Genomic DNA, 57,671 nt, shown 5'->3' on the forward strand with positions numbered 1-57,671 from the left:
GGTTGCGCGCCAACCCCCGCGTCATCAAGCGCAAGATGTCCAACTGGGCACTCAAGCGCACCGAGCACCTCAGCCCACCCCGACCCGACGTCCCCGCCGTCTCGCTGGTCGGGCCAACCAAAACCAGCCCGTCCAGGCGGAAAACAACCTAAATCACCGGTATTGCATCTAGTCCGGAGCCGACACGAGGGCCCGCCCGGCAGCACGCCGGGCGGGCCCTTCCGCGCGTCGGGGGCCGCTACAGCGCGCCCCTGCGCTGCAGCACGTTGTACGAGATCCAGCCCGGCAGCACCGGCAGCCAGAAGGTCAGCAGGCGGTACAGGAAGACCGCGGGGGTGGCGGCCGACGGCGGCACGTTGCCGACCGTCAGCGCACCGATCAGGGCGATCTCGACCGGGCCGATGCCGCCCGGGGTGGGGATCGCCGATCCGGCCGCGTTCGCGGTCAGGAAGACCACGGCCACCGCCGAGTAGCTCATCTCGCCGCCGAAGGCCCGTACCGAGGCGTACAGGCAGGCGGTGAACGACAGGGTCAGCAGCAGGATGCCGCCGAAGCCGGTGATCAGCTTGGACGGCGTCTGCATCAGGTCGAGCATCCGCGGCACCACGCCGAAGAACAGCGAGCGCACCCGGGTCACCACGAAGCGTCGCAGCGGCGCCACGGCCGCCACCACCAGGGCGAGCACCGCCGCCGACAGCACGCCGATGATCACCGCCCGGGAGGCGCCCAGATCGCCGTTCTTCTGCGTCCCGGTGATCAGGCCGAAGCTGAACAGCAGCAGCAGGTGCCCGCCGAGGCCGGCCAGCTGGGAGGCGCCGACGCTGGCGACCGCCTGCCCGGAGCGGATCCCGGCCTTCTGCAGGTAGCGGGTGTTGAGCGCGATGCCGCCGATCGCGGCGGGCGCGACCAGCTTCACGAAGGAGCCGGCGAGCTGGGCGGCGACCGTCCGTCCGAAGGGCAGCCGCTCCGGGACGAAGCCGGTGAGGCTCATCGCCGCGGCGCCGTAGGTCGCGGCGGCGGCGGCCAGCGCGAGGGCGGCCCAGCCCCAGTCCATCTGGGAGAGCTTGAGCTGGCCCGGCTGGATCGTGGTCAGCGCCAGGTAGGCGGCGAAGGTCAGCGCGATGACCATGATCAGGGTCTTCGGCTTGAGCCGTTCCAGCCTGGCCGGGGCGAGCGGGGCCTCCGGGGCGATCTGCAGGATCTGTCGGCGGATCCGGCTGAGCAGGTCCTCGCCGGCCGCCGCGATGTCCTCCTCGGCCTGTTCCTGGGTGCGCTCGCCGGCGGCGACCTGCTCCAGGGCGAGCGCCTGCGCGGCGGCCTTGCGCTCCTTGGTCATCCGCTGCAGGTCGATCCGGGTCGAGCGGCTCAGGCCGACCGGCTGCAGCAGCGGCAGCGCGGAGGCGACCCGGTCCGCGCCGAGCACCCGGTTGGCGACGTCCACCGAGCGCTCCGGGCCGACCCGTAGCGCGAAGGTGGTGAGCAGCTGGGCGATGTCGATCCGCAGCGTGAGGTCGCCGGCTGCGATGTCGCCGCCGGAGAGGTTCACCAGGCAGCCGGTCTTCTCGTCGACGACCAGCAGGGACTCGCCGGTGAGGCGGCGGTGGGCGATCCGGCGCTCGTGGAGCGCGGCGACGGACTCCCAGAGCGAGGCCATCAGGTCGTCGGTGATCTCGTCGTCGGCGAGCTCGTCGAGGGTGCGGCCGGCCACGTTCTCGTAGACCAGGATCGCGGCGTCCGGGCCGAGTTCGGAGGTGGCGACCAGCTGCGGGGCGCGAGCGCCCGAGGCGGCCGCCGCGTAGGCGATCAGGGCCTCCTGCTCCAGCGCCTGGCGCAGCGACTGCGGGCTGCGGCGCACCGCCACCGAACGCAGCCTTATCCGCCGCCACGCCCGGTAGAAGAAGCCGGAGGCCTGCTGCTCGCGGTCGATGATGTGGACGTCCAGCAGCGCGCCCTCGTACTGGGTGACCAGGTAGCGGCGGGTCTCGCCCGGGGCGTCGGGGGCGCGGTGCGCGCCGGACGGGGTGAAGCCGACCTTCCGCAGGCCGATCATCAGGTGCTTGCCGGTGGGCCGGATGTTCGGCGAACCGATCGCGTACAGCGTGCCGTACGCCACCGACCAGCCGATGAGCACGGTGAGCAGCAGCGACAGCGGGGTGGTGTAGCCGCTGATCAGCTCGGTGGCGCCGCTGAGGACGACCACCACCCACAGCGCCACCCGCCAGCGCGGCCGGCTCGACATGCCGACGGCCGTCATGTAGGCGATCACCGGCGCCAGGTAGCCGTGCACCGGGTCGGTGAGCGTCTCGGTGCCACCGGGCGGCACCTGGGTCAGGGCGTCCCGGATCGCCTGCGGCGCGCCCGCCGCGACCCACCAGTCGATGCCCAGCGAGACGCCGTAGGCCAGCACCGAGGCGAGCACGCCGTCGGCGACCCGCAGGCCGTCCCGCTTGATCAGCCGCTCGACCGCGAAGGCCAGCGGCACCGCGAGCACCGCCACGCTGGAGCCCAGCGCCGCGACGGTCGACAGCATGCCGGGCACCTTGTCGGCGTTGGACGAGATGTCCGTCTCGATGCCGGTGGTGGTCGACACGGCGACCTGGGCGAGCACGAAGACCGCGATGATGCCGAGCACGCCGGCCAGGAAGCGCAGCAGGTCGGACGGACGGTGGGCGCGGGCGGCGAGCAGCGGCTCGTCGACGGCCAGGTGCTCGCCGGTCGGCTCCTCGGACGCGGTCGTCCCGCCCCCCGTCCCGTGGCCGTCCTGCGCGTCGTCCTGCCCGTCCTTGCCCGGCGCCTGCCGCTGCGGCGAGACTGTCGGCGGTTCGGGTTCGGGCCCCGCAGACCGGTCGGTGGCGGACTCGTCGGAGCCCTTGTCCACGTTCACGTCTGCCGTCCCGGTCATCTGGTCTTGTCCTCGTATCCCCACGCACTGCCCCGAAGATGCTGCCATGCCGCGGCTCCTCGCGTGGGACAGGGGCCCGATCGGGCGCGGCGGATCGCCCGCAGGGGGCCCAGGAATCGACCGGATGGGGAGAAATGCCGCAGCAGTACGACACCACCTCCGACGACGGTGCGCTGCCGCCGTTCGCCGAGGCCGTGCTCGACCTCACCGAGCGCATCCCGCCCGGCCGGGTCATGACGTACGGCGACGTCGCCGAGTACCTCGGCCGGGGCGGCCCGCGCCAGGTGGGCCGGGTCATGTCACTGTACGGCGGCGGAGTGCCCTGGTGGCGGGTGATCCGGGCGGACGGCCGGCCGCTGCCCGGCCACGAGCACCGAGCCCTGCCCGAGTACCGGGCCGAGGGCACCCCGCTGCGCGAGGTCGGCGGCGAAATGCGGGTCGACCTGCGGCGCGCCCGCTGGGAGGGCGGCTGACCCGCACCGCCGGATCCGCCGAACCGGGTGCGCGGGCGGGGCATGTCGGTGCAGGATCGTAGGCTCGGTGGGGCCGCCCCCGTCCCCGACACCCCCGCCGGCCCGACGCCCGCACGGCCGCCGGCAGGACCGCCCGTCCGACCGGCCGCAGAACCGAAGCTCCGCCGCACGACCGCCTGGACCGCAGTGACCTCCCCTTTCCGCCTGGTGCGCAGCCCGCTCGCACAGCCCGCCCCGCCCGCCCTGGACGAGTTCCAGCGGGCGGTGGCCGAGCATGCCGGCGGGCCGCTGCTGGTCCTCGCCGGACCGGGCACCGGCAAGACCACCACCCTGGTCGAGGCGGTCGCCCGGCGGATCGCCGCCGGCACCGACCCCGACCGCATCCTCGTCCTCACCTTCAGCCGCAAGGCGGCCATGGAGCTCCGCGACCGGATGACCGCCCGGATCGGCGCCGCCGGAGCCGCCCCGCAGGCCACCACCTTCCACTCCTTCTGCTACGCCCTGCTCCGCGAGCACCAGGAGCAGGAGGACGCCGCCGAACCGCTGCGCCTGCTCTCCGGCCCCGAACAGGACGTCATGGTCCGCGAACTGCTCGCCGGCGGCGCCGAGGACGCCCGCGACGGCACCGGCCGCATCTCCTGGCCGCTCGACCTGCGCGCCTGCCTCACCACCCGCGGCTTCGCCGACGAGGTCCGCGCCGTGCTCGCCCGCAGCCGCGAGCTCGGCCTCGGCGAGGACGAACTGGCCCGCTTCGCCGAGGGCGTCCAGCGTCCCGACTGGGCCGCCGCCGCCCACTTCCTCGCCGACTACCTCGACGTCCTCGACCTGCGCGGCGTCCTCGACTACGCCGAACTCGTCCACCGCGCCGTCCTGCTCGCCGAACGCCCCGAGGCCGCCGAGCAGCTCGCCGCCCGCTACGACGTCGTCTTCGTGGACGAATACCAGGACACCGACCCCTCCCAGGTGCGGCTGCTGCGCCGGCTCGCCGGCGGCGGCCGCGACCTCGTCGCGGTCGGCGACCCCGACCAGTCGATCTACGCCTTCCGCGGCGCCGACATCAACGGCATCCTCGACTTCCCGGGGACCTTCCGGCAGGCCGACGGCCGGCCCGCCGAGGTCAAGGTGCTGCGGGTCTCCCGCCGCTCCGGCGCCGTCCTGCTCGCCGCCACCCGCGAACTCGCCCGCCGGATGCCGATGGGCCGGCTGCCCGCCGACAAGCTCGCCCAGCACCGCGCCCTGCTGCCCTCCCGCGAGGGCGGCCGGGTCGAGGTCTACACCTACCCGACCCCGGGCGCCGAACTCGACTCCGTCGCCGACCTGCTGCGCCGCGCCCACCTGGAGGACGGCGTCCCCTGGGGCGAGATGGCCGTCCTGGTCCGGGCCGGCGCCCGCTCCATCCCCGGCGTCCGGCGCGCCCTCTCCGCCGCCGGCGTGCCCCTGGAGATCGACGGCGACGACCTGCCGCTGCGCGAGGAACCCGCCGTCGCCCCGCTGCTGCTCGCCCTGCGCACCTGCGCCGACCCCCTCGACCGGCTCACCCCCGACCTCGCCCACACCCTGCTCACCGGCCCGCTCGGCGGCCTCGACGGCTCCGACCTGCGCCGGCTCGGCCGCGCCCTGCGCGAGGAGGAACGCGCCGCCCTCCGCGACAGCGGCGAGCAGGCCGCCGTCCGCCCCGCCGAGGAACTCCTCCGCGAGGCCCTCGTCGAGCCCGAGCGGCTCGTCGCCATGGAGCCGGCCGCCGCCCGCCGCGCCCGCGACCTCGGCACCCTGCTGCGCAAGGTCCGCGAACTGCTCACCGGCGGAGGCAGCGCCGAGGAGGCCCTCTGGCTGCTCTGGGACGGCAGCCGCCGCTGGCGCGAACGCCTGGAACGGGCCGCCCTGCGCGGCGGCGCCGCCGCCCGCAACGCCGACCGCGACCTCGACGCGATCTGCGCGCTCTTCGAGACCGCCGCCCGCGCCGAGGACCAGGCCGCCGGCCACCGCAGCGCCCCCGAGTTCCTGGCCGAACTGGAGGCCCAGGACATCGCCGCCGACACCCTCACCGTGCGCACCGTCCGCCCCGAGGCCGTCCGGCTGATGACCGCCCACCGCTCCAAGGGCCTGGAGTGGCGCCTCGTCGTCGTCGCCGGCGTCCAGGAGGGCCTGTGGCCCGACCTCCGCCGCCGCGGCTCCCTGCTGGAGGCCGACCGGATCGGCCGCGACGGCCTCGCCGAACCGCTCTCCCCGGCCGCTCTCCTCGGCGAGGAACGCCGCCTCTTCTACACCGCCGCCACCCGCGCCAAGGACCGGCTGATCGTCACCGCCGTCAAGGCCCCCGCCGAGGACGGCGACGAACCCTCCCGCTTCCTGCGCGAGCTCTACCGCGAGGAGCTCGACCCGCGCACCGGCAAGGTCCGCTCCCGCACCCCGCAGGTCACCGTCGCCGACATCACCCACCGCCCGCGCCGCCCGCTGGCCGTCGCCGCACTCGTCGCCGAACTCCGGGCCGTCACCCTCGACCCGGCCCGCCCGCCCGCGCTGCGCCGCGCCGCCGCCGAACGCCTCGCCCGGCTCGCCGAGGCCACCGACGAGGACGGCGCCCCGCTCGTCCCCGCCGCCCACCCCGACCGCTGGTGGGGCCTGCACGACCAGACCGCCGCCCCCGACCCGCTGCGCTCCCCGGACACCCCCGTCCGGCTCTCCGGAAGCGGCCTCGAACAACTCGACAGCTGCGCCCTCCAGTGGTTCCTCGACAAGGACGTCCGGGCCGCCGGCACCGCCAGCGCCGCCCAGGGCTTCGGCAACGTCCTGCACGCCCTCGCCGACGAGGTCGGCTCCGGCCGCACCCCCGCCGACCTCGCCGTCCTCATGGAACGCCTCGACACCGTCTGGGACGCCCTCGCCTTCGACGCCCCCTGGAAGTCCCACCAGGAGAAGACCGAGGCCCGCGCCGCCCTCGAACGCTTCCTGCACTGGCACGTCCTCGAACGCGGCCGCACCACCGTCGCCACCGAACACGGCTTCGACCTCACTCTCACCGTCGGCGGCGTCGCCGTCCGCATCCGCGGCTCCATGGACCGCATCGAGCAGGACGCCGGCGGCCGCGCCTACGTCGTCGACTTCAAGACCGGCAAGCAGATCCCCACCGAGAAGTCCCTCCCCGAGCACAAGCAGCTCGCCGTCTACCAGCTCGCCGTCCGCAACGGCGCCCTCGACGGGCTGCCCGGCGTCCCCGAGGGGATCGCCTCCGGCGGGGCCGAACTCGTCCACCTCCGCGAGCCCGGCAAGACCGACAAGGAAGCCCCCAAGGTCCAGCAGCAGGCCCCGTCCGACGGCGAACCCTGGATCGAGAACCTGCTCGCCGACGCCGCCGGCCGCGTCCTCGCCGAACGCTTCGTCCCCACCCAGGGGGACGGCTGCGGCCGCTGCGCCTTCCGCAGCAGCTGCTCCGCCCAGCGCGACGGCCGCCAACTGATCGAGTAGGGCCGAGCCGCTCAGGCGCGCGGGGAACTGCGCAATTCGGGTGTGGGCGACTGTGGGTACCACGGCGAGCCCTGATCTGTTTCGATCACCAGCCCCGGACTGCGCAGTTCCGCCCCCGGCCCTCGGCCGGGAGGTGCCCCCAGCGCCCCTCGGTGGACCGCTCTGTCGGCGGGGCCGGTTAGCGTTGGGGGGTGCGTTCCGTGCTCGACGACCCCGGCCAGTTGAAGGAACTGCTCGGCATCCCGTTCAACGCCGAGCAGATGCAGGCCATCGGTGCCCCGCTGGAGCCCGCCGTGATCGTGGCCGGCGCGGGCTCCGGCAAGACGACGGTGATGGCCGCCCGGGTGGTGTGGCTGGTCGGCTCGGGGGCGGTCGCGCCGGAGCAGGTGCTCGGCCTGACCTTCACCAACAAGGCGGCCGGTGAGCTCGCGGAGCGCGTCCGCACCGCCCTCCTCCGCGCCCGCGTCCTGGACCCGGACGACACCGAGTCCCTCGGCGAGCCGGAGATCTCGACGTACCACGCCTTCGCCGGCCGGCTGCTGAAGGAGCACGGCCTGCGCCTGGGCATAGAGCCGGACGTCCGGCTGCTCGCGGACGCGACCCGCTTCCAGCTGGCGGCCAAGGTGCTGCGTTCCGCCCGCGGCCCGTTCCCGGCGCTCACCGGCACCTTCTCGGCGCTGGTCGCCGACCTGATCGCACTGGACTCCGAACTCGCCGAGCACCTGGTGCAGCCCGAGCGGCTGCGCGCCTGGGACGAGGAGCTGCTGGACGGCCTGGCGACGGCGAAGCTGACCAACGAGGACCTGCGGGCCGTCCCGAAGGCCGCCCGGGCCCGCCAGGAGCTGCTGCACCTGGTGGAGGACTACCGGCGCCGCAAGCGGGCCGGCGGCCTGATGGACTTCGGCGACCAGATAGCCGCCTCGGCCCGGCTGGCGCAGGAGCGCCCGGAGGTGGGCCGGCTGCTGCGCGAGCAGTACCGGGTGGTGCTGCTCGACGAGTACCAGGACACCTCGGTGGCGCAGCGGCTGATGCTGGCCGGCCTGTTCGGCGCGGACGGCGGCGGCAGCGGCCACCCGGTGACCGCGGTCGGCGACCCCTGCCAGGCGATCTACGGCTGGCGCGGCGCCTCGGTGGCCAACCTGGACGACTTCCCGCTGCACTTCCCGCGCGAGGACGGCACCGCCTCGGCCCGCTACGCGCTGAGCGAGAACCGCCGCAGCGGCGGCCGGCTGCTGGCCTTCGCCAACCACCTGGCGGCCGACCTGCGGGCCATGCACGAGGGCGTGGAGGCGCTGCGCCCGGCCCCGGGGGCGGAGGCGGACGGCTTCGTGCGCTGCGCGCTGCTGCCGACGCACACCGAGGAGATCGACTGGCTGGCCGACCGGATCGCGCACCTGGTGCGCACCGGGACGGCGCCCGGCCGGATCGCGGTGCTCTGCCGGGGCGGTGCGGCCTTCCCCGACGTGCACGCGGCGCTGGTCGCCCGGGAGGTGCCGGTCGAGGTGGTGGGCCTCGGCGGTCTGCTGCAGCTGCCCGAGGTGGCGGACCTGGTGGCGGTCTGCGAGGTGCTGCAGGACCCGACGGCGAACGCCGCGCTGGTGCGGCTGCTGATCGGTCCGCGCTGGCGGATCGGCCCCCGCGACCTGGCGCTGCTGGGCCGCCGCGCCGCCGAGCTGGTGCGCACCGAGCGGCTGCAGGGCGATGCGCTGGCCGCGGCGGTGGCGGGCACCGACCCGACCGAGGTGGTGTCGCTGGCCGACGCCCTGGAGACCTTCCTGGAGGCGGAGCAGCCCGACGAGCTGCCGTTCTCGCCGGAGGCCCGGGTGCGGTTCGCCCGGCTGGCGCGGGAGGTCCGGGAGCTGCGGCGGGCGCTGGCCGAGCCGCTGATGGACGTGCTGCACCGGGTCCTCGCGGTGACCGGCCTGGAGGTCGAGCTGTCGGCCTCGCCGCACGCGCTGGCCGCCCGCCGCCGGGAGACGCTGCACGGCTTCCTGGACATCGCGGCCGGCTTCGCCGACCTGGACGGCGACCCGGGGCTCTCCGCCTTCCTGGCCTTCCTGCGGGCGGCGCAGGAGTACGAGCGGGGGCTGGACGCCGGGCTGCCCGGCGGCGAGGACACCGTGAAGGTGCTGACCGCGCACAAGTCCAAGGGCCTGGAGTGGGACGTCGTCGCGGTGCCGGGCCTGGTGAAGGGCGGTTTCCCGTCCGGCCAGGGCCGCGAGCGCTGGACGAGCACCCGCCGGGTGCTGCCGCACGCACTGCGCGGCGACGCCGACACGCTGCCCGGCGACCCGCCCTGGACGGCCAAGGGCATGGGCCTGTTCAAGAAGGAGATGGCCCACCACTCGGCGGTGGAGGAACTGCGGCTCGGCTACGTCGCCTTCACCCGCCCCCGGGAGCTGCTGCTCGCCTCCGGGCACTGGTGGGGGCCGAACCAGAAGCGCCGCCGCGGCCCGTCGGACTTCCTGGTCGAGCTGCGCGAGCACTGCGCGTCGCCGGGCAACGGCGAGGTCGAGGCGTGGGCGGAGGAGCCGCTGCCGGAGGCGGAGAACCCGGCGCTGGCCCGCTCGCTGGAGACGCCCTGGCCGCTGCCGCTGGACGCGGCCGCCCAGCGGGCCCGCCGCCGGGTGGCCGAGGTCGTCCGGCACCGGCTCGCCGGGGCGCCGCCGGCCGAGCCGGAGGAGATGGCTCCGGAGGACGCCCGGCTGGTCGCCTCCTGGGACCGGGACCTGGACGCACTGCTCGGCGAGCTGGCCCGGGCCAGGCGCTCCGTGCGCGAAGTGCCGTTGCCCGCCTCGCTCTCGGCCTCGCAGGTGATGCGGCTGGCCGCCGACCCGGACGGCTTCGCCCGGGAGCTCGCCCGGCCGATGCCCCGCCCGCCGCAGCCGGCCGCCCGCCGCGGCACGCGCTTCCACAGCTGGGTGCAGTCCCGTTTCGAGACGGAGGAACTGCTGCTCCTGGAGCCGGACGCGCTGCCCGGCGCCGACGAGGACGGCATCGAGGACGAGCGGGACCTCGCAGGCCTCAAGGAGGCGTTCCTGCGCAGCCCGTACGCGGACCGGGTGCCGTACCGGATCGAGGCGCCGTTCCAGCTGCTGCTGGCGGGACGCGTGGTGCGCGGCCGGATCGACGCGGTCTACCGGGAGCGTGACGGTGGCTCAGGGTCACCGCACCCCTGGCGCTACGAAGTGGTCGACTGGAAGACCCACCGCGAGGAGACCGCGGACCCCCTGCAGCTCGCCATCTACCGGCTGGCCTGGGCCGAGCGGGCGGGCGTCGAGCCGGAGCAGGTCAGTGCGGCGTTCCTGTACGTCCGCAGCGGCCGGGTCGTCAGACCCGCAGGACTTCCTGACCGAAAAGAGTTGACCAGGCTCCTGATCGGGAATAGTGAAGAATGAGTCACGCAGAGCATTCAAGCCGTCACGGGATCGTGCGAAATCTGTGCACTGTGCACTTTTCGCACCTATTGTGGGGTCGGTAACCGGTCAACCCCGTACTCCGGCCGCATGCGGGGGCCACAGCCCCCTGACCCTCCGTCATCACCGCAGGTGTCCCCTGGCACCGGCCACCTTCTGCTGGAGAGACCGACGTTGAGCGCGACCGGATGGATCAGAGACCGGCTCGCGGGGCCCGCCCCGGGGGCAGACCCGGGCACGGTGACGGGCACCTGGCCGAGAACCGCACTGGCGCTGCCGTTCATCGGCATGGCGCTGGTGGTCTCCCTGGACTTCTTCAGCAACACCGAGGTGACGGTCGAGCCCGCGCTCACCGCCGTCCCGGCGCTCGCCGCCGTCGTCAGCCGGCGCACCTGGTACCCGCTGCTCATCGGCGTGCTGACCGAGCTGGCCGCCTTCCTGATGGCCGGCTACAACGACGTGCTCGGCGAGTCGGTGCACAGCGCGACCGTCTTCGCGATCGCCCTGGTCGCCGGCATCGGCTGGGTCTCCACCACGCTGAGGCTCCGCCAGGAGCTCGCCCTCGCCGAGGCCCAGCTCGTCGCCGAGATCGCCCGCCGGGTGCTGCTGCGGCCCGTCCCCGACCGGGTGGGCAGCGTCCGCGCCGCCGTGCACTACGCGGCGGCGCACGCGCACGCCTCGATCGGCGGCGACCTCTACGAGGTGGTCAACACCCGGCACGGGGTGCGCGCGGTGGTCGGCGACGTCCGGGGCAAGGGCCTCGCCGCCGTGGAGACCGCCGCCGCGGTGCTCGGCGCCTTCCGCGAGGCCGCCCACCAGGAGGCCTCGCTGGACCGGGTCGCCGGCTGGCTCGCCGTCAGCCTCGACCGCGCCCTGCACGAGAACGACCACCCCGGCATCGAGGAGGAGTTCGTCACCCTCGTGCTGATCGGGATCCGCTCCGACGGCACCGCGGAGGTCGTCAACTGCGGACACCCCGCACCCGTCCTGCTGCGCGCCGGCGAGGGCGTCGCCCTGCTGGAGCCCGCCGAACCCGTCCCGCCGCTCGGCGTGCTCGACCCGGCGGACGTCCGGCCGCCCGTGCAGCGGCTGCCGCTGCGGCCCGGCGACCGGGTGCTGCTCTACACCGACGGCGTGATCGAGGCCCGGGACGGCGGCGGAGCGTTCTACCCGCTCACCGACCGGCTGCCGCACTGCGCGACCGGATGCCCGGTCGAGGTGCTGCGGAACGTGCACCAGGACGTGGTGCGGCACGTCGGGCACAAGCTCGGGGACGACGCGGCGATGCTCCTCCTCCAGTACGAGCCGGTCGGCCCGCACCTCCCCGTCCAGGGCGGCCGCCCCATGCTCGCCAAGGGCTCGGGGCGGGTCTAGCACCCCAGGGGCAAGTCGCCAGGCGCCCCTGAGGCGGTGGTGCCTTCTACAGGTCGACCTCGACGACGAGGGGGCGGTGGTCGGAGACGGTGGTGCGGGGGGCCGCGGCGGGGCCGACGGCGCTGCGGGGGACGCCGCCGCCGAGGACGTGGTCGAACTGCACGGCCGGCTTGTGGGACGGGTAGGTGGGGGTGCGCGCCAGGTCGTACCAGCCCTGCGGGCGGGGCCGCGGTTCGCGGACCCGGCGCCGTCGGCCGCCGTCCTGTTCGAGCCGGGTGCGGCGGGCGGCCCGGGCCTCGCGGACCCGTTCCCGGGCGGTGGTGCGGTCCAGTGCGGCGGCTCCGCCGAGCACCGTCCGCGGGACGGCCCCGATCAGGTTGAAGTCGCCGAGCACCAGGTAGGGCCGGGGCAGGTCGGCGATCCAGCGGCGGATCGCGGCCAGCTGCGAGACGTTCCAGCCGGGCACGAAGGACAGGTGCGCGGCGACCGCGGTGAACGGCCCGTGCCGGCCCTCGAGCACGGCGGCCAGCGCGGCCCGCGGCTCGTCCGGGACGGGGGTCAGCCCGCGGCGTCCGGCGACCCGCAGCGGCAGGCCGAACGGTGCCGGGGCGAACCGGCGGGCCCGCCAGTGCCGGACCGGAAGGCGGGTCAGCAGGGCGGTGCCGTAGGAGGGCAGGCCGGTGGCGGTGTCCACCTCGGCGGGGCCGTAGACCTGCAGCGAGGTCATCGCCGGGTCGGTCAGCCAGCCGGCCAGCGGTGCGGGTCTGCCGTGCAGGGCGGCGGCGAAGCGCCAGTCGGCGGCGCCCATCGCCTTGGCCGCGACGGCGGCCTGGTCGACCAGGCCGGAGCGCTCCTGGTGGCGGTCGACCTCCTGCAGGGCGAGGACGTCCGCGTCGAGCTCGGCGATCGCGTCGCCGAGCGGGGCGCCGGGCTCGGCCGGGTAGGGCAGCGGCGCCCCGTCGGCGGCGAGCGGCTGACCGTGGAGCAGGTTGAAGGTGGCGATGCGCAGCTGGCTCACATCCCCGACCGTACCCGCTGTCCGGCCCCGGACCGCCCGGTCGGGGGCGGCGGGGCTTGAGGCTCCGGGGCATACCGGGTATACATACTCGGTATGTCGATCCGTCATGGTCTCCTCGCCCTCCTCGACCAGGGCCCCCGGTACGGCTACCAGCTGCGCTCCGAGTTCGAGGCCCGCACCGGTGCGACCTGGCCGCTGAACGTCGGCCAGGTGTACACCACGCTGGGGCGCCTGGAGCGCGACGGGCTCGTGGAGCCCGCCGGCGAGGACGACGAGGGCCACCTCTTCTACGCCGTCACCGAGGCAGGACGCACGGAACTGCGCCAGTGGTTCGACTCCCCGGTGCCCCGGACCAATCCGCCCCGCGACGAACTCGCGATCAAGCTGGCGATGGCCGTCGGCGTCCCCGGCGTCGACGTCCAGGCCGTGGTGCAGTCCCAGCGCCGGCACAGCATGAAGGCCCTGCAGGACTACACCCGGCTCAAGGCCCAGGCGCTCACCGCGGGCGAGCAGCAGAACGACCTCGCCTGGCTGCTCGTCCTGGAGCAGCTGATCTTCCAGACCGAGGCGGAGATCCGCTGGCTGGACCACTGCGAGAGCCGTCTCGCCCAGCACGCCTCCCGATCCGTCCCGGCGCCCGCACCCGCGCCGCCCGCCACCACCACGGGCCGGTCGCGCCGGTCCCGCATCTGACCCACCACAGCAGGGGGAAGCATGAGCACCACCCACACCGAACCGCGGCCGCCCGTGCTGCACCTCGACCAGGTCAGCCGCGTGCACGGCCACGGCGCCGCCGAGGTGCACGCCCTGCGCGGCGTCGAACTGGTCGTCCACCCCGGCGAGCTGGTCGCCGTGATGGGCCCCTCCGGCTCCGGCAAGTCCACCCTGCTGACCCTGGCCGGCGGACTGGACAGCCCCACCTCCGGCCGCGTGCTGGTCGAGGGCGCCGTGCTCGGGGAGCTCTCCCGCAAGCAGCAGGCCCAGGTCCGGCGCCGTTCGGTCGGGTACGTCTTCCAGGACTACAACCTGATCCCGGCGCTCACCGCCGCCGAGAACATCTCCCTCCCGCGCGAGCTCGACGGCGTCTCCGGCCGGACGGCCCGCCGCGAGGCGCTCGCCGCACTGGAGGAGCTCGGCATCCCCGAGCTCGCCGACCGCTTCCCCGACGACATGTCCGGCGGCCAGCAGCAGCGCGTCGCCATCGCCCGCGCCCTGATCGGCGACCGCCGCCTCGTCCTCGCCGACGAGCCCACCGGCGCCCTCGACTCCACCACCGGCGAGGCCGTCCTCGCCGTGCTGCGCGCCCGCTGCGACGCCGGCGCCGCCGCCATGATGGTCACCCACGAGGCCCGGCACGCCGCCTGGGCGGACCGCGTGGTCTTCCTGCGCGACGGCCGGCTGGTCGACCAGAGCGTCAGCCGCGACGCGGCGAGCCTGCTGGTCACCGCCGCCACCAACAGCGTGAAGGGGCCGGGCGAGTGAGCCTCCGTTCCTGGCGGGCCGCGATGCGGATAGCCCGCCGCGACGCCATGCGGGCCAAGGGCCGCAGCGCCCTCGTCCTCGCCATGATCGCCCTGCCGGTGCTCGGCGTGGCCGGCGCCGACGTGATGTACCGCAGCGGCGAGCTGGAGCCCGCCGAGCAGGCCGTCCGCGTGATGGGCAGCGCCGACGGACTGCTGCACTCCTTCGGCCGCGGCACGATCGTGCTCCAGCCGCCGAACGCCGAGGAGGGCGGCTGGGGCGCCCCGGTGGAGGAGGGCAGGAAGCCCACCGCCGAGCAGGTCCGCAGCGCGAAGACCGATCCCGCGGTCCTCGCCAAGGAACTGCTGCCGCCGGGCACCGTGCTCGTCCCCTTCCCGATGGGCGAGAACGCCTCCGCCACCAGCAAGGAGGGCCGCCTCGGCGTCGACACCACCGAGGCCGACCTGACCGACCCGATCTGGCGCGGCCGGCTGAACGTCGTCGAGGGCCGGGCCCCGAGCGGCGCGCACGAGATCGCCGCCACCCGTGCCTTCCTCGACAAGTCCGGGCTGCACGTCGGCGACCGCACCGTGCTGCACGGCCTGGACGGCACGCCCTTCCACATCACCGCCGTCGCGGAGTTCCCCGGCGAGCTCGGGGCCGTCACCCTGATCGGCCGCCCGGGCGAGCTCGTCGCCCCGCTGCACGCCGCCAACCGCGGTGCCGACCGGAGCGACCGCTTCGGCGGCGACCGCTGGCTCGTCAAGCTGCCGCACGGCGCCGTCCTCGACTGGCCGAAGGTCCTGGAGCTCAACAAGTACGGCCTCGGGCTGACGTCGCGCACCGTGCTCACGGACCCGCCGCCGCGCGCCCAGGTGCCCTACTACGTCGACATGGACCAGCGCGGCTTCGGGGGCGTCGACACGGTCGGCCTGGTCGTCGTCGGCACCGTCGTCGGCATGGCGCTGCTGGAGATCGTGCTGCTCGCCGGCCCCGCCTTCGCGGTCGGCGCCCGCCGCTCGCGCCGCCAGCTCGGCCTGCTCGCCGCCGGCGGCGGAGACCGCTCGCACGTCCGGGCCGTGGTGCTCGGCGGCGGCCTGGTGCTCGGTCTGGCCGGCGCCGTGGTCGGCGTCGTCCTCGCCGTCGCCACCGTCGCGGTGCTCCGCCCGTGGGCGGAGGAGGCCGCCGGACAGCGCTTCGGCCACCTCGACCTGCAGCCGTTGGACCTGCTCTGCATCGCCCTGATCGGCCTGGTCACCGGCCTGCTCGCGGCGGTCGTCCCGGCCTTCCAGGCCGCCCGGACGGACGTCGTCGAGGCGCTCACCGGCCGCGGCTCCGTCCGGCCCCCGAGCCGCAGGCTCGCCGTCGTCGGCCTGGTGGTGGTCGGCATCGGTGCCGCGCTCGCCCTGCTCGGCACCTTCACCGGCGCCGCCGGTCGCACCCTCGGCACCCTCGGCGGATCGGCGCTCGCCGAACTCGGCATGATCGCCTGCACCCCGATGCTGGTCGGCCTGTTCGGCCGGCTCGGCCGCCACCTGCCGCTCAGCCCCCGCCTCGCGCTGCGCGACGCCGTCCGCCACCGCGGCCGCACCGCCCCCGCCGTCGCCGCCGTGATGGCCGCGGTCGCCGGCTCCGTCGCGGTCGGCATCTACACCGCCAGCTCCGACCTGGAGCAGCGGCAGCAGTACCGGGCCGAACTGCCCGCCGGGTCCGTCAGGCTGATGGCGGACCAGGGCCCGGGCACCGTCACGGCGGACCTGACCGCCCTGCGCTCCGCCGTCGAGCGGTCCATCCCCGACATCGGCCCGCGCGCCGACCCGCTGTCCACCCAGTACGGCAGCAACTGCCAGCAGCGGTCCTGCGGCTGGGTCGAGGTGTCCGTCCCCAAGGAACTGCGATGCCCCGTCCGGGACCCGGACGTCGAAAGCGCGAGCATGTCGACCGACGAGGTCCAGCGGATCCTCCGCGAGGACCGGCGCTGCGCCGACGAGCCGACCTACGGCAGCATGGCCGGCTACGTCCCGGCCGGCGACGCGACCGTGCTGCACAACATGTTCGGCGTGCGGGACGCGGCCGCCGAGCAGGCCCTCGCCGAGGGCAGGGCGGTGGTCTTCGACCGGAAGCTGATCAAGGACGGGAAGATCACCCTCGACCTGACCGTGGAGCAGACGGAGACCAAGGAGGACGTCCTCAGCCCCGAGCCGAGCGGCAAGCCCACCGTGCACCACGTCACCGTCGACGCCGTCTACACCGCGCCGGAGACGCCGGCCGCGCAGGCGCTGGTCAGCCCGGAGACCGCCAAGCGGCTCGGCCTGAGCACCCGTCCGGCCGGCAGCGTCTGGCGGCCGGCCGCGGCGCCCTCCGACGGCGCGGAGCAGAAGGCGTCCGCCGCGGTGGCCAAGCTGGACGACGGCGTCGCCGTCACGGTCGAGCGCGGCTACCGCTCGCAGCAGACCCTCACCGGGCTCGCCCTGACCGGCTTCGCCGGCGTGGTCGCCCTCGGCGCCGCCGGCATCGCGACCGGCCTCGCCGCCGCCGACTCGCAGCGCGACCTGGCCACCCTGGCCGCGGTCGGTGCCGCCGGCGGCATCCGGCGCCGGCTGTCCGGCTTCCAGTGCGGGGTGATCGCCGCGATGGGCACCGTGCTCGGCACGGTCTGCGGCGTGATCCCGGCGGTCGCCCTGCGCAAGATGGAGGCGTCCGCGGTCTACAACTCGCAGTACGGGATGATCAAGCCCGCCCAGGCCGTGATCGCCTTCCCGTGGACGGACCTCGCGGTCACCCTGGTCGGCCTGCCGCTGCTGGCCGTGGGGCTGGCGATGCTGTTCACCCGCTCCCGGCTGGTGCTCGGCCGCCGCACCGCCTGACCCGCCCCCACCCCGGTCACCTCCCGCCCCGTCCGGCGCGGGAGGTGACCGAGGTTACGGGCGGCTGCTGCACCGGGGCGGGGCGCGCACCCGTCCGGGCGAACTAAAGTCGTCCGTATGACGAAAACCCCGGACAGCGTCGTCCGCTCCTACATCGACGAGCACGAGCCCGCATTCCTGCGGGAACTCTCCGACTGGCTGAGCATCCCCTCCGTCTCCGCCGACCCGGACCGGGCCGGCGACGTCCGCCGCTCGGCCGAGTGGCTGGCCGGGGCGCTGCGCAGCACCGGCTTCCCGGTGGCCGAGGTGTGGGAGACCGGCGGGCTGCCCGCGGTGTTCGCCGAGTGGCCCTCCGGGGACGCGTCCGCGCCGACCGTGCTGGTCTACGGGCACCACGACGTGCAGCCGGCCGCGAAGGAGGACGGCTGGGAGACCGAGCCGTTCACCCCGACCGTGGTCGGCCGGCGGCTGTTCGCCCGCGGCGCGGCCGACGACAAGGGCCAGGTCTTCTTCCACACCCTCGGGGTGCGCGCCCACCTCGCGGCCACCGGCCGCACCGCCCCGGCGGTCAACCTCAAGCTGCTGATCGAGGGCGAGGAGGAGTCCGGCTCGCCGAACTTCGCCGCCCTGGTGCGCCGCGAGGCCGAGCGGCTCGCCGCCGACGTGGTGGTCATCTCGGACACCGGCATGTGGTCCGAGACCCAGCCGACCGTCTGCACCGGCATGCGCGGCCTGGCCGACTGTCAGATCGACTTCTTCGGCCCGGACACCGACATCCACTCCGGCTCGTTCGGCGGCGCCGTGCCCAACCCGGCCGAGGTGGCCGCCTCGCTGGCCGCCGCCCTGCACGACGCGGACCGCAGGGTCGCCGTCCCCGGCTTCTACGACGGGGTGGTCGAGCTGACCGACCGCGAGCGCGAGCTCTTCGCCGAGCTGCCCTTCGACGAGGCGCAGTGGCTGCGGGTCGCCAAGTCGTACGGCACCCAGGGCGAGGCCGGCTACTCCACCCTGGAGCGGATCTGGGCCCGCCCGACGGCCGAGGTCAACGGCGTCTGGGGCGGCTACACCGGGCCCGGCGGCAAGACGATCGTGCCGTCCGAGGCCCACCTCAAGCTCTCCTTCCGGCTGGTCGCCGGCCAGGAGGTGGAGAAGGTCCGGGAGGCCGTGCGCGCCTGGGTGGCCGAGCAGGTGCCGGAGGGCATCCGCTACGAGATCGCCTTCCCCGGCGCGACCCGGCCCTGTCTGACGCCGCTGGACCACCCGGCGCTGCAGGCGGTCGTCCGGGCCATGGGCCGGGCCTTCGAGCAGAAGGTCCTGTTCACCCGGGAGGGCGGCTCCGGCCCCGCCGCGGACCTGCAGGACGTGCTCGGGGCGCCGGTGCTGTTCCTGGGCATCTCGGTGCCCTCGGACGGCTGGCACTCCGTCAACGAGAAGGTGGAGCTGGACCTGCTGCGCAAAGGCGTCGAGACCTCGGCGTACCTGTGGGGCGAGCTGGCCGGGACCCGGCCGTGAGCCGGGTGACGACGATCCGGAAGATGCGACTTCGAACGGGGATGGACCGAGTTGAGCAGCGCGTCTGACACCAGGCACCTCGCCCTGGCCCGCGCCGGGGTGGACCGTGCCGCGCACCACCGGTTCGACGAGCCGTGGCTGGCCGCGGCCTGGAGCCACCCGACCACCAAGGTGCTGCCGATCGCCGGCGGCGAGGCCTTCGTGGTCGACACCGAGCTCGGCAGCGAGCTCGTCCTGCTGCCCTCGTTCGAGGCGCCGGACACCGGGGACCGCTTCTACCTCGGCACCGACGAGGACGGCGTCTCCTACTTCGCGCTGGCCGGCGAGAGCCTGCCGGGCCGGCTGGACGGCGACGCCCGCCCGGCCGGGCTGCGCGAGGTCGGCGCCTCGCTCTCGGACCGGGACGCCGGGCTGCTGGTGCACGCCGTCGCCCTGGAGCACTGGCACCGGCTGCACAGCTTCTGCTCGCGCTGCGGCCACCGCACCGAGAAGGCCGGCGCCGGGCACGTCCGCCGGTGCACCTCCTGCGCGGCCGAGCACTACCCGCGCACCGACCCGGCGGTGATCATGCTGATCACCGACGAGCAGGACCGCTGCCTGCTGGGGCGTCAGGCGATCTGGCCGGAGGGCCGCTGGTCCACGCTGGCCGGCTTCGTCGAGCCGGGCGAGTCGATCGAGCAGGCGGTCGCCCGCGAGGTCTTCGAGGAGGCCGGCGTGCGGGTGTCCGACGTCGAGTACGTGGCGAGCCAGCCCTGGCCGTTCCCGTCCAGCCTGATGCTGGGTTTCGTCGGCCGGGCCGACCCGGCCGGCACCGCGATCACCGTGGACGGCGAGGAACTCGCCGAGGCCCGCTGGTTCTCCCGCGAGGAGCTGGCGGCGGGCATGGCGGCGGGCGAGATCCTGCCGCCGTCCGGGATCTCGATCGCCCGGCACCTGGTCGAGCTCTGGTACGGCGAGCCGCTGCCGGCGGCGGCCCGCTGGTAGGCCGACGGCCCCCGGGTGACGTGCCCCGGTGACGCGCCGGGGTCACTGCCCGGAAAGGGGCGTGCGGACATTGTTCGCGCGCCCCTTTCTGCTTCCGAATCCATTTTCTTTCATTCGGCTTCCGTTCCGGCGGCAATATTCGTACGGAGTCCGACCGAAGCCGTTCGGACCGGCGCCCACCTGCGGCGGAGTGCGCCCGTGTGCGCGGTTCGCGCCCGGTCGAAACCTCCGGACGGCGTTCTTGGCCCGTTTCCCTGAAATGCAGGAACCCGGCTGACTACATTCACCGGTGTGACGATCCCCCGAGCCGGAGTGCCCGCCCCCAAGTACCAGCGCCTCGCCGCCGACCTGCGCCGCCGGATCGAGGCCGGCGAATGGCAGGGCGGGGCGCAGCTGCCCGTCGAGACCGAGTTGGAGCACCACTACGGCGTCGCCCGCAACACCGTGCGCCTCGCGGTCGACGTCCTGGTCAACGAGGGGCGGCTGGTCCGTCTCCAGGGCAAGGGCACCTACCTGAAGCAGCAGCCGATGCTGGACCACCGGGCCTTCGGGCCGCCGCGGCAGGCCGCCGGCCCCCAGGACTGCCTGGCCGCCCCCTCCGAGGTCTACGCCGAGGAGGCCCTGGCCGCCGGCCGCCGGCTCACCTGCGACTTCGAGATGCTCGTGGTGCGCGCCCGCGCCGACATCGCCGAACTGCTCGGCATGCTGCCCGGGGAGGCCGTGGTCGTCCGCCGGCAGCTGCGGCTCACCGACCGCGAGCCGTACTCGATCGAGGAGAGCCACTACCGGGCGGGCCTCGCCGCGGGGACGCCGCTGATGGAGCCGGAGCCGGTGCCCGGCGGCGACGAGACGGTGCTCGCCGCGATCGGGCGCTGCGAGTCCGCCGCCGCCGACCGGTTGGTGGCCCGGATGCCGGGGCCGGAGGAGGCCGCCTGGTTCGAGGTCGGCCCCGGGGTGCCGCTGCTGGTGCAGACCCGCGTCACCAGCGACACCCGCGGGCCCGTCCGGGTGGTCGAGACCCGCTACGCGGCCGACCGCTGCCGGCTGCTCTACGGACTCGGCACGGCGCAGGCCGGCTCGATGGCGCCCGCCCGTACGGCGGCAGGCGTCTCCTGACCGGCCCGGGCGTCCGGACGGAACGCGGCCCGACCGGCCCGGAACGCGGCCCGGCCACGGCGGAGGGTCTCCGCCGGGGCCGGGCCGGGACGCGTGCGGTGCGCCCCTGCGTTCCGGTGCGCCGTCAGCCGGCCAGCGCCGCCTGGACCTGGCGCAGGCTCGGGTTGGTCATCACGACCTGCTCGCCGCCGCTCTTCGGCTCGACCAGCACGGTCGGCACGGTCTGGTTGCCGTTGTTCACCGACTCCACGAAGCTCGCCGAGGCCGGGTCCAGCTCGATGTTGATCTCGGTGTAGGAAATGCCCTCGCGCTCAAGCTGGCTCTTGAGGCGGTTGCAGTACCCGCACCAGGTCGTGCTGTACATCGTGACGGTGCCGGACATGGCGGCGTGCTCCTTCGGGGAGGGGGCGTACGGTCAGGGATCCCAACGCCCGACGTGCATCCGTCATTCCGCACGCGCCCGGCGCGTGCGGAAGGCCACACGCCGGGCGGCGGACCGATCGTCGCACCGCGGCGGCCGGCCGCGGCGCCGCGGCCTGTGGAGAACCCGGCCGCTGTCACCGCCGGCTGCCAGGATGTGCGGTCCGGTCCGCACCGCCCGCCGGGCTGAGAGGATGGTAGCCATGCAGGAAGAGCTCTCGGGCATGTCCGGCCCGTACGACCCGTACGACTCCTACGGCGCCGCCCCCGCCGGCGCCGACGCGGTGCTCGCCGGACTCGACCCCGAGCAGCGCGCCGTCGCCACCGCCCTCACCGGGCCCGTCTGCGTGCTCGCGGGCGCAGGCACCGGCAAGACCCGGGCGATCACCCACCGGATCGCCTACGGCGTGCGCAGCGGCGTCTACCAGCCCCAGCAGGTCCTCGCCGTCACCTTCACCGCCCGCGCCGCGGGCGAGATGCGCGGGCGGCTGCGCCAGCTCGGCGCGGACGGCGTGCAGGCCCGCACCTTCCACTCGGCGGCGCTGCGCCAGCTCCAGTACTTCTGGCCGCGGGCGGTCGGCGGCGAGGTGCCGCGGCTGCTGGAGCGCAAGGTCCAGCTGGTCGCCGAGGCCGCCGCCCGCACCGGCCTGCGGGTGCAGCGCACCGAGCTGCGCGACCTCACCGGCGAGATCGAGTGGTGCAAGGTCACCCAGATCGTGCCGGACGACTACCCGGCCGCCGTCGCCAAGACCGGCCGCGAGGCCCCGCGCGACCCGGCCGAGATCGCCCGGGTCTACGCGACGTACGAGCAGACCAAGCGCGACCGCGGGGTGATCGACTTCGAGGACGTGCTGCTGCTGACCGCCGCGATCCTGGAGGACCGGCCGGAGATCGCCGAGCGGGTCCGCGCCCAGTACCGGCACTTCACCGTGGACGAGTACCAGGACGTCTCCCCGCTCCAGCAGCGCCTGCTGGACCAGTGGACGGCCGGCGGCGCCAGCCTCTGCGTGGTCGGCGACGCCAGCCAGACCATCTACTCCTTCACCGGCGCGACCCCCGAGTACCTGCTGCACTTCCGCACCCGGCACCCGGACGCCACCGTGGTGAAGCTGGTGCGCGACTACCGCTCCAGCCCGCAGGTGGTGCACCTCGCCAACGGGCTGCTCGCCCAGGCCCGCGGACAGGCCGCCCAGCACCGGCTGGAGCTGGTCTCGCAGCGCGAGGCCGGGCCCGAGCCGGAGTACACGGAGTACCCGGACGAGCCGACCGAGGCGGAGTCGACCGCGCACCGCATCCGCAAGCTGCTGGACGGCGGGGTGCGGGCCAGCGAGATCGCCGTGCTGTTCCGCACCAACGGCCAGTCCGAGGTCTACGAGCAGGCCCTCTCCGACCTCGGCCTGCCCTACCAGCTGAAGGGCGCCGAGCGGTTCTTCGAGCGGCCCGAGGTCCGCGAGGCCGGCGTGCTGCTCAAGGGCGCGGCCCGGGCCGCCTCCGACCCGCTGACCGCCGACGAGCCCGACCTGGCCGGCCAGGTCCGCGCGGTGCTCGCGACCCGCGGCTTCACCGCCGCCCCGCCGGCCGGCTCCGGCGCCGTCCGCGAGCGCTGGGAGTCGCTGGCCGCGCTCGTCCGGCTCGCCGAGGAGTTCGAGGCCGGCCGCCGCCGGGCGGGGGAGAGCACCGACCTCGCCGCCTACGTCGCCGAGCTCGACGCCCGGGCCGCGGCCCAGCACGCCCCCGCCGTCGAGGGCGTCACGCTGGCCTCGCTGCACGCCGCGAAGGGCCTGGAGTGGGACGCCGTCTTCCTCGTCGGCCTCAGCGAGGGCACCCTGCCGATCATCTACGCCAAGACCGACGAGCAGATCGAGGAGGAGCGCCGGCTGCTCTACGTGGGCGTGACCCGCGCACGGCAGCACCTGTCGCTCTCCTGGGCGCTCTCGCGCTCCCCGGGCGGCCGGGCGAGCCGCCGCCCCACCCGCTTCCTGGACGGCCTGCGGCCCGGCTCCGGCACCGCCCGGGCCGGCTCCCGCGGCGGGCGGGGCGGCGTCGAGCACGGGGAGTCCCGGGCCTCCCGCCGCGCCCCGCGCGGGCCGGTCACCTGCCGGGTCTGCGGCCGCACCCTCACCGAGGCGGTCGAGCGCAAGCTGCGCCGCTGCGAGGGCTGCCCCTCCTCGATGGACGAGGCCCTGTACGAGCGGCTGCGCGCCTGGCGGGCCGCCCAGGCGAAGAAGCAGGGCGCGCCGGCGTACGTGGTGTTCACCGACGCGACCCTGATGGCGATCGCCGAGGACGTCCCGGCGGACGAGCGCGAACTGTCCCGGATCTCCGGGGTGGGCGCCATGAAACTGGACAAGTACGGCGCCGCTGTGCTGTCGTTGTGCGCGGGGGAAGAGCTCGTGGACGTGGTCGCCGATGAGGCCGCGGACGGGCTCGTGGGGGAGCCGACCGAGCCGGCCTGAGCCGCTCGCGGAGATCACTCCGGAACTCGCCGGAAAAATAGTTTGCGCCCCGTACGCCGCGCGCAATAGCCTGCCGGAGCGGTCAAGGGGACGAGATCGCAAGGCCGTGGAAGGTCACCTTCCGCGTGCCGTTCGAGCATGGCCGGGGTCCGCAAGGATCCGCCGGCCACCACAGCTCCACACAGCAGCACCACGCATCACAGAGCATCACAGAGCATCACAGAGCTTCACCAGCAGGACCGACCAACATCCGAACACCGGGGCCCGGGGGACTGGGCACCGCGAGACGCCGAGAGGAGGCGAAGACAGTGGGAACCACGAAGATGATCACCAAACTGACTGGCCAGACCGTTTTCGCCATGCCCGCGTGCGCTCCCTCGATGTTCGGCACCCGTGGCACTTCGACCGCCGCCTCGCGTCTGCGCGGCGTGGTCGTTCTGGCCGAAAACGGGCTGGGTCTCCAGGGCACCGATGTCTCCGTTGTCAGTGGCTCCGGCTTCACTGGCCTCGGCGGCGCCGATTCCTTCGAGACGGGTCTGTCCCGTGACTGGGCGATCTTCGGCGGCGGCCTCGAGCTGCGCGACGAGCGACCGACCCAGGCACCGAAGGCAGTGGCAGTGGCAGCCATGCATGGCGGCTATGTGCGCGTCTCCGGTGCCGGAGCAGCCAAGCAGGACGAGCAGCTGATCAACCAGGCCCAGGCCGCCCACACGGGCGCCCAGGCCATCCGGATGAGGGCCTTCCGCGGCCCAGCACCCTGGAGTGAACGAACCTGAGTCAGCCTCAGGTCGGTCTCCAGGGCCGCGGAACCCGTCACCACCGGGATCCGCGGCCCTTCTGTTTTGTCCGGTACGTCAAGACGAACCCAGGTCCTCCGGGACCTCCGGTCCGGCCCACCAGCCGCCAGGACCGGAACCACTGAGAAAAGACGAGGAAGAAGTGTCCACGGTCATCACACCGCCCCTCCCGTCCGTACCGACAGACAAGTTCACCAAGGCCGACCAGGCCGACCCCCCGGAGGTTTCCCTGATGCAGCAGCTCAACTCGCTCGACGAGGCCGACGCCCTCGGCCGCACCATCCCGTGCCGCGCCTTCGACCCGGAGGTGTTCTTCGCCGAGACACCGGCGGACGTCGAGTACGCCAAGTCCCTCTGCGGCACCTGCCCGGTGAAGGAGGCCTGCCTGGCCGGCGCGCTGGAGCGGCGCGAGCCGTGGGGCGTCTGGGGCGGCGAGCTCTTCGTGCAGGGCGTGGTCGTGGCCCGCAAGCGTCCGCGGGGCCGTCCGCGCAAGACCGAGGTCATGGCGTGATCACCGCCGACATGTCCTCCGGTCACGGAACCGCAGGAGTCCGACGGGGAGAGCAGCCCCCGCAGGACAACTCCCTGCGCCGCTCCGTACGCATCGCCGCCGCCAAGACCGATGCCCGAGCCCACCGCCCCTTCCCGAGCACGCACCACGAGCAGGACCACCACATGACCCCCGTCGCCGATCACACCGCCAGCTTCGAGCAGAACGCCGAACTCCAGATCCGGAACAGGAACTTCGACATGCATCTCCTCCAGGAATCCCTGGCCCGCGCCCATATGCACGAACGCATCCGCGAGGCCGAGCGCCAACGCCTCGGCGCGCGCGTCGCACGGGCCGTCCGCCTCCGGCGGAAGGCCGAGATCGCCTCGCTGCGCGCCCGCAGGGCGCTTGCCGCCGCCCTGATGTGACGGACCGTCGCCCCACCCCCGGGACCCCCGATCCCGGGAACGGCGCGGCCCGTCCATGGACCAGGCAGAACACGACGAACGACGGCCGCCCCCCTGCGGAAGGGGGCGGCCGTCGCCGTTCGCGGGTGCGGACGCGGCGCGTGGGCGCGTCCTGCGGTGCGTCAGTCGGTGAAGCCCGGCAGCCAGGCGGTCAGTTCCTCGTGCATCCGCACGGTCGCGCCCAGCTGGCAGAGCACGCCGATCGTGCTCAGCGTCACCCGGTGGATCAGCAGGTACGACGGCGGCAGGTTGAGCTGCTTGCCGAGGTTGTAGGCGGGAGAGCGGGGATCGGCGATCCGGGCCGCCTGCGCGCGCATCCAGTCCCGGGTGAAGGTGAACTCCTCGACCCGGGTCGGCTCGATGATCGGCAGCAGGTAGTCCAGCACCGCGTCCGGGTCCAGCGTGATGGTGGGCCGGACGAAGCCCTCCTGGCGGAGCAGGTCGTAGACGGCGCCGGCCTCCCCGGCCAGGGCGAGCCGCAGCGAGGTGCCGATCGGCTCCGGCAGCCCGCCCGGCAGCCGGTCCACCGTGCCGAAGTCGAGGACGCCGAGCCGCCGCTCCTCCACCGGGCCGCCGTCGCCCAGCAGCCTGAAGTTGCCCGGGTGCGGGTCGGCGTGCAGCAGGCCGGTGCGGCTCGGCCCGGCGAACAGGAAGCGGGCCAGCAGCTGGCCGGCCCGGTCCCGCTCCTCCGGCGAGCCCGAGGCGATCACCCGGGCCAGCGGCGTGCCGTCCATCCACTCGGTGACCAGCACCTGCCCGGACCGGTCGACCACCTGCGGCACGGCGATGTCCGGGTCGTCGGCGAACTCGACCGCGTGGGCCCGCTGGGCCTCGGCCTCCAGGCCGTAGTCCAGCTCCTCCGCGACCCGCGCCCGCATCTCGGCGATCAGCGGCTTCATGTCCATCCCGGGGATCAGCGGGCCCAGCACCCGGGCGAGCCGGGCCAGCTGGCCGAGGTCGCTGAGCAGGGCGTCCCCGGCGCCCGGGTACTGCACCTTGACGGCGACCGACCGGCCGTCGTGCCAGACCGCACGGTGCACCTGGCCGATGGACGCCGCGGCGGCCGGCCGGTCGTCGAAGCTGCGGAACCTGTCCCGCCAGTCCGCGCCGATCTGCTCCGCCATCACCCGGTGCACGGTGGCCGCCGGCATCGCCGGGGCCGAGTCCTGGAGCTTCGTCAGCGCGGCCCGGTAGGGGCCAGCCACGTCCTCCGGCAGCGCCGACTCGAAGACGGACAGTGCCTGGCCGAACTTCATGGCGCCGCCCTTGAGCTGACCGAGCGTCGAGAACAGCTGCTCGGCGGTGCGCTGCTGGAGTTCGGCGGTGACCTCCTCGGCCGGTCGGCCGCCCAGCCGCTTGCCCAGCCCGAGCGTGGCACGGGTGGCGAAGCCGAGCGGCAGCGCCGCCAGCCGCGCCGTCCGCGTCACGGCCTTGCGCGGAAGATCGCTCACTCCGGGGCCTCCCAGTCGGATCGCGCCCGCCGGGGCGGCCCGGTGCGGAGCACCGGACACGGCCTGCCGCCGGGCAGTGGTCACCACGCCATTGTGCCCGCTCGGCACCCCGGATCCGGCGAATCATCCGGACTGGCATTCGGGCGCGCAACCGGAGGGGGAGGCGCGCCCGGCACGATTCACCCCCATGGCCCACCGGAGGGCCGTCGGGGGCGGGCCGGCCGCACGGGTTCACCCGCCCGGGGGAGGCCCCGGCGGACTGCCCGGGCGACCGGCCGCCCGAACGAGGGACCGGCCCGCCGGGGGAGTCGTCCGGACGGAGAGCCCCGTCCGGACGGGGAGCCGGCCGATCGGGGAGCCGTCCGAGGTGTGCGTGGGATCCGGTCGCGGGTGCAGGCCCGGACGAATGCCGCCCCTGGGAGGTGCCGGTCGCGGTCGGAGCCGTCCGGACGGCCGCGGGAGCGGTCATGTCCCGCCCCGGCCCGCCCCCGAGCACGCGCCCGCACCCGGGACGGCCAGCGGTGGCCGTCCGCCCGGCCACTGGCACCCGCAGGAGGGGTGGGCGGGCAGCCTCAGCCGCCGCACCATGCCGTCCGCCGCGGAGAGCTCGCACCAGCCGTCCACGCTCGGCGGCAGCACCCCGTCCAGGAAGAGCTGCGCGTGCAGCGCGGCCAGCCCGGCGACCGCGGTGGCCAGCGCGCTGTCGCAGGCGGGGCGGCGGACCGGGCCCGCGCCGGTGCCCTCCAGCTGGGCCAACAGCCCGGGCCAGCCCTCGTCCTCGTCGGCCCGGGTGAGCGCGGCGCAGCCGCCGCACGCGGACGACCCGGGCACCACCAGCGGCCCGACCACGCCCAGGTGTTCCAGCACGCCCACGTAGAGGTGCGGCACGCCCGCCCGGGCCAGCTCGTGCGCCTCCACGGCACGGCCCGTCCAGGCACCGGCGCCGTCGCGGGGCGCCAGGACGACCAGGGCGGGCGGCCCGGCCGCGACCGGGGCGGGGCGGTGCCGCTCGGCCGGGGCCGCCGCGGCGGCCCGCAGCACGGCCTCCCGGGCCGCGGTGCTGCGCAGCCGTCCGACGTCGGTGGGCGGGATCCCGGCGGGGGAGCAGTCCCCCGGTTCGACCCGGCCGCCGTCGGCCACCGTCACGGCGCCGATGCCGCCCGCCGCCAGGACGGCGGCCAGCGCCGCCCCGACCCGTCCGGCACCGCGGACCTCCACCCGGGCCCGCCGGCGGGCGGCGAGCACCTCGGCGGCCTCGCCCGGCTCGGGGTGGACGAGGGAGAGGCCCGCCGCATCCGGCCCCAGGACCTCCCGCTGCGGCTGCGGGAAGCCCTCCAGCGCCCTCGCGAGGGCCTCGGCGTCGTCCAGCAGCTCGCCGTCGGCCAGCGAGTCGAGCAGGGCCCGTGCCAGGCCGGGGTCGAGGCCGAGCCGCTCGCCGGCCGCGAGCAGCTCCGGGGTGTCGCGGGTGCCGTCCACGAGGTCGAGGAAGGCCGCGACGGCGGCGTCGGCCTGCTCGACCAGCCGGGCGTACCGGCGGACGGTGCCGAACTGGAGGGTCAGCTCGTCCCGCCTGAGGCGGGCGAGTCCGGGCTTGAGCATCGGGCGCATGGGCGTCACTCCGGTGCGGGCGTGCGGGCGGACGGTGGAGGCGAACGGATGCGGCGGGGTGCGGGCGCGGGAGGGGCGCCGGGGCCAGGTGGGTGACCCCGCCGACAGCAGGATGCCCGAGGCGGCACAGGCCCGTGAAACATGTTGTCCACAGGCCCGGTCGGCTTGTACGACCATCTGTGCGTACACCCTGTGGACAACTTCCGTTCGCCCGGTGTGCGCCGACCCTGCACCCGGCCGGCGGCCCCGACGGCACCGATCTGTCCGACCCTGCGGGTAACGTCGGGTGTCATGGCGGCCGAACCGGACACCCGATCCCCCTCGCCGCGCCGGCGTACCCGGGCCGCCTCCGGGTCCGGCGCCGCGGCCGCGGGTGCGCACGGGCGCACCCGGCAGGCGGAGCCCCCCGAGCAGCAGGGGACGGCCCCCGGACCGTCCGCCGAGCCGGCCGCCGAGCCGTCCACGGCGCTCTCCGGGGCTCCGCCGGCGGTCGACCGGTCGACGGTCGAGGTCCGCCGCAGCACCCGCCGCAGCCGCACCGTCTCCGCGTACCGCGAGGGCGACCGCACGGTCGTGCTGATCCCGGCCCGGATGTCCAAGGCCGAGGAGCAGCGCTGGGTCTCGCAGATGGTCGAGCGGCTCGCCCGCCAGGAGAGCCGCCGCACCCTCGGCGACGACGCGCTGGAGGCCCGCGCCCGGGACCTCTCGGCGGAGTACCTGGGCGGCCGGGCGGTGCCGCGCCGGGTCCGCTGGGTCACCAACCAGAACTCCCGCTGGGGCTCCTGCACCCCGGCCGAGGGCTCGATCCGGCTCTCCCACCGGCTGCAGGGCATGCCCGGCTACGTGGTCGACTACGTGCTGCTGCACGAGCTGGCGCACCTGCTGGTGGCGGACCACGGCCCGCGGTTCTGGGCGCTGCTGGAGGCCTACCCGCGCACCGAGCGGGCCCGCGGCTACCTGGAGGGGGTGGCCGCCGCCGGCCGGCTGCCGCACCTGCCGGGCGCCCGCGGGGGCACCGCCGGGGACGCCGCCGCCGGAGGGCCGACGGCGGAGGAGCGGACCGCGGACGGAACCGCGGACCCCGACGGCTGCGACTGACGACGAGAAACCGCTGTGGTCGGGGCTGCTGCCGGGGCGGGCCGCTGGGATAGGGTCTCCGGGATCAGCAGCCGTACGGGAGGGGGCCGGTCCGCGCCATGTCCAGGGAACTCGTCAAGGCGTCCCGTGTCCGGATCAGCGAGCTGACCGCGAGCACCGAGCTCTACCTCGGGGTGCACATCGCGGGGCCGGGGCTGACCTTCGACATCAGCTGCTTCGGCCTGGACGCCGAGGAACGGCTCAGCGACGACCGCTACTTCGTCTTCTTCAACCAGCCGGCCAGCCCCGAGCAGTCGATCCGGCTGCTGGGCGCTCAGGGCGGCGACTCGGAGTCCTTCGCGGTGGCGCTGCCAGCCGTGCCGGAGGCCGTCCACAAGCTGGCGCTCACCGCCACCATCGACGGCGACGGGCAGATGTCGCAGGTGGCCTCCGGCTACGTGCGGATCGTGGCCGGCGGCACCGAGGTCGGCCGGTACAGCTTCACCGGCGCCGAGTTCTCCACCGAGCGGGCCGTGATGCTGGCCGACGTCTACCGCCGGGGCGGCGAGTGGCGGTTCGCCGCGGTCGGGCAGGGCTTCGACGGCGGACTGCGCGCCCTGCTGGAGAACTTCGGCGGCGAGGCCCTGGAGGACGAACCGGCCGAGGCCGCCCCCACGAGCACGGCGGCCCCGGCGGCCCCGGGAGCCCCGGCCGCCTCGGTGCCGCAGCAGGCCCCGCCCCCGCCGGCCGCCGTCCCCGCACCGCAGCAGTCCGCCGACGCGACGCTGCTCGCCGTGCCCGTCCCCGTTCCCGCGGCGCCCGCCGCCCCGCCGGCGGCGTACCCGGACGCGACCCTGCTCGCCGTGCCCGTGCCGCCCGCGGCGGTGCCGCCGGCGCCGGCGGCACCGCCGCAGCCCGCCGGGCTGCGGATCTCGCTGACCAAGTACGCGGAGCTGACCAAGTACAGCGACGCCGCGGCCGGCCAGGACTGGGTGAAGCAGAACGACAAGCTCGTCCGGGTCAGCCTGACCAAGGGCAGGGACGTGCTGGCCCTGCAGGGCAGCATGGTCGCCTACCAGGGCAAGGCCGACTTCGCGCACGAGGGCTCCGGCATGCTGCGCACCCTGGTCGGCAACCTGACGGGCCAGCAGCTGAAGCTGATGCGGATCACCGGCGAGGGGCAGGTCTTCCTCGCCGACGAGGCCTGCGACCTGCACGTGGTGCGCCTGGAGGGCGACTCCTTCTGCGTCGGCTCGGACCGGGTGCTGGCCTTCGAGGCCGGCCTGGAGCACGAGGTGCGCCGGATCGAGGGCGAGGGCCTGCCGAACGGCGGCTTCTTCACCCTGCAGTTCAGCGGCCACGGGACGGTGGTGGTGAAGACCAACGGCACCCCGGTGGTGCTGCCGGTCACCCCGACCCCGGAGACGTACGTCGACGTGCAGGCGCTGGTCGCCTGGTCCCGCGGCTCGCAGGTGATCACCACCGCGCCGGTGCGGATCCGCCGCTCCGCCTACGCCGGGCACGCGGCGGAGTCGTACAGCCTGCAGTTCCGCGGCGCCCCGGGGAACTTCGTCGTCGTCCAGCCGTTCGAGGTCTGAGGTCCAGGAGGAGTCATGCAGGCACAGTTCCTCTCCGGGGGCGGGCTCGACGCGTACCGGGCCGCCGACACCGGGGCGCGGATGAGCAACCACGGCACCGCGATGTGCCGGGTGGCGCTGACGTCCGCCGCCGACGTCTACGCCAAGGCCGGCGCGATGGTGGCCTACGACGGCTTCCTGCAGTACGAGCCGGTGCCGCAGTCGCTGCGCCGGGCGCTCGGCGAGTGGGCGTCCGGCGAACGCAGCCCGCTGCTGCGCTGGACGGGGGACGGCACGCTCTACCTCGCCGACCTCGGCGCCGACGTGCTCAACGTGCAGCTCGCCGAGGAGTCCCTGTCGGTGAACGGCGCGCACCTGCTCGCCATGGACGCCACCCTGGGCTGCGCCGTGGAGAAGGTCCGCGGCCCGGCCCTGCTGGCCGGTACCGGCCTCTACAACGTCACCGTGACGGGCAGCGGCTGGGTCTCCGTCACCTCCCGCGGGGTGCCCGTGGTGCTGGACTGCTCGGAGACGGAGACCTTCGTCGATCCGGACGCGCTGGTCGCCTGGACGACCGGCCTGGAGGTGCGCACCCGCCGGACGGTCAAGGTCGGATCGCTGATCGGCCGCGGCAGCGGCGAGGCGATGCAGCTCGGTTTCCGGGGCCACGGCTTCGTCGTGGTGCAGCCCAGCGAGGACACCGGCGACCGTCTCAAGATCCGCGGCTGAGAACCGAGTTCGAGGAGCCCTTCGTGCAGAGCCCCCTCCTGGCGCACACCGCCGGCACCGGCACCGACCGCTTCGCGCTGCAGAACCCGCAGCTGCTGCGGGTCACCCTGGACGGCCGGTCCGAGGTGCTCGCCCGCACCGGCGCGATGGTCGCCCACGTCGGCAAGGTGGACTTCACCGGCTGGACGCCGCCCTCCGGCAACCGCCGCGGCAACCGCAGCGGCGGCGGCAGCGCGGGCAACCGGCAGCGCGACGCCGGCGCGCTCGACCTGATGCGCTGCACCGGCACCGGCACCGTCTACCTCGCCAACCTGGCCCAGCACCTGCACGTCCTGCAGCTGAGCCAGGAGCGCCTGGTCGTCACCAACAGCTACGTGCTGGCGCTCGACACCACGCTGGACTGGCACACCGTCGCGATCGAGAACGGCGACCGGATCGCCGGCGTCGGCAGCCGGTGCCTGGAGGTCTCGGGCACCGGCGGCCTGGTGCTGATGACCTCCGGCCGACCGCTGGTGATGCCGGTCGAGCCCGGCCGCTACGTCTACGGCGACGCCGACGCGGTGGTCGGCTGGTCCTCCGGCCTGGAGGTGCAGTTGCAGGCGCAGAGCACCAACACCGAGGCCTGGCGCCGGCGCGGCACCGCGACGGAGGGCTGGGAGCTGGCCTTCACCGGCAGCGGCTTCGTGATCGTGCAGCCCAGCGAGCTGCTGCCGCCGCAGCGGGTGCCGCGCGGCTGACGCCGCGGCGGCAGGGACGAAGGCCCGCCCCCGGTGCGCCGTCGGGCGCGGGGGCGGGCCTTCGTGTGCGGAGCGGGTCAGACCAGGGCGCGGGCGATCCCGACCAGGGTGCGCACCGAGCCGTCGGTGAGCTCGGGCAGCCCGTCGAAGCCGAACCAGCGCAGGTCCAGCGACTCCTCGCTGATCAGCTCCTGCGCCCCGGGCGGGGCGACGGCCACGTACTGCACGTCGAGGTGGGTGTTCTCCGGGCGGTCCTTGCCGGCGCAGCGCACCTGGTGGCGGTCGAGCTTGACCGGCACCGGCCGGCCGTCGACGCCGGTGAGCAGGGACAGGCCGGCGATGCCGGACTCCTCGGTGGCCTCGCGCAACGCGGCGCCGGCGAGCGTGTCGTCGCCGGGCTCGCAGTGGCCGCCCATCTGCAGCCAGCGGCCGACCTTCGGGTGGAGCGTCAGCAGCACCCGGCCGGCGGCCGGGTCCACCACCACCGCGCTGGCGGTGATGTGGGCGGGCAGGCAGGCCCGCATCAGCCCGTCGGGGTGGCCGGCCAGGTGGTCGAGGTAGTCGAGCCGCAGCTGGTCCTGGCCGGGGTCGGCGGACTTCCAGTCCTGGAGGGTGCGGACGGCGTCCTGGTGCAGGGCGTCGCTCACTTGCCGTTGTCCTTGTCCTCGTCGGTGCCCTCGGCGCGCTCGGTGCCACCGGTGCCGGGCTTGTCCTCACCGCGGGCGGCGTCGCCGAGCAGCTTGTCGAGGGCGTCGAAGTCGATGCCGCCCTCCTCGGCGCGGTGCACGAAGCCGTCCGGGTCGTCCAGGTCTGCGGCGGTCGGCAGCATGTCCGGGTGCTCCCAGAGGGCGTCGCGGCCCTCGATGCCGCGGGCGTCGGCGAGCGAGGCCCACAGCCGGGAGGCGTCCCGCAGCCGGCGCGGGCGCAGCTCCAGCCCGACCAGGGTGGCGAAGGTCTGCTCGGCCGGGCCGCCGGTGGCGCGGCGCCGGCGCAGCGTCTCGCGGAGCGCCGCGGCCTGCGGCAGGTGCGGCTGGGCCGCGGCGTGCACGACCGCGTCCACCCAGCCCTCGACCAGGGCGAGCGCCGTCTCCAGCCGGGCCAGGGCGGCCTTCTGCTCGGGGGTGTCCTCGGGCTGCAGCAGACCGCCGGCCAGCGCCTCCTGGAGGGCCTCCGGGTTGGTCGGGTCGAGCTGGCCGACCAGCTCCTCCATCCGCGAGGTGTCGACCTTGATGCCGCGCGCGTACGCCTCGACCGCGCCGAACAGGTGCGCCCGCAGCCACGGCACGTGGGCGAAGAGGCGCTGGTGGGCGGCCTCGCGCAGGGCGAGGTAGAGCCGCACCTCGTCGGCGGGCACGCTCAGGCCCTCGCCGAACTCGGCGATGTTCTGCGGCAGCAGCGCGGCCTTGCCGGACGGGGCGAGCGGCAGGCCGACGTCGGTCGAGCCGACCACCTCGGCGGCGAGCGCGCCGAGCGCCTGCCCGATCTGGGTGCCGAACATGGCGCCGCCCATCGAGCGCATCACGCCCATCAGCGGGCCGGCCATGGCCTGCATCTCCGGCGGCAGCACGCCGCCCATGGCGTTGCCGACCCGCTCGGCGACCGGGTCGACCAGGTCCTTCCAGACCGGCAGGGTCGCCTCGATCCACTCGGCGCGGCTCCACGCCACGGCGGTGGTCGAGCCGGACGGGAACTCGGTGGCCGCGTCCAACCACAGCTCGGCGAGGCGGACGGCCTCGACGACCGCGGTGCGCTCGGCCGCACCGACCGAGCGGTCCTTGCTGCGGCCCTCGGCGGGCTCGGCGACGACCGTCTGCCGGGCGATGTTCTGCGCCAGCTCCCAGTTCACCGGGCCGCCGTCGAAGGACAGCATCTGGCCGAGCTGCTGGAACGCCGCGCCGAGGTCGTTGGGGTTGAGGTTGCCCATCATCGCGCCGAAGGGGTTGTCGCCGCCGGCGCCGCCCATGCCGAACAGCGCGCCGAGCGGGTTGCCCGCGCCGAAGCCGAAGGGCTGCTGCGGGGTCTCGTCCTGGCCGCCCCCGCCCTCGGCGGCGGCGTCGCCCTGGTCGTCCTGCTTGCCCTTGCCGTCCTCGGGCTCCTCGGGCGGGACGGAGAATCCGAAGGGGAGGTCGCTCACGGGGTCCTCAGATCTGCTCGGCCGTCACGCGGGTTGTGGCGGGGAATTCGTGTGCCCGCGGAGGCGGGACGTGTCCATGGTCTCGCGGCCCGATGGCGCCGGGTGCGCCCGCCGGGCCCTTGCCTCGGGCAGGATGGACGGTACGTGACACTCGTACGTACGCACATAAGCTAACCGTGGAGGATGGCCGGTGAGTTCCCCGCCTTCGGACGTTCGCTCTGGGCTGACCGGAGGTGAGGACGACAGCGCGGCCACCGCGGCTTCGCCGTCTCCAGCCTACGGCGGCAGGCCGCTGACCGTGGCCGTCACCGGGGCGGCCGGCGTGCTCGGCGAGCGGGTCGCGGCCCGGCTGGTCGACTCCCCGGGGGTCCGCCGGGTGCTCGCGATCGACGACCGCCGCGGCGAGGTACCCGGTGTGCAGTGGCGGATCCTGGACGTCCGCGACCCGGCGGTGGCGGAGCGGCTGGCCGGCGTCGACGTGGTCGTCCACCTGGCCATGGACCTGGGCATGGAGACCGACCCGCGGGCCCGGAGCGCGTACAACGTGAGGGGCGCGCAGACCGTGGTGACCGCCGCCGCGGCGGCCGGCGTCTCCCGGGTGGTGCTCTGCACCTCGGCGATGGTCTACGGCGCGCTGCCGGACAACGAGGTGCCGCTCGCCGAGGACTCCGAGCTGCGGGCCACCGAGGAGGCCACGCTGGTCGGCGACCTGCTGGAGATCGAACGGCTCGCCCGGCGCGCCCCGCGCGCCCACCCGGGCCTGCAGATCACCGTGCTCCGCCCGGCGGTGGTGGTCGGCCCGGGCATCGACACCGTGCTGACCCGGCACTTCGAGGCGCCGCGGCTGCTGGTGGTGGCCGGCTCGCGGCCGTGCTGGCAGTTCTGCCACGTCGACGACCTCGCCTCGGCGCTGGAGTACGCGGCGCTCGGCCTGGTCGAGGGCGAGGTCACCGTCGGCTCCGACGGCTGGCTGGAGCAGGAGGACGTCGAGGAGCTCTCCGGCATCCGCCGCATGGAGCTGCCGGCCTCGCTCGCCCTCGGCACCGCGGCCCGGCTGCACCGGCTCGGCCTGACCCCGGCGCCGGCCGGCGACCTCGCCTACACCATGTACCCGTGGGTGGTCTCCGGCAGCCGGCTGCACGAGGCGGGCTGGCGCCCGGAGCACAGCAACGAGGAGGTGCTCGCCGAGCTGCTCGCCCAGGTCTCCGGCAAGCACGCGGTGGCCGGCCGCCGGCTCGGCGGCAAGGAGGCGGCGACCAGCCTGGGCGCGGCCGGCGCCACCGTCGCGCTGGTCGGCACCGCCGCCCTGGTCCGCCGGGCCCGCAAGCGGCGGCGGTTCTGAGCCGTCGCCGTCCTGCCCGACCCTGCTCCGGCGTTCCGCTCTGCGGAATGCTCCAATCGTGATGCGGAAGCCCTTGCCGGGCGGCATCCCTCATGGGGAATCATGGTGACCATGTCCGAGAACCACGACCCGATCCGCCTGCTCGCCATCCGCGACACCCCGCTGTCGCTGGACGAGGTGTACGAGGCGGTCGGCGACGACGCGGCCGGCGGCACCACGGTCTTCGTGGGGACGGTCCGCGACCACGACGGCGGCAAGTCCGTCTCCGCGCTGGAGTACAGCGCCCACCCGACGGCCGAGCACGAGATGCGCCGGATCGCCGAGAAGATCGTCGCGGACTTCCCGGTGAAGGCGCTGGCCGCGGTGCACCGGGTCGGCCGGCTGGAGATCACCGACAAGGCCGTCATCGTCGCCGTCTCCTGCGCGCACCGCGGCGAGGCCTTCGAGGCGGCCCGCCGCCTGATCGACGACCTCAAGCACCAGGTGCCGATCTGGAAGCACCAGGTCTTCAGCGACGGCGAGGAGGAGTGGGTCGGCGCGGGCACCTGCTGACCCCGCCGTCCCCCGTTCGCCCCACCGCCCGCCGCGGCCGCCCGCGGGCACCCGCCCCGGTGCGCGGCGGCCCCGCGGCGCCCTCCCGGCCCGCTGTCCCGGCCCCGCGGCGGCCCCGTCACGGGTGTGCCACGACCCTGCCGCGGACGCCCCGCGGCCGTAACCCGGTGCCCCCTGCCGCCGTTGTCTGCGCGGACGGTTAATCTGCTGATAGACACGACGAGCTGGGAGTACGGACATGGCTGCGCTCGCCTGGTTGATCATCCCCGTCGCCGCCGCACTGGCCGCCATGGTCTGGGCGGGCTGGGCGGCCCGCACCCCCCGCGCCACCGGTGATCCGGCCTCGCTCGCCGAGCACGAGCGGTTCCGCGCCGCCATGGAGCGCTCCACCGTCGGTTCCGGCGACGGCCCCCGCCGCTGAGGCCCCGGGCCGGGCAGCGCCCCGCCGTCGCCTTCCCGTACTGTCGATCCATGCCACGCCGCTCCGCGACGATGCTCGCTGCCACCCTGATGCTCATAGGCCTGCTGTGCGCCTCCGTGCTGATGCGGGTGCCGTACACCGAGATGAGCCCGGGCCCGACCTACAACACGCTCGGTGAGCAGGAGAAGAAGTCGGGCGGCTCCGTCCCGGTGATCGCGATCAGCGGCCACGAGACGTACCCGACGAGCGGACACCTCAACATGACGACGGTGCAGGTCACCGGCGCCAAGTACGAGCCGAGCCTGGTCTCGGCGGTGATCGGCTGGCTGCGCAAGGACGTCCTCGTCGTGCCGCACGACAACGTCTACCCGAAGGGCCAGACCGACAAGGAGGCCCAGCAGGAGAACGCCGAGCAGTTCGCCTCCTCCGAGGACAGCGCCAAGACGGCGGCGCTCAAGCAGCTCGGCATCCCGGTCGGCACGCAGATCGTGGTCTCCTCGGTGGTGGCCGGCGGGCCCTCCGAGGGCAAGCTGCACGCGGGCGACCGGATCGTCGCGGTGGACGGCACCCCGGTGACCGCCAAGGAGCAGGTGGCCGCGCTGGTCACCAAGCACAAGCCGGGCGAGACGGTGGAGTTCACGGTCGTCCCGCACACCGCGGCCGCGGGCGCCGCGGCGGGGACGAACGGCTCGGCGGGGACGAACGGCTCGGCGACCGACAAGGCGGCCGAGAAGAAGGTCGCCGTCACCACCGGCAAGGCCTCCGACGGCCGGGCCGTCGTCGGCATCCTGCCGGGCAACGACCACACCTACCCGTTCACCATCGACATCGGCCTGCAGGACGTCGGCGGCCCCAGCGCCGGCCTGATGTTCTCGCTCGGCATCGTGGACAAGCTGACGCCCGGTGACCTGACCGGCGGCACGTTCGTCGCCGGCACCGGCACCATCAGCGACGAGGGCGAGGTCGGCCCGATCGGCGGCATCCAGATGAAGCTGATCGCGGCCCGGGACAAGGGCGCCGAGTACTTCATGACGCCGGCCGAGAACTGCTCCGAGGCGGTCAAGGGCACTCCGGACGGCCTGACCCTGGTCAAGGTGGACAGCCTCGGCGGCGCGCTGAAGGCGCTGGACCAGATCCGCTCCGGCAACACCTCGGCGCTGCCGTCCTGCCCGAAGTAGGAGCCGCGGGAACGGGCCGGGGCACCCCGCGGGCGCCCCGGCCGGCCCGGCTCAGGAGAAGGTGGCCAGCAGGGCCTCGGTGAGCCCCGGCACCAGGTCGGGGCCGGTCAGCACCTCGCGGGCGACGTCCTTCTCGCGCAGCCGCAGGGCGATCTCCCGCGAGCCGTCGCGCAGCACCGCGGCGGTGATCCGGACCTCCTGCCGCTGCGGGTGGTTCGCCACCCAGTCGGCGAGCTCCTTCTCGGTGGCGTTCTTCGGGCGGGACTGCTCGGCGCCGGGGGGCAGCATCAGCCGCTCGACCACCAGCGCGCAGCCGACCACCTGGTCCGGCCAGGCGATGGTGCCGAGGAACTTGTCCAGCTCGGCGCCGGCCGGCAGCTCGTCCTGCTCGACCGGGGTCAGCCCGGTGGCCTCGTCGGCGGCCAGGCCGAGCTGGCGGGCCAGCTTCGGGTCGGCCTTGCGCAGCGCGGCGGTGTCGACCAGCGCGAACAGCCGGGCGGGGAGGTCCCAGCCGAGGGTGGCCGCGTACTCGTCGATCTCCAGGGCGGCGCGGGTCAGCGGGGACGCGGCCGGCGGCAGGCCGTCGGCGGGCGTGAGGGGTGCATCGGACATGCCCCAATCCTCACACGTCCGCGGCGCCCCCAGGCCCCGCCGGACCCGGTAACGGTCGGGTCTCGGGAGGGCCGGCGGGCGGCCCGGCGGGAACTCAGGTGAAGACGGTCTAAGTTGCACAGGGGACCGATCCGACCACGTTCACGACACAGCAGAGGTGCCACCTTGGTTTTCCAGATGCCGGACCGCCCGGAGCCGGGCTTCCGCGCCAGAGTCGGCCCGCCCTCGCGGCGCACCAGGGTCCTGCTGCTGACGGCGGGCGTGCTCGCCGTGCTGTTCCTGCTGTTCGCGCTGGTGTCCGGCTTCTGGACGGACTGGCTGTGGTTCAAATCGGTCGACTACGCCACGGTCTTCACCACCCAGCTGCGGACGAAGGCCGGGCTGTTCGCCGTCTTCGGCCTGCTGATGGCCGTGGTGGTCGGCGCCAACGTCTGGCTGGCGCACCGGCTGCGGCCGCCGATGGCCGCGATGTCGGTCGAGCAGCAGAGCCTGGACCGCTACCGGGCGGGCGTGGCGCCGTACAAGAAGTGGCTGCTGGTCGCGATCGCGCTGCTGGTCGGCCTGGTCGCCGGCGCCGCGGCCTCCGGGCAGTGGCGCACCTGGCTGCTGTGGACCAACCGGACGCCGTTCGGGGTGAAGGACCCCCAGTTCCACCGGGACGTCGCCTTCTACGCCTTCGACCTGCCCTGGTACGAGTTCCTGCTGGGCTTCGCGTTCAGCGCGGTGATCGTCTCGCTGATGGCCTCCGTGCTGGTGCACTACCTGTACGGCGGCCTGCGCCTGCAAGGCCCGGGCCGCCGGGCCAGCCGCGGCGCGCAGGGCCACCTCGCGGTGCTGCTGGGCGTGTTCGTGCTGCTGAAGGCCGTCGCCTACTGGCTGGACCGGTACGGCCTGGCGGTCAAGTCCGGCGCGTACAAGGGCGTGGACGGCTGGACGGGCCTGCGCTACGTGGACGCCAACGCCTTCCTGCCGGCCAAGACCATCCTGTTCTTCGTCGCCGTCATCTGCGCGCTGCTCTTCTTCCTGACGCCGATCCGCCGCACCTGGGCGCCGGCGCTGATCGGCTTCGGGCTGATGGCGCTCTCCGCGGTGCTGATCGGCGGGGTGTACCCGGCGATCGTGCAGCAGTTCCAGGTCAAGCCGAACGAGCAGGCCAAGGAGACGCCGTACATCCAGAAGAACATCGACGCGACCCGCAAGGCCTACGGCATCGCGGACGCCGAGACCCGGCAGTACGACCCGAAGGACGCCGCCAGGGCGGGCGCCGCCGCGCCGGACGCGCAGACGATCGCGGACATCCGCCTGCTCGACCCGAACGTGGTCGCGCCGACGTTCCAGCAGAACGAGGCGCTGCGCAAGTACTACGCCTTCCCGCGGACGCTGGACGTCGACCGGTACGGCAACCAGGACACCGTGCTCGGTGTCCGCGAGCTGGACCTGAGCGGTGTCCAGCAGCGGAACTGGATCAACGACCACTTCAAGTACACCCACGGCTACGGCGTCGTCGCCGCCAAGGGCAACCAGGTCGACGGCAACGGCAACCCGGTCTACACCCAGTCCGGCCTGCCCACCGACGGCACCTTCGGCGACTACCGCCAGCGGGTGTACTACGGCGAGAAGAGCCGGACGTACTCCATCGTCGGCGGCAGCAACCAGGAGATCGACTACACCTCCGAGAGCGGCGCCGACCAGACCTTCACCTACGACGGCGGCAGCGGCGTCCCGCTGGACAACCCGCTGACCCGGGCCGCGTACGCGATGAAGTTCTCCGAGCCGCAGATCCTCTACTCGGGGGCGATCACCGACGGCGCCCGGGTGATCTACGACCGCACGCCCAAGGAGCGGGTGGAGAAGGTCGCGCCCTGGCTGTCGATCGACGCAGACCCGTACCCGGTGGTGCAGGACGGCAAGCTGGTCTGGGTGCTGGACGGCTACACCACCTCGGACGGCTACCCGTTCTCCTCCAAGACGGCCCTGGGCGAGTCGACCAAGGACTCGCTGACCGACCAGCGCGGCCGCACCCTGACCGCCGTCAACACGGTCAACTACATCCGCAACTCGGTGAAGGCCACGGTCGACGCGTACACCGGCGACGTGACGCTGTACCAGTGGGACGAGAACGACCCGGTGCTGAAGACCTGGATGAAGGCCTTCCCCGGCACGGTCAAGGCCCGTTCGGCGATCCCGGCCGCGCTGATGCCGCACCTGCGCTACCCGCAGGACCTCTTCAAGGTGCAGCGCGACCTGCTCGGCCAGTACCACATGACCGACGCCGACGCGTTCTTCAACGGCACGGACATCTGGCAGGTGCCGCTGGACCCCACCACCAACACCGGTGAGGTCCAGCCGCCGTACTACCTGACGCTGAAGATGCCCGGCGCCCCGTCGGCCAGCTTCTCGCTGTCCAGCAGCTTCGTGCCGGGCGGCCGCGACAACCTGGCGGCGTTCATGGCCGTCGGTGCGGACCCCGGTCCGGAGTACGGCAAGATCCGCGTGCTCAAGATCCCGGCCGGATCGGGCGCGCTCGGGCCCAAGCTGACCCAGGCGAAGTTCAACTCCGAGAAGGCGGTGGCCAACCAGCTCACCCTGCTGAAGACCGGCAGCGACTCCGACATCGAGTACGGCAACCTGCTGACCCTGCCGGTCGGCGGCGGCCTGCTCAACATCGAGCCGGTCTACCTGCTGGGCCGCGGCGCCAAGGCGCCGGTGCTGCAGAAGGTGCTGGCGGTCTACGGCGACAAGGTGGCACTGGAGGACAACCTGGCCAAGGCGCTCGCCGCCGTGCTGCCCGGCGCGTCCGGCAGCGCGACGACCACACCGACCGCCCCCGCCACACCGACCACGCCCGCTCCCACCACACCCGGCACGGGCACGAACCCGGACCTGCAGAAGGCGCTGCAGGACGCCCAGAAGGCCTTCACCGACGGTCAGACCGCGCTGAAGAACGGCGACTGGGCGGCGTACGGACAGGCACAGAAGGCGCTCCAGGAGGCGCTGGACCGGGCCGCCAAGGCGCAGCCGGGCAGCGGCCCGGCGAGCCCGGCGCCCTCCGCGTCGCCGTCGCCGTCGGCCTCGGCGTCGCCCTCCGCCACCCCCTGAGCTGCGAGAACCGATTTGTTGGTCCACCCTGCGTCCGTGCTATGGTTTCCTCACCGACGCGGGGTGGAGCAGCTCGGTAGCTCGCTGGGCTCATAACCCAGAGGTCGCAGGTTCAAATCCTGTCCCCGCTACTGAAGATCAGGGCCCGGAGGCCGCCAGATCAATCTGGCCCTCCGGGCCCTGTCGTTTTCCGATCAAGAGGGGGTCGGCTCCGGTAGTATCGATTCGGCCGCCCCGGCCCCGTCGTCGCTGCCGGGGTTTGTGCGGCCCGATGTCGGGAAATCGACAAAGCGCTGGAGCACTCCCGCAAGCTTCGGCCCGCTCCGCCCAGACGTGGTCCGGGGCAGGTGTACGCGGGTTCCGGGTGATGCGACGATGGACCACATGGGGGAAGCCGAACGGCTGTTGACTCCTTATCGGACCGACACCCTTTCGGACCGGCAGGGGGCGGCGGCCGCCGACACGGCGCCCCCGGCGGATGCCGCAGCACTCTGGGGGAGCGGGAGCCGGCATGAAGCTGATCGGTAGGAACGACACGGGGGCGAGGTCCGTACCGGCCGCCGCGGCGCAGACGCACGCCGAGGCCGACACCGACGCCTGGGCGCAGTCCGCCGAGGACACCCAGCAGGGCCTGCCGGCCCAGCGCAGCTACGGCCCCGAGAGCCTCGTCCGGATCTCCGCCCAGCAGCTCGTCGACGCCGTCGGCCGCTACCCGGCCGCCGCGGACGACGAGCCCGCCGCCGAACCGGAGGACGCCGCCAGCTTCGAGACCGCCCTCGCCGCCCGCGAACAGGCCGCCCTGGAGAGCCGGCACCGCTCCGCCGCGGACGCCGGAGACCCCGGCGCCGCCAGCCAGCTCGGCGCGATGCTGCTGCGCCGCGGCGACCTGGAGGACGCCGAGCCGTACCTCCGCGCCGCCGCCGCGGCCGGGCTGCGGGCCGCCGCCAACAACCTCGGCGTGCTGCTGCACCAGCGCGGCCACCGCGCCGAGGCCGCCCAGTGGTGGCGGCAGGCCGCCGTCGCCGGCTCCGCGCCCGCCGCGCACGCGCTCGGTCTCCAGCTCCGCGACCAGGGCGAGGAGGAGGCCGCCGAGTACTGGCTGCACTTCGCCGCCGAACACGGCCACCCGCTCGGGGCCTACGCCCTGGGCGACCTGATGGAGCACCGGCGCGACGTCCGCGCCGAGCGCTGGTTCAAGGTGTCCGCCGACGCCGGCCACCGCGAGGCCGCCTACCGGCTCGCCCGGATGCGCGAGGCGGCCGGCGACAAGGAGACCGCCGAGACCTGGTACCGCACCGCCGCCGCGCGCAGCCACGCCCGCGCGGCGCTGCGGCTCGGCGTGCTGCTGGAGGAGCGCCGCGAACTCGACGAGGCGGCCCGCTGGTACCGGCAGTCCGCGCAGAACGGCGAGCCCCGGGCGGCCTGCGCGCTCGGCTTCCTGCTGCGCGACGCGGGCGACCTCGCGGCCGCCGCCGAGTGGTGGCAGGAGGCCGCCGAGGCCGGCGACGGCAACGCCGCCAACGCCCTCGGCGCGCTGCACGCCGGCCGCGGCGAGGCCGCCGAGGCGGAGCGCTGGTACCGCGCCGCGCTGGACGCCGGCGACCACAACGGCGCCTTCAACCTCGGCCTGCTCTGCGCCGGAACGGGCCGCGGGACCCAGGCCGAGCAGTGGTACCGCAAGGCCGCGTACGCCGGCCACCGGGAGGCCTGCAACGCGCTGGCCGTGGTGCTGCTGCAGCGCGGCGACGAGTCCGGCGCCGAGCCGTGGTTCTCCAAGGCCGCCGAGGCCGGCAGCGTCGACGGCGCCTTCAACCTCGGCGTGCTGCACGCCGGCCGCGGCGAACTCCCGCAGGCCCACGAGTGGTACGCCCGGGCGGCCGCCGAGGGGCACGGCGAGGCCGCCCTGCAGCTCGCCGTCGTCCACGAGCAGCGCGGCAACGCCGCCGGTGCGCTGGAGCGCTACCGACAGGCCGCGGCCGGCGGCTCCGCCGAGGGCGCCTTCCGGCTGGCCGCGGTGCTGGAGCGCCGCGGCGACGCCGACGCGGAGGTCGAGCACTGGTACACGGTGGCGGCCGAGGCCGACCACCGCAGGGCGCAGGTGCGGATGGGCGTGCGCGCCGCCGAGCGCGGCGAACTGCAGACCGCCGAGCACTGGTACCGGCGGGCCGCCGAGGCCGGCAGCCGCAGTGCCGCGTTCAACCTCGGCCTGCTGCTGGCCCGTCACGACGGCGAGAGCGAGGCCGTGCTCTGGTACACTCGGGCCGCCGACGCGGGGCACGGGCGGGCGGCGCTGCGCCTCGCGCTGCTGGCGCTGCGGCGCGGCGAGCCGGTGCAGGCGGAGAACTGGTGCCGGCGGGCCGCGGAGTCCGGCCCGGCCGAGGTGGCGGAGCGGGCGGCGCGGCTGCTCGGTGCGCTGAGCGCGGAGCTGAGCGCGTAGGGCGCGCGGGGCGGGGTCAGCCGGGCGAACAGTCCGGACAGAGCCCGCGGTAGGTGATCTCGGCGCCGGTCAGGGTGAAGCCGAAGCGTTCCGCGGAGGGGAGGGCGGTCATCGGGTCACCCTCCGGGTGGACGTCGCGCACGGTGCCGCAACCGGAACAGACCAGGTGCTGGTGGGCCCGGTGCGCATTGGGGTCGTACCGCTTGGCGCGGCCGTCGGTGGAGACCTCCAGGATCTCGCCGAGCGAGACCAGTTCGCCGAGCGCGTTGTACACGGTGGCCCTGGAGATCTCCGGGAGTCTCGCCACGGCGCGGGCGTGCACCTCGTCCGCCGTGAGGTGGACGTGGTCGCCCTCGAGCACCTCCGCGACCGCGCGGCGCTGCGAGGTCAGTCGCCAGCCGCGTCCTCGGAGTCGTTCCAGCAGGTCGCTCATGGACCCAGAGTAAGTCATGTTCTCGAATTGGTTCTAGTGTTGACTTGGACTGAGTCCAAGTTAGGATCGGCTCCGATACGACCGGACGACCGAAGGACCCTCCCCATGACCACCCAGGACGAGCTGCGGCCCACCCTCACCACGGAGTCCGGTGCTCCGGTGGCCGACAACCAGAACACCGAGACGGCCGGGCCCGGCGGTCCGGCCCTCATCCAGGACCAGCTGCTGTTCGAGAAGCTCGCCCACTTCAACCGCGAGCGCATCCCGGAGCGCGTGGTGCACGCCCGCGGGGCCGGCGCCTACGGCACCTTCACCGTGACCGCCGACGTCACGCCCTGGACCCGGGCGGCGTTCCTCTCCGAGGTCGGCAAGCAGACCGAGACCTTCCTCCGGTTCTCCACGGTGGCCGGCAACCTCGGCGCGGCGGACGCGGTGCGCGACCCGCGCGGCTTCGCGCTGAAGTTCTACACCGAGCAGGGCAACTACGACCTGGTCGGCAACAACACCCCGGTGTTCTTCATCAAGGACGCCATCAAGTTCCCCGACTTCATCCACACCCAGAAGCGCGACCCGTACAGCGGCTCCCAGGAGGCGGACAACGTCTGGGACTTCTGGGGCCTGTCGCCCGAGTCCACCCACCAGGTGACCTGGCTGTTCGGCGACCGCGGCATCCCCGCCAGCTACCGCCACCTCGACGGCTTCGGCTCGCACACCTACCAGTGGCAGAACGAGGCCGGCGAGCACTTCTGGGTGAAGTACCACTTCAAGACCGACCAGGGCATCAAGAACCTCACCCAGGCCGAGGCCAACAAGCTCGCCGGCGAGGACCCCGACAGCCACCAGCGCGACCTGCGCGAGGCCATCGAGCGGGGCGAGTTCCCGACCTGGACGGTCAGCGTGCAGATCATGCCCGCGGCCGACGCCGCGACCTACCGCTTCAACCCGTTCGACCTGACCAAGGTCTGGCCGCACGCCGACTACCCGCTCGTCGAGTTCGGCACGCTGGAGCTCAACCGCAACCCCGACAACGTCTTCGCCGAGGTCGAGCAGTCGGTCTTCTCCCCGGCGCACTTCGTGCCCGGCATCGGCCCGTCCCCCGACAAGATGCTGCAGGGCCGCCTGTTCGCCTACGCGGACGCCCACCGCTACCGCGTCGGCATCAACGCCGACCACCTGCCGGTGAACCGCCCGCACGCCACCGAGGCCCGCACCAACGGCCGCGACGGCCACCTCTACGACGGCCGCCACGGCCGGCAGAAGAACTACGAGCCCAACAGCTTCGGCGGCCCCGTCCAGACCGGCCGCCCGCTCTGGTCCGCCGTCCCGGTCACCGGCACCACCGGCAACCACGAGGCCCCCTCGCACGCCGAGGACGACGACTTCGTGCAGGCCGGCAACCTCTACCGGCTGATGGACGACGGCGCGAAGCAGCGCCTGATCGAGAACCTCTCCGGCTCCATCGCCAAGGTCTCGGCCGACCGCGACGACATCGTCGAGCGGGCGATCGAGAACTTCCGCAAGGCCGACGCCGACTACGGCCGCCGCCTGGAGGACGCCGTCCGCGAGCTGCGCAAGCAGAAGTGACGGCCTGAGACCGCGGGCCCCGGGAGCGCAACGGCGCACCCGGGGCCCGCGACCACGTCCGGGCGGGCACCACCGCCGTCCTAGAGCCGCAGCAGGCCGTCCCGGATCCGCTCCAGCAGCGCCACGGACACGTCCTCCGCCGCCCGCTCGTGCACCCGCACGAACCGCTCCGCCGCCAGGTCGGCGACCAGCACCCGGGCCACCCCCAGCGGCACCGTCAGCAGCGCCGCCAGCTCGGCCACCGACCGCGGGTACTGGCACAGCTCCACGATCCGGTGCCGCTCGAACCCCAGCGGCGCCGCCAGCGCGGCCGGCTGCGCCGTCACCAGCGTCTCCACCCGCAGCTCGTCCCGGACCGGCCTGGTGCGGCCCGCGGTGATCACGAACGGGCGGACCACCTCGCCCGCGTCGAACCCGGTCATCCCGCCACCCCGACCGCCGGCACCGGCCGCACCCCGTCCGCCAGCAGCGCCGACGGCAGCGCCACCGTCGCCGTCACCCCGTGCACCGGCGCCGGGGAGAGCCGCACCACCGCACCCAGGCGCTCCGCCAGCCGCCCCACCACGTAGAGGCCGAGCTGTCCGCCGCCGTCCACCAGGAAGCTCTCCCGCCCCGCCAGCCGGGTGTTCGCCAGGTCCAGCGCCGACTCCTCCAGGCCCGGCCCGTGGTCCGTCACCACGACCAGGCAGCCGTCCACGCCGAGTCGCGCGAACACCTCCACGTCGGTGTCCGGCGGCGAGGCGGTCAGGGCGTTCTCGATCAGTTCGGCCAGCAGGTGCGCCACCTCCGCGACCGCGCCCCCGTCGACCAGCACCCCGTCCACCCGGCGCAGCACGACCCGGCGGTAGTCCTCCACCTCGCCCAGCGCCGAGCGGACCACGTCGCCCAGGGCCACCGGCTGCGGCCAGTGGCGCGGACTCGCCTCGCCGACCAGCACCAGCAGGCTCTCCGCGTTGCGCCGCATCCGGGTCGCCAGGTGGTCCAGCTCGAACAGGTTCGCCAGCGCCGCCGGGTCCTGCTCGCTCCGCTCCAGCGTCGACAGCAGGCCGAGCTGGCGCATCACCAGCGACTGGTTGCGCCGGCCCAGGCCGGCCAGCGACCGTGCGGTGTTGCGGCGCTGCACCGACTGCTCGACGGCCAGCCGGACGGCCGTTCCCGCCACCCGGTCCAGTGCCGCACCCAGCACCTCCAGCTCCGCGGTGCCCGCCGCCGCGGCCGCGCCCGGCGAGGCCGTCCCGCCACCCGCCCGCGCCCGCTCCACCGCCTCCGGCAGCACCCGGTCGGCCAGCTCCTCCGCCTCCGCGGCGAGCGCCGCCACCGGCCGGGTGATCGACCGGGTCGCCAGCAGGCCGAGCAGAACCGCGCCGACGGCCGCGGCGAGCGCCAGCCCGGCGTCCACCAGCAGGGCCCGCAGCGCCTGCGATCGGAGCTCCGCGGCCCGTGCCGACGCGTCGCCTGCCGCCTGGGACTGCACCACGTACAGGCCGTCGACCAGCTCCGTCGCCGCCTGCCACCAGGCGTCCGCGCGGACCGGCAGCCGGGCCGCCGCCCAGCCGTCCAGGGCCTGCTGCTCCATGCCGGCCGCGGCCACCGCGGCGGGGCCGCGGAGCGCGGCGTCCAGCGCGGCGGTCCGTTCGGGCAGGGCGGTGCGCGGCACGTCGGCGAGCGCCGCACCCCGGTCGGCGGTGATCCGCACGAACGCCGGGTAGTCGCCGCCCCGGAACGAGCCGGCCGCGAGCACGCCGCTCAGCGTGCCGCGTTCCAGTGCCGCCGCCTCGGTGGCCCGGCTCAACGCCTCCAGCGTGGCGAGCGCGTCCGCCAGCCGCCGGTCGCCGGTGGTGTCCCGGTCGGCGAAGGCCGCCGCGTTCAGCGCGGTGACCGCACCCGTGTAGAACCTCAGCGCCTCCGCCCGGTCGGCGGCGCCGGTGTCGGCCCGGCCGCGCAGCCCGGCCAGCGTGCTCAGCCCGGTGAGCGCCGCACGCACCCGCTCCGCGCCGGGCGGGTCGGCGGCCAGGGACCGGTCGAGCGCCCGCCGGGCCGTGTCGGTGGCCTCCCGCTGCGGGCCGACCCTGGCCCGGAACGACTCCTCGCCGCCGAGCAGGCCCGCGGTCAGGCCGCGCTCGCGCTGGAGCTGGTGGACGAACTCCTCGGTGGCGACCACCAGGGCCACCCGGTCGCCGGTCCGGCCGGCGTCGGCGAACCGCCCGGCCTGTGCGGCCGTGCCGGTCCCGCCGAGGAGCACCAGGGCGCCGGTCGGAAGGGCGAGGAGCAGGGCGAGCCGGTGGCGGATGCTGCTGAGCGTACGCACGTGGGGAGTCCCCCTCGGCAGTGGCCCGGCGGGGTGGGGCGCACGGGGAACGGAGGCGCGGTACCGGGTACCGGCCGCTGGCCCGACGAGCCTAGGGGCCTTCTGTTGCAAGGGAGTTGCCGCGACCTCAGCGCCGCCCGGAACGCGCTGCGGGTGGCCGGCAACCTCGCCGACCACCCGCCGAAACACGCCCGCCCGCCGAAACACGCCCGCCCTCCGGAACACGCCCGCCCTCCGGAACACGCCCGCCGCCGGACGGGCCGGCCGCTCACACGCTCAGCAGTTCACGTGCTCAGCAGTTCACACGCTCAGCCGGCGCAGCGCCTCCGCGTGCAGCAGACCGTTGGTGGCCACCGCGTCGGCGCCGTTCGGGCCGTCCACCCCGTCCAGGCCGGTGAACCGGCCGCCCGCCTCCTGCACCACGATGCACGGCGCGGCCATGTCCCACAGGCTCAGCTCCGGCTCCGCCGCGATGTCCGCCGACCCCTCGGCGACCATCATGTACGACCAGAAGTCGCCGTACGCCCGGGTGCGCCAGCAGGCCCGGGTGAGGTCCAGGAACGGGTCGAGGCGGCCGCGCTCCTCCCAGCCGGACAGCGAGGAGTACGAGAAGGAGGCGTCCTCGACCCGGGACACCTCGGAGACGTGGATCCGGGTCGCCTTGGCGAGGCTGCGCCCGGCGTACGCGCCGAGGTCGCGCGCCGCCCACCAGCGGCGGTTCAGCGCGGGCGCCGAGACGATGCCCACCACCGGCTGGAGTTCCCCGTCGATGCCCTCCTCCAGCAGGGCCACCAGGGTCGCCCACACCGGCACGCCGCGGACGTAGTTCTTGGTGCCGTCGATCGGGTCGACCACCCAGCGGCGCGGGCCCGATCCCTGCAGCCCGTACTCCTCGCCCATCACGGCGTCGCGCGGACGGGCCCGCTGCAGCACGCTGCGGACCAGCTCCTCCGCCGCCTTGTCGGCGTCGCTGACCGGGGTGAGGTCCGGCTTGGTCTCGACCTTGAGGTCCAGCGCCTTGAAGCGCTCCAGGGTGACCGAGTCGGCCGAGTCGGCGAGGACGTGGGCGAGTCGGAGGTCGTCGTGGTAATCGGCCATGCCCGAACCCTAGCGACCCGGGGCCCTCCGGGTCAGCGCGGCTCGCACGGCGGACCGAACCGGCGTGCGGATCAGTGTCCGGAGCCGCTCAGCTGGAGCCCCACCACGCCGGCGATCACCAGGGTGATCGACACCAGTTTCAGCACGCTGCTGGACTCCTCCAGGAAGACCATCCCGTACACCGCGGTGCCGGCCGCGCCGATCCCCGTCCAGACCGCGTACGCCGAACCGACCGGCAGCGACTTGAGGGAGAGCGTCAGCAGGCCGAAGCTGCCCAGCGCGAACGCGCAGAAGCTGATGGTGGGCCAGAGCCGGGTGAAGCCGTGGCTCAGTTTGAGGTTGATCGCGAAGCCGGTCTCCAGCAGACCGGCGAGGATCACCATGGCCCATGCCATCGGGCTGACTCCCTTGCCCCTCGGAGCATCCATGCGAGCGTGTCCCACGCTCCTAGGATCACCGGCCGGGAGCCCTCCGACACCTCGGACGGCCCGGAGTCCCCGCAGTGGCGGTCAGTCGCCCTCGCGGGTCTCGCGGCTCGCGAGCAGCCGGCGCAGCGAGTACAGCCGGGCGGGCTCGGCGTGCCCGTCCGCCACCCAGGCGTCCAGCGCGCAGTCCTGCTCGTCGTGGCTGCAGGCCCGCGGGCAGTCCACCGTGCCCGGTTCGAGGTCCGGGAAGGCGAGGATGACCCGGGACGGGTCGATGTGCGACAGACCGAACGAGCGGAAGCCCGGGGTGTCGATCACCCAGCCCGGATCCAGCGCCTTCCTCGAACCCGGCTTGGCCCCGGGCGGCGGCGGCAGCCGCAGCGCCAGCGCCGACACGGTGGTGTGCCGGCCGCGGCCGGTCACCGCGTTGACGTGGCCCGTCGTCCGCTGCCGCTCCGGCACCAGCGCGTTGACCAGCGTGGTCTTGCCGACGCCGGAGTGCCCGATGAACACCGTCGACAGCCCGCGCAGGTGCTCGCGCACCGCCTCCGCGCCGGTCGTCCCCAGCTCGTCGCGCCGGGTCACCACGTAGGAGATGCCCAGCGGTGCGTACGACTCCAGCAGCGGCTCGGCCGGCGCCAGGTCGGACTTGGTGAGCACCAGCAGCGGCTCCATCCCGGCGTCGTACGCCGCCACCAGGCAGCGGTCGATCAGCCGCGGCCGCGGCTCCGGGTCGGCCAGCGCGGTGACGATGGCCAGCTGCTCGGCGTTGGCGACCACGATCCGCTCGTACGGGTCGTCGTCGTCCGCGGTGCGCCGCAGCACCGAGGTGCGCTCGGCGACCCGGACGATCCGGGCCAGCGTGTCCGGCTCCCCGGACAGGTCGCCGACCAGGCTCACCGTGTCGCCGACCACGACGCCCTTGCGGCCCAGCTCGCGGGCCTTCATGGCGACGACCTCGCGCTCCTTCTTCGTGCCCTGGTCGACCAGGCAGGTCAGCCGCCCGCGGTCGACGGTGAGGATCATCGCCTCGGCGGCGTCCTCGTGCTTGGGCCGGATCCGGGTGCGGGGCCGGGAGCCCCGGCGGGCCGGGCGGTTGCGGATGTCGTCCTCGTCGGCGTCCTTGCCGTAGCGGCGCATGCTGCTTCGCCCCCGTCAGCCCTGGCCGAGGAGGTCGGCCCACATCTGCGGGAAGTCCGGCAGGGTCTTGGCGGTGGTCGCCACGTTCTCCACCTGCACGCCCTCCACGGCGAGGCCGATCACCGCGGCGGCGGTCGCCAGCCGGTGGTCCTCGTAGGTGTGGAAGACGCCGCCGTGCAGCGGACGCGGCCGGATCCGCAGGCCGTCCTCGGTCTCCGAGACGTCGCCGCCCAGGTCGTTGATCTCCTTGGCGAGCGCGGCCAGCCGGTCGGTCTCGTGCATCCGAAGGTGGGCGATGCCGTACAGGTGGGACTCGGAGTCCGCGAGCGCGGCCACCGCGGCGATCACCGGGGTCAGCTCACCCACGTCGTGCAGGTCGGCCTCGATGCCGTGGACCTTGCCGGTGCCGGTGAACTCCAGGCCCTCGTCGGTGAACCGGCAGGCGCCGCCCATCCGCGTGTAGATGTCGCGCAGCTGGTCGCCCGGCTGGTACGTGTGCTTCGGCCAGTCGCGGACGGTCACCCGGCCGCCGGTGACCAGCGCCGCGGCGAAGAACGGTGCCGCGTTCGAGAGGTCCGGCTCGACCACCAGGTCGCGGCCGATCAGCGCGCCGGGGGTGACCCGCCAGACGTCCTTCTCGCCGCCGTCCTCGGGCGCGTCCACCTGGCCGCCGGCCTTGCGGATCATGTCGACCGTCATCCGGATGTGCGGCAGCGAGGGGACCGTCCCGCCGGTGTTCCGGATCTCGACGCCGTTGTTGTAGCGGGCGCCGGACAGCAGCAGGGCGGAGACGAACTGGGAGGACGAGGACGCGTCCACGTCGACCGCGCCGCCGTCCACCGCGCCGGTGCCGTGCACCGTCAGCGGGAAGCCGCCGCGGCCGCCGTCGTCGATCCGCACGCCGAGGGCGCGCAGCGCGTCGATCACGCCGTGCTGGGGGCGCTCGTAGCAGCGCGGGTCGCCGTCGAAGTGGACGGGGCCGTCGGCGAGCGCGGCGAGCGGGGGCAGGAAGCGCATGACCGTGCCGGCGTTGCCGACGTCCACCCGGGCCGGGCCGAGCAGCCGCGGCGCGGGGATGACCCGCCAGGCCTCGCCGCCGCCGGTGCCGCCGCTGGCCTCGTTGACCGTCTCCTCGACCGTCACGCCGAGCGCCCGCAGGCCGTCCGCCATCAGCTGGGAGTCGCGGCTGCGCAGCGGCCGGCGGACCCAGCCGGGGCCGTCGGCGAGCGCGGCCAGCACCAGCGCGCGGTTGGTCGCCGACTTGGAGCCGGGGATGGTGACGGTCGCGTCCACGGCTGCGGTGGCGACGGGGGCGGGCCACAGGGCATCGGTCATGCGCCAAGTCTAGGGGGACGCCCGGCGACGGCCCGGTGCCCGATCGCATGGCGGACGGGGGGTCTGCGGTGATTCCGTGCCCACGGTGTGCCCACCTGCCGTCGGCGGCGCGCCGGTGCCCGGGCTCAGTGCTTCCAGTGCAGCAGCCAGCTCGCCCCGCCCAGCAGGCAGGAGAGCGACACCACCAGGAACAGCGCCACCCACAGCACCGCGCTCACCCCGGTGAGCCGGGACAGCTGGTCCGCGTCCGAGTCCGGGGCCCCGCCGGAGCGCCGCTTGGCCTGCAGCTCGACCACCGGCCGCACCCCCGCCAGCAGCAGGAACCACACGCCGAGGTAGGCGAACGCGGCCTGCACCTGGCTGCCGCCGTACCAGGACACCACCAGGAAGAGCGCGCCGGTGAGCACCACCGCGAGCAGGCCGAAGGCGTTGCGGATCATCACCAGCATCCCGGCCAGCAGCAGGATGGAGATCCACAGCAGGGCGGTGATCCGGCCGTCGGCGAGCAGCGCGGCGCCGCCCAGGCCCAGCAGCGAGGGCGCCACGTAGCCGGCCGCCGCGGTGAGGATCATCCCGGGGCCGGTCGGGCGGCCGGAGGAGATGGTCAGGCCCGAGGTGTCGGAGTGCAGCCGGATCCCGGAGAGCCGCCGGCGGGTCATCAGGGCCGCCACGCCGTGGCCGCCCTCGTGGGCGATGGTCACCACGGTGCGGGTGACCCGCCAGACCGGCGCCGGCAGGATCGCCAGCAGGGCGAGCGCGGCGGTGGTGAGCACCAGCCAGCCCGGCGGTTCGGGCTGGACGCCCGCCACTCGCTGCCAGACGTCCGCGATCTCCATGCTCGTCCTGCCTCCCGTGGTGCTGCCGGTCCGGCAGCCTCCCATGCCAGGACGCCGCGGCGGTAGCGGTCGGTTCGCTCCGGTTCGTCCCCGGCCGGTCCCGGGCTCCTCTCCGGGCCCGTCCCGGGCGCCCTCCCGGGAGCGGCCGTCCGGCTGCCGGAACCGTCCCCGGGCCGTCCGGCCGGCATGGCAGGCTTGGCCCCCATGTGCGGTCGTTTCGCCTCCAGCAGCAGGCCCGAGGACATCGTCGAGGTGTTCGGCGTCGAGCAGTGGGACCCGGCCGAGACGATCGCGCCCAACTGGAACGTGGCCCCGACCTCACCGGTCTACGCGGTGCTGGACCGGCCGCCCAAGGGGCGGCACCGGCCGGTGCGGCAGCTGCGGGTGCTGCGCTGGGGCCTGATCCCGTCCTGGGCGAGGTCGCCGGAGACCGCGGTGAAGATGATCAACGCCCGAGCCGACACCGTGCACGAGAAGCCGGCCTACCGCCAGCCCTTCGCCTCCCGCCGCTGCCTGCTCCCGGTCGACGGCTACTACGAGTGGCAGACCGCACCGGCCGGCCCCGACCGGCCGCCGCGCCAGCCGTACTTCGTCTCCCGGGCGGACGGCAGCCCGCTCGCGCTCGCCGGCCTGTACGAGTTCTGGCGGGACCGCACCCTCCCCGCCGACCACCCGCAGGCCTGGCGGGTCACCTGCACCGTGGTCACCACCGAGGCCGAGCCGATGCTCGCCCCGATCCACGAGCGGATGCCGCTCTTCCTCGACCCCGGCTCCTTCGACGCCTGGCTCGACCCGGGCCTGGACGACCCGGCTGCGCTGCGGGCCCTGCTGGTGCCGCCGCCCGGTGCGCTCACCGTGCACCCGGTGGGCGCCGCGGTCGGCAGCATCCGCAACAACGGCCCCGAACTCGTCCGGGAACTGACCGAGGACGACCGCACGACGCTCTTCTGACGGCGCAGACCCGTTCAGACGGCGCCGTTCCGAGGACGGCTGCCCGGCGCGGGCCGCCCCACGGCCTAGGCTCGGCCCCATGCAGAAGCTGGTGCCGACGCCGGTCGGCGATGCCCGGGTGACGACGTTCGCGGCCGAGCGGCCCCGGGTGCTGCTGGCGCTAGGGCACGGGGCCGGCGGCGGCGTGGAGGCGCGTGACCTGCAGGCGCTGGCCGCCGCGCTGCCGGCCCGGGGCGTGTCGGTGGCACTGGTCGAGCAGCCGTGGCGGGTGGCCGGCAGGAAGCTGGGCCCGGCGCCGAAGGCCCTGGACGAGGCGTGGCTGCCGGTCGCGGCCGGGCTCGCCGCCGAGGGACCGCCCCTGGTGGTGGGCGGCCGCAGCGCCGGCGCCCGGGTGGCCTGCCGGACGGGCCTCGCCTCGGGGGCGGCCGCGGTGCTGGCGCTGGCCTTCCCGCTGCACCCTCCGGGCAAGCCGGAGAGGAGCCGGGCCGAGGAGCTGCTGAACAGCGGCCTGCCCACCCTGGTGGTGCAGGGCGGCGCGGACACCTTCGGCACCCCGGAGGAGTTCCCCGTGCTGCCGGAGGGCCACCGGTTGGTCGAGGTGCCGTACGGCAGCCACGGCTTCGCGGTGCCCAAGCGGGCGCCGGTCGGCCAGGAGGAGACCCTGGAGGCGCTGGTCGCGGCGGTCGGGGACTGGCTGGGATCGGTTCCGTCGATCGGGTGAGCGACGGCGGGAATGCACGGCGGCGGTGCGCGGTTGTGAGGACCGTCAGCAAGTCCCGGGTGAAAGGCAGCGTCCATGGGTTCGATCGCGTGCCCCGAGCGGCCGGAGGAGCGCGCGGCGCAAGGCGCCTTCGTGCCCGACTGGTCGGAATGGATTGTCGCGGGCGAGAAGCCGGTGGGCCGGATATCCTCCATTTCGGGTCGGCCCGCGGTGGGTGGGCCCCGCAGCTCCGAGGAGGTGGGTCCGGTCGTCGGGACCGAGGACGAGGCCGTGCCGGGCGAGGGCCTGCCGGAGGGCGGGACGCTCACCGGTGACGAGCTTGCCGAGGCGATCGGTGAGGACACCTTCCGGGTGTCCGCGGACGAGAGCGAGGACGCGCGCCGCGAGCGCTTCGAGCGCGACGCGCTGGCCTTCCTCGACCCGATGTACTCGGCCGCCCTGCGGATGACCCGCAATCCCGCGGACGCGGAGGACCTGCTGCAGGAGGCGTTCGCGAAGGCGTACGCGTCGTTCCACCAGTTCCGCGAGGGCACCAACCTCAAGGCGTGGCTCTACCGCATCCTCACCAACACCTTCATCAACTCGTACCGCAAGAAGCAGCGCGAGCCCCAGCGCACCGCGGCCGAGGAGATCGAGGACTGGCAGCTCGCCCGGGCCGAGTCGCACATGTCGACCGGCCTGCGGTCGGCGGAGGCCCAGGCGCTGGACCACCTCCCGGACAGCGACGTCAAGGACGCCCTGCAGGCGATCCCGGAGGAATTCCGGATCGCCGTGTATCTGGCGGACGTCGAGGGCTTTGCCTACAAGGAGATCGCGGACATCATGGGTACACCCATCGGTACGGTGATGTCCCGGCTGCACCGTGGCCGCCGCCAGTTGCGCGGCATGCTGGAGGACTACGCCCGTGAGCGCGGACTCGTCCCGGCGGGCAGCGGTGCAGGGCAGGAAGCGAAGGGCGCGGGCTCATGAGCTGCGGCGATCCGCACGACACCGAGTGCGGCGAGGTGCTCGACCACCTCTACGAATTCCTCGACAACGAGATGGCCGAGGGCGACTGCGTCAAGCTGCGCGTGCACTTCGAGGAGTGCTCGCCCTGCCTGGAGAAGTACGGGCTCGAACAGGCCATCAAGGCGCTGATCAAGCGCTCCTGCGGCTGTGACGACACCCCGGCGGACCTGCGCACCAAGGTGCTCGCCCGGATCGACTCGATCCGGGCCGGCCAGCGCACCGCCCAGGCGCAGGCCGAGGGGGGCGCCGGGCACGGCGCCACCACGGCCACCGCGGCGGCCGAGTAGCGTCCGCCCGCGCGGCGGCCGTACCCCGACGGCACCGGTGAGGGCCGGCGACCGGTCGTGGCCCGGTCGCCGGCCCTCACCGCACTCGTCGTGAGCGTCAGCAGGGGCCGTCGTCGGCCCAGACGCCCCACTGGCCGCTGTTGGTCGGGATCTCGTTCTGGGTCCACCACTTCGCGTGGTAGTTGTGGCCCTGGTACGAGACCTTGTTGCCGTTGGTGTAGACGGTCGACGCGTTCCACGCGGGCAGCGTGCAGGTGCCCGGCTTGCCGGTCGGCGAGGCCGACGAGGTGGGCGAGGCCGACGAGGTGGGCGAGCCCGACGAGGTCGGCGAGGTCGTCGCGGTCGGGGTGTTGGTGGGCGGGGTCGCCCCGGCGAACTTCACGGTGAACTTGGTGAAGTCCCAGTCGTTCTGGGCCACGCTGGAGCAGGAGCCGGACAGGCCCGGGTCCACCGTGCCGGCGCACTGGCGGTCCCGGTTGACGGACCAGTAGGTGTAGCGGGCCAGCTTGTGCGCGGTCGCGAAGTCCAGCACCGTCTGGAAGTCGGCCTGCTTGAAGTACTCGGCGGCGTCGGTCCGACCGTTCATCAGCGAGACGCCCTCGTGGGCGTAGGCGGTGGCCTCGTCCCAGCCGAAGGTGGTCTGCAGGATCTTGTTGAACTTCACCAGCGCGTCGGTCTGGGCCGCCGCGCCGTTGAAGCCGCCGTCGAACGGCATGATCGAGTAGTTGTTCGGCGTGAAGCCCTGCGACTTGGCCTCGTTGAGCATCTGCGTGCCGAACCAGCCGGTGCCCGCGTTGGTGCCGGCGGTGGTGATCGAGACGTAGAGGCCGGGGTTGTTCTGCTGGAGGATCCTCGCCGCGCCGATCTCGTTGTGGATCGCCGCCGCGTTCTCGTACTCCGGCTCCTCCAGGTCGAAGTCGATCGCCTTCAGCTGGTACTTGGTGATCACCTTTTGGTAGCCGGCCGCTGTCGCCTCCGGGGTGCCGCAGCCCTGACCGAGCTTGTTGCCGCCGTAACCGCCGACCGAGATCGAGACGTCGCCGCCCTTCGCCCGGATCTTCTGGATCACCGCCGGCATGGCGGTGTCGGTGTCGATCGAGGAGGTGCCGCCCCAGGCCGGGGTGCAACCGCCGGAGTCGAGGATGAAGGCCAACTGGAAGGCCTTCTGACCGGTCGCGTCCATCACCGCGGCGACGTCCGGCGGCGAGTTGTCCTCCGGCATCAGGTACGGGGCCGAGGCGTACCAGTTGCTTCCGAGCGGCGCGGCCGCGGTTGTGGAGGCCAGGGCGTCGCCACCGCTCAGGGCGGCGGCGGCACCGGCGGCGGCCAGGCCGAGCGCGGCGATCGCCGCCGCGGCGGCGGCACCGCGCCGG

At 74.4% G+C, this 57,671-nt stretch carries 46 protein-coding genes and 1 tRNA gene (1 of these 47 running past the window's edge); 30 read left to right on the forward strand and 17 right to left on the reverse strand.

The genetic code is table 11. The annotated features are described in order from the left end of the window. Positions 1-238: 238 nt before the first annotated feature. Positions 239-2,902: a lysylphosphatidylglycerol synthase transmembrane domain-containing protein gene (locus AB0442_RS04470; protein ID WP_363549610.1), complete on the reverse strand. Its 2,664-nt coding sequence runs from the start codon at positions 2,900-2,902 to the stop codon at positions 239-241. 134 nt (positions 2,903-3,036) lie between these two features. Here AB0442_RS04470 and AB0442_RS04475 point away from each other — a divergent pair, with 134 nt between their 5' ends. From AB0442_RS04475 to AB0442_RS04490, 4 genes are all read left to right on the forward strand, one after another. Then, positions 3,037-3,375 (forward strand): MGMT family protein, encoded by a 339-nt coding sequence (locus tag AB0442_RS04475; RefSeq protein ID WP_366160540.1) that lies wholly within the window; start codon positions 3,037-3,039, stop codon positions 3,373-3,375. 186 nt (positions 3,376-3,561) lie between these two features. Continuing rightward, positions 3,562-6,840, forward strand: coding sequence for an ATP-dependent DNA helicase (locus tag AB0442_RS04480; protein ID WP_366160542.1), 3,279 nt, complete (start codon positions 3,562-3,564; stop codon positions 6,838-6,840). A gap of 191 nt (positions 6,841-7,031) precedes the next feature. After that, positions 7,032-10,238, forward strand: coding sequence for an ATP-dependent DNA helicase (locus AB0442_RS04485; RefSeq protein WP_366160544.1), 3,207 nt, complete (start codon positions 7,032-7,034; stop codon positions 10,236-10,238). 258 nt (positions 10,239-10,496) lie between these two features. Further along, positions 10,497-11,630, forward strand: a complete 1,134-nt coding sequence (locus AB0442_RS04490) for a PP2C family protein-serine/threonine phosphatase (RefSeq protein ID WP_344625583.1) — start codon at positions 10,497-10,499, stop codon at positions 11,628-11,630. Between the two features lie 46 nt (positions 11,631-11,676). On the opposite strand, the gene AB0442_RS04495 is transcribed toward AB0442_RS04490, so the two are convergent. Then, a complete protein-coding gene (locus tag AB0442_RS04495) occupies positions 11,677-12,648 on the reverse strand; it encodes an endonuclease/exonuclease/phosphatase family protein (protein WP_366160546.1) in 972 nt (323 codons plus the stop codon). A gap of 93 nt (positions 12,649-12,741) precedes the next feature. Between AB0442_RS04495 and AB0442_RS04500 the strand changes: the two genes are divergently transcribed. The 6 genes from AB0442_RS04500 (at position 12,742) to AB0442_RS04525 (ending at position 20,588) form a co-directional block, all read left to right on the forward strand. Then, positions 12,742-13,341 (forward strand): PadR family transcriptional regulator, encoded by a 600-nt coding sequence (locus tag AB0442_RS04500; protein WP_344625581.1) that lies wholly within the window; start codon positions 12,742-12,744, stop codon positions 13,339-13,341. A 21-nt stretch (positions 13,342-13,362) separates the two neighbouring features. Continuing rightward, positions 13,363-14,130, forward strand: a complete 768-nt coding sequence (locus tag AB0442_RS04505) for an ABC transporter ATP-binding protein (RefSeq protein WP_363549224.1) — start codon at positions 13,363-13,365, stop codon at positions 14,128-14,130. Further along, positions 14,127-16,976, forward strand: a complete 2,850-nt coding sequence (locus tag AB0442_RS04510; protein WP_366160549.1) for an FtsX-like permease family protein — start codon at positions 14,127-14,129, stop codon at positions 16,974-16,976. The genes AB0442_RS04505 and AB0442_RS04510 overlap by 4 nt, the downstream gene beginning before the upstream one ends. Positions 16,977-17,093: 117 nt before the next feature. Continuing rightward, positions 17,094-18,488, forward strand: coding sequence for a dipeptidase (locus AB0442_RS04515; protein ID WP_366160551.1), 1,395 nt, complete (start codon positions 17,094-17,096; stop codon positions 18,486-18,488). A gap of 51 nt (positions 18,489-18,539) precedes the next feature. Next, positions 18,540-19,472, forward strand: coding sequence for an NAD(+) diphosphatase (gene nudC, locus AB0442_RS04520; RefSeq protein ID WP_363549233.1), 933 nt, complete (start codon positions 18,540-18,542; stop codon positions 19,470-19,472). Between the two features lie 291 nt (positions 19,473-19,763). Continuing rightward, positions 19,764-20,588 carry a GntR family transcriptional regulator gene (locus AB0442_RS04525; protein WP_366160553.1) on the forward strand — a complete coding sequence of 275 codons (825 nt, stop codon included), beginning with the start codon at positions 19,764-19,766 and terminating at the stop codon, positions 20,586-20,588. A gap of 124 nt (positions 20,589-20,712) precedes the next feature. Here the strand turns inward: AB0442_RS04525 and AB0442_RS04530 are convergent, their stop codons facing one another. After that, entirely contained in the window at positions 20,713-20,970 is a 258-nt protein-coding gene (locus AB0442_RS04530; protein ID WP_030274906.1) for a mycoredoxin, read from the reverse strand. A 262-nt stretch (positions 20,971-21,232) separates the two neighbouring features. On the opposite strand from AB0442_RS04530, the gene AB0442_RS04535 reads away from it, so the two are divergent. From AB0442_RS04535 to AB0442_RS04550, 4 genes are all read left to right on the forward strand, one after another. Continuing rightward, complete coding sequence (locus AB0442_RS04535) at positions 21,233-23,464, forward strand: ATP-dependent DNA helicase UvrD2 (protein ID WP_366160717.1); 2,232 nt, start codon at positions 21,233-21,235, stop codon at positions 23,462-23,464. A 323-nt stretch (positions 23,465-23,787) separates the two neighbouring features. Then, the gene (locus AB0442_RS04540; protein WP_363549238.1) at positions 23,788-24,240 is read left to right on the forward strand and encodes a hypothetical protein; all 453 of its coding nucleotides are present in this window, start codon (positions 23,788-23,790) and stop codon (positions 24,238-24,240) included. Between the two features lie 175 nt (positions 24,241-24,415). Beyond that, positions 24,416-24,772 (forward strand): WhiB family transcriptional regulator, encoded by a 357-nt coding sequence (locus AB0442_RS04545; protein WP_317634108.1) that lies wholly within the window; start codon positions 24,416-24,418, stop codon positions 24,770-24,772. Beyond that, entirely contained in the window at positions 24,769-25,179 is a 411-nt protein-coding gene (locus tag AB0442_RS04550; protein WP_366160555.1) for a hypothetical protein, read from the forward strand. The genes AB0442_RS04545 and AB0442_RS04550 overlap by 4 nt, the downstream gene beginning before the upstream one ends. Positions 25,180-25,340: 161 nt before the next feature. On the opposite strand, the gene AB0442_RS04555 is transcribed toward AB0442_RS04550, so the two are convergent. Continuing rightward, positions 25,341-26,669, reverse strand: coding sequence for an AarF/ABC1/UbiB kinase family protein (locus AB0442_RS04555; protein ID WP_363549243.1), 1,329 nt, complete (start codon positions 26,667-26,669; stop codon positions 25,341-25,343). Between the two features lie 465 nt (positions 26,670-27,134). Then, the gene (locus AB0442_RS04560; RefSeq protein ID WP_366160558.1) at positions 27,135-28,277 is read right to left on the reverse strand and encodes a ThiF family adenylyltransferase; all 1,143 of its coding nucleotides are present in this window, start codon (positions 28,275-28,277) and stop codon (positions 27,135-27,137) included. 291 nt (positions 28,278-28,568) lie between these two features. Here AB0442_RS04560 and AB0442_RS04565 point away from each other — a divergent pair, with 291 nt between their 5' ends. The 4 genes from AB0442_RS04565 (at position 28,569) to AB0442_RS04580 (ending at position 32,397) form a co-directional block, all read left to right on the forward strand. Next, positions 28,569-29,375 (forward strand): M48 family metallopeptidase, encoded by an 807-nt coding sequence (locus tag AB0442_RS04565; protein WP_366160560.1) that lies wholly within the window; start codon positions 28,569-28,571, stop codon positions 29,373-29,375. 98 nt (positions 29,376-29,473) lie between these two features. After that, on the forward strand, positions 29,474-30,952 hold the full coding sequence (locus tag AB0442_RS04570) for a TerD family protein (protein ID WP_366160562.1): 1,479 nt from the start codon (positions 29,474-29,476) through the stop codon (positions 30,950-30,952). A gap of 15 nt (positions 30,953-30,967) precedes the next feature. Then, on the forward strand, positions 30,968-31,660 hold the full coding sequence (locus AB0442_RS04575; protein ID WP_344625570.1) for an AIM24 family protein: 693 nt from the start codon (positions 30,968-30,970) through the stop codon (positions 31,658-31,660). 23 nt (positions 31,661-31,683) lie between these two features. Further along, on the forward strand, positions 31,684-32,397 hold the full coding sequence (locus AB0442_RS04580; RefSeq protein ID WP_366160564.1) for an AIM24 family protein: 714 nt from the start codon (positions 31,684-31,686) through the stop codon (positions 32,395-32,397). A 77-nt stretch (positions 32,398-32,474) separates the two neighbouring features. Here the strand turns inward: AB0442_RS04580 and AB0442_RS04585 are convergent, their stop codons facing one another. Both AB0442_RS04585 and AB0442_RS04590 read right to left on the reverse strand, forming a co-directional pair. After that, a complete protein-coding gene (locus AB0442_RS04585) occupies positions 32,475-33,044 on the reverse strand; it encodes an NUDIX hydrolase (protein WP_363549251.1) in 570 nt (189 codons plus the stop codon). Further along, a complete protein-coding gene (locus tag AB0442_RS04590) occupies positions 33,041-34,531 on the reverse strand; it encodes a zinc-dependent metalloprotease (RefSeq protein WP_366160566.1) in 1,491 nt (496 codons plus the stop codon). The genes AB0442_RS04585 and AB0442_RS04590 overlap by 4 nt, the downstream gene beginning before the upstream one ends. A gap of 292 nt (positions 34,532-34,823) precedes the next feature. Here AB0442_RS04590 and AB0442_RS04595 point away from each other — a divergent pair, with 292 nt between their 5' ends. From AB0442_RS04595 to AB0442_RS04610, 4 genes are all read left to right on the forward strand, one after another. Then, on the forward strand, positions 34,824-35,873 hold the full coding sequence (locus AB0442_RS04595) for an NAD-dependent epimerase/dehydratase family protein (protein WP_344625592.1): 1,050 nt from the start codon (positions 34,824-34,826) through the stop codon (positions 35,871-35,873). A gap of 102 nt (positions 35,874-35,975) precedes the next feature. Beyond that, on the forward strand, positions 35,976-36,425 hold the full coding sequence (locus AB0442_RS04600) for a molybdenum cofactor biosynthesis protein MoaE (protein WP_344625566.1): 450 nt from the start codon (positions 35,976-35,978) through the stop codon (positions 36,423-36,425). A 238-nt stretch (positions 36,426-36,663) separates the two neighbouring features. Further along, positions 36,664-36,846, forward strand: a complete 183-nt coding sequence (locus tag AB0442_RS04605; protein WP_030274884.1) for a hypothetical protein — start codon at positions 36,664-36,666, stop codon at positions 36,844-36,846. Between the two features lie 50 nt (positions 36,847-36,896). Next, positions 36,897-38,024: a PDZ domain-containing protein gene (locus AB0442_RS04610; protein WP_366160569.1), complete on the forward strand. Its 1,128-nt coding sequence runs from the start codon at positions 36,897-36,899 to the stop codon at positions 38,022-38,024. A gap of 51 nt (positions 38,025-38,075) precedes the next feature. On the opposite strand, the gene AB0442_RS04615 is transcribed toward AB0442_RS04610, so the two are convergent. Continuing rightward, a complete protein-coding gene (locus AB0442_RS04615) occupies positions 38,076-38,636 on the reverse strand; it encodes a PPA1309 family protein (RefSeq protein WP_363549259.1) in 561 nt (186 codons plus the stop codon). 177 nt (positions 38,637-38,813) lie between these two features. Here AB0442_RS04615 and AB0442_RS04620 point away from each other — a divergent pair, with 177 nt between their 5' ends. The 3 genes from AB0442_RS04620 (at position 38,814) to AB0442_RS04630 (ending at position 44,172) form a co-directional block, all read left to right on the forward strand. Then, positions 38,814-41,735: a UPF0182 family protein gene (locus tag AB0442_RS04620; RefSeq protein WP_366160719.1), complete on the forward strand. Its 2,922-nt coding sequence runs from the start codon at positions 38,814-38,816 to the stop codon at positions 41,733-41,735. A 57-nt stretch (positions 41,736-41,792) separates the two neighbouring features. Further along, positions 41,793-41,866 (forward strand) — tRNA-Met (locus tag AB0442_RS04625). A gap of 380 nt (positions 41,867-42,246) precedes the next feature. After that, positions 42,247-44,172, forward strand: coding sequence for a tetratricopeptide repeat protein (locus AB0442_RS04630; protein WP_363549261.1), 1,926 nt, complete (start codon positions 42,247-42,249; stop codon positions 44,170-44,172). Between the two features lie 16 nt (positions 44,173-44,188). Here AB0442_RS04630 and AB0442_RS04635 read toward each other — a convergent pair whose 3' ends face one another. After that, the gene (locus tag AB0442_RS04635) at positions 44,189-44,605 is read right to left on the reverse strand and encodes a Fur family transcriptional regulator (RefSeq protein ID WP_366160571.1); all 417 of its coding nucleotides are present in this window, start codon (positions 44,603-44,605) and stop codon (positions 44,189-44,191) included. Positions 44,606-44,710: 105 nt separating this feature from the next. Between AB0442_RS04635 and AB0442_RS04640 the strand changes: the two genes are divergently transcribed. Then, a complete protein-coding gene (locus AB0442_RS04640) occupies positions 44,711-46,189 on the forward strand; it encodes a catalase (RefSeq protein ID WP_366160573.1) in 1,479 nt (492 codons plus the stop codon). An 80-nt stretch (positions 46,190-46,269) separates the two neighbouring features. On the opposite strand, the gene AB0442_RS04645 is transcribed toward AB0442_RS04640, so the two are convergent. From AB0442_RS04645 to AB0442_RS04675, 7 genes are all read right to left on the reverse strand, one after another. Continuing rightward, positions 46,270-46,611, reverse strand: a complete 342-nt coding sequence (locus AB0442_RS04645; RefSeq protein WP_359981210.1) for a DUF742 domain-containing protein — start codon at positions 46,609-46,611, stop codon at positions 46,270-46,272. Further along, positions 46,608-48,497: a nitrate- and nitrite sensing domain-containing protein gene (locus AB0442_RS04650; RefSeq protein ID WP_366160575.1), complete on the reverse strand. Its 1,890-nt coding sequence runs from the start codon at positions 48,495-48,497 to the stop codon at positions 46,608-46,610. The genes AB0442_RS04645 and AB0442_RS04650 overlap by 4 nt, the downstream gene beginning before the upstream one ends. 300 nt (positions 48,498-48,797) lie before the next feature. Further along, the gene (gene hisN, locus AB0442_RS04655) at positions 48,798-49,595 is read right to left on the reverse strand and encodes a histidinol-phosphatase (RefSeq protein WP_363542472.1); all 798 of its coding nucleotides are present in this window, start codon (positions 49,593-49,595) and stop codon (positions 48,798-48,800) included. Between the two features lie 71 nt (positions 49,596-49,666). Further along, positions 49,667-49,990: a multidrug efflux SMR transporter gene (locus tag AB0442_RS04660; RefSeq protein WP_263103730.1), complete on the reverse strand. Its 324-nt coding sequence runs from the start codon at positions 49,988-49,990 to the stop codon at positions 49,667-49,669. Between the two features lie 114 nt (positions 49,991-50,104). Continuing rightward, positions 50,105-51,160, reverse strand: coding sequence for a ribosome small subunit-dependent GTPase A (rsgA, locus tag AB0442_RS04665; RefSeq protein WP_366160578.1), 1,056 nt, complete (start codon positions 51,158-51,160; stop codon positions 50,105-50,107). A 15-nt stretch (positions 51,161-51,175) separates the two neighbouring features. After that, entirely contained in the window at positions 51,176-52,495 is a 1,320-nt protein-coding gene (gene aroA / locus AB0442_RS04670; RefSeq protein ID WP_366160580.1) for a 3-phosphoshikimate 1-carboxyvinyltransferase, read from the reverse strand. Positions 52,496-52,620: 125 nt separating this feature from the next. Then, positions 52,621-53,331: a M50 family metallopeptidase gene (locus tag AB0442_RS04675; protein ID WP_344625555.1), complete on the reverse strand. Its 711-nt coding sequence runs from the start codon at positions 53,329-53,331 to the stop codon at positions 52,621-52,623. 204 nt (positions 53,332-53,535) lie between these two features. Between AB0442_RS04675 and AB0442_RS04680 the strand changes: the two genes are divergently transcribed. The 4 genes from AB0442_RS04680 (at position 53,536) to rsrA (ending at position 56,298) form a co-directional block, all read left to right on the forward strand. Beyond that, a complete protein-coding gene (locus AB0442_RS04680) occupies positions 53,536-54,282 on the forward strand; it encodes an SOS response-associated peptidase (protein WP_366160582.1) in 747 nt (248 codons plus the stop codon). A gap of 79 nt (positions 54,283-54,361) precedes the next feature. After that, a complete protein-coding gene (locus tag AB0442_RS04685) occupies positions 54,362-55,003 on the forward strand; it encodes an alpha/beta family hydrolase (RefSeq protein WP_366160584.1) in 642 nt (213 codons plus the stop codon). 237 nt (positions 55,004-55,240) lie between these two features. After that, on the forward strand, positions 55,241-55,972 hold the full coding sequence (locus AB0442_RS04690) for a sigma-70 family RNA polymerase sigma factor (RefSeq protein WP_317634021.1): 732 nt from the start codon (positions 55,241-55,243) through the stop codon (positions 55,970-55,972). Further along, a complete protein-coding gene (rsrA, locus tag AB0442_RS04695; RefSeq protein WP_366160586.1) occupies positions 55,969-56,298 on the forward strand; it encodes a mycothiol system anti-sigma-R factor in 330 nt (109 codons plus the stop codon). The genes AB0442_RS04690 and rsrA overlap by 4 nt, the downstream gene beginning before the upstream one ends. Positions 56,299-56,395: 97 nt before the next feature. Here rsrA and AB0442_RS04700 read toward each other — a convergent pair whose 3' ends face one another. Further along, a protein-coding gene (locus AB0442_RS04700; protein WP_366160588.1) for a carbohydrate-binding protein crosses the window boundary here: on the reverse strand, positions 56,396-57,671 show its 3' portion. 47 nt of this gene lie beyond the right edge of the window; 1,276 of the gene's 1,323 nt are visible here — the last part of the coding sequence; the start codon falls outside the window, past its right edge; the stop codon is at positions 56,396-56,398.

The sequence above is a fragment of the Kitasatospora sp. NPDC085895 genome (assembly GCF_040702125.1).
Classification (GTDB): Bacteria; Actinomycetota; Actinomycetes; order Streptomycetales; family Streptomycetaceae; genus Kitasatospora; species Kitasatospora arboriphila.

Excerpts from the sequence above, each read along its gene's own strand:
- AB0442_RS04530 (WP_030274906.1), bottom strand. The coding sequence starts at position 20,970 with ATGTCCGGCACCGTCACGATGTACAGCACGACCTGGTGCGGGTACTGC.
- hisN (WP_363542472.1), bottom strand. The coding sequence starts at position 49,595 with ATGGCCGATTACCACGACGACCTCCGACTCGCCCACGTCCTCGCCGAC.
- AB0442_RS04620 (WP_366160719.1), top strand. The coding sequence starts at position 38,814 with ATGCCGGACCGCCCGGAGCCGGGCTTCCGCGCCAGAGTCGGCCCGCCC.
- AB0442_RS04600 (WP_344625566.1), top strand. The coding sequence starts at position 35,976 with ATGGTGACCATGTCCGAGAACCACGACCCGATCCGCCTGCTCGCCATC.
- AB0442_RS04680 (WP_366160582.1), top strand. The coding sequence starts at position 53,536 with ATGTGCGGTCGTTTCGCCTCCAGCAGCAGGCCCGAGGACATCGTCGAG.
- AB0442_RS04660 (WP_263103730.1), bottom strand. The coding sequence starts at position 49,990 with ATGGCATGGGCCATGGTGATCCTCGCCGGTCTGCTGGAGACCGGCTTC.
- AB0442_RS04560 (WP_366160558.1), bottom strand. The coding sequence starts at position 28,277 with ATGCGCCCGATGCTCAAGCCCGGACTCGCCCGCCTCAGGCGGGACGAG.
- AB0442_RS04645 (WP_359981210.1), bottom strand. The coding sequence starts at position 46,611 with ATGACCGGGTTCGACGCGGGCGAGGTGGTCCGCCCGTTCGTGATCACC.
- AB0442_RS04470 (WP_363549610.1), bottom strand. The coding sequence starts at position 2,902 with ATGACCGGGACGGCAGACGTGAACGTGGACAAGGGCTCCGACGAGTCC.
- AB0442_RS04540 (WP_363549238.1), top strand. The coding sequence starts at position 23,788 with ATGATCACCAAACTGACTGGCCAGACCGTTTTCGCCATGCCCGCGTGC.
- AB0442_RS04605 (WP_030274884.1), top strand. The coding sequence starts at position 36,664 with ATGGCTGCGCTCGCCTGGTTGATCATCCCCGTCGCCGCCGCACTGGCC.
- AB0442_RS04685 (WP_366160584.1), top strand. The coding sequence starts at position 54,362 with ATGCAGAAGCTGGTGCCGACGCCGGTCGGCGATGCCCGGGTGACGACG.
- rsrA (WP_366160586.1), top strand. The coding sequence starts at position 55,969 with ATGAGCTGCGGCGATCCGCACGACACCGAGTGCGGCGAGGTGCTCGAC.
- AB0442_RS04630 (WP_363549261.1), top strand. The coding sequence starts at position 42,247 with ATGAAGCTGATCGGTAGGAACGACACGGGGGCGAGGTCCGTACCGGCC.
- AB0442_RS04500 (WP_344625581.1), top strand. The coding sequence starts at position 12,742 with ATGTCGATCCGTCATGGTCTCCTCGCCCTCCTCGACCAGGGCCCCCGG.
- AB0442_RS04570 (WP_366160562.1), top strand. The coding sequence starts at position 29,474 with ATGTCCAGGGAACTCGTCAAGGCGTCCCGTGTCCGGATCAGCGAGCTG.
- rsgA (WP_366160578.1), bottom strand. The coding sequence starts at position 51,160 with ATGCGCCGCTACGGCAAGGACGCCGACGAGGACGACATCCGCAACCGC.
- AB0442_RS04515 (WP_366160551.1), top strand. The coding sequence starts at position 17,094 with ATGACGAAAACCCCGGACAGCGTCGTCCGCTCCTACATCGACGAGCAC.
- AB0442_RS04610 (WP_366160569.1), top strand. The coding sequence starts at position 36,897 with ATGCCACGCCGCTCCGCGACGATGCTCGCTGCCACCCTGATGCTCATA.
- AB0442_RS04635 (WP_366160571.1), bottom strand. The coding sequence starts at position 44,605 with ATGAGCGACCTGCTGGAACGACTCCGAGGACGCGGCTGGCGACTGACC.
- AB0442_RS04615 (WP_363549259.1), bottom strand. The coding sequence starts at position 38,636 with ATGTCCGATGCACCCCTCACGCCCGCCGACGGCCTGCCGCCGGCCGCG.
- AB0442_RS04575 (WP_344625570.1), top strand. The coding sequence starts at position 30,968 with ATGCAGGCACAGTTCCTCTCCGGGGGCGGGCTCGACGCGTACCGGGCC.
- AB0442_RS04505 (WP_363549224.1), top strand. The coding sequence starts at position 13,363 with ATGAGCACCACCCACACCGAACCGCGGCCGCCCGTGCTGCACCTCGAC.
- AB0442_RS04640 (WP_366160573.1), top strand. The coding sequence starts at position 44,711 with ATGACCACCCAGGACGAGCTGCGGCCCACCCTCACCACGGAGTCCGGT.
- AB0442_RS04535 (WP_366160717.1), top strand. The coding sequence starts at position 21,233 with ATGTCCGGCCCGTACGACCCGTACGACTCCTACGGCGCCGCCCCCGCC.
- aroA (WP_366160580.1), bottom strand. The coding sequence starts at position 52,495 with ATGACCGATGCCCTGTGGCCCGCCCCCGTCGCCACCGCAGCCGTGGAC.
- AB0442_RS04565 (WP_366160560.1), top strand. The coding sequence starts at position 28,569 with ATGGCGGCCGAACCGGACACCCGATCCCCCTCGCCGCGCCGGCGTACC.
- AB0442_RS04675 (WP_344625555.1), bottom strand. The coding sequence starts at position 53,331 with ATGGAGATCGCGGACGTCTGGCAGCGAGTGGCGGGCGTCCAGCCCGAA.
- AB0442_RS04475 (WP_366160540.1), top strand. The coding sequence starts at position 3,037 with ATGCCGCAGCAGTACGACACCACCTCCGACGACGGTGCGCTGCCGCCG.